This is a genomic window from Mesoterricola sp. JemC181 (assembly GCF_055384585.1).
Genome location: NZ_AP045076.1, coordinates 4,516,856 through 4,572,868, shown reverse-complemented (window position 1 = coordinate 4,572,868; position 56,013 = coordinate 4,516,856). Strand labels below are relative to the sequence as shown.

48 protein-coding genes and 1 tRNA gene (2 of these 49 only partly in view) are annotated in these 56,013 nt (G+C 71.0%); 18 read left to right on the top strand and 31 right to left on the bottom strand.

The window, feature by feature from the left end; all coding sequences use genetic code 11:
* From ACZ5MC_RS20045 to ACZ5MC_RS20020, 6 genes are all read right to left on the bottom strand, one after another.
* Positions 1-303 carry the 5' end (the start) of an alpha-ketoacid dehydrogenase subunit alpha/beta gene (locus tag ACZ5MC_RS20045; RefSeq protein WP_464516618.1) on the bottom strand. The gene continues 1,821 nt to the left of window position 1, outside the view, so the window shows 303 of its 2,124 coding nt (coding positions 1-303); its start codon is at positions 301-303; its stop codon lies off the left edge, out of view.
* A 157-nt stretch (positions 304-460) separates the two neighbouring features.
* The gene (locus ACZ5MC_RS20040) at positions 461-1,741 is read right to left on the bottom strand and encodes a (Fe-S)-binding protein (RefSeq protein ID WP_464516617.1); all 1,281 of its coding nucleotides are present in this window, start codon (positions 1,739-1,741) and stop codon (positions 461-463) included.
* A gap of 1 nt (position 1,742) precedes the next feature.
* Positions 1,743-3,050 carry an FAD-binding oxidoreductase gene (locus ACZ5MC_RS20035; RefSeq protein WP_464516616.1) on the bottom strand — a complete coding sequence of 436 codons (1,308 nt, stop codon included), beginning with the start codon at positions 3,048-3,050 and terminating at the stop codon, positions 1,743-1,745.
* Positions 3,040-4,437, bottom strand: coding sequence for an FAD-linked oxidase C-terminal domain-containing protein (locus ACZ5MC_RS20030; RefSeq protein ID WP_306602259.1), 1,398 nt, complete (start codon positions 4,435-4,437; stop codon positions 3,040-3,042). The genes ACZ5MC_RS20035 and ACZ5MC_RS20030 overlap by 11 nt, the downstream gene beginning before the upstream one ends.
* Before the next feature lie 240 nt (positions 4,438-4,677).
* Positions 4,678-5,814, bottom strand: a complete 1,137-nt coding sequence (locus ACZ5MC_RS20025; protein ID WP_464516615.1) for an outer membrane beta-barrel protein — start codon at positions 5,812-5,814, stop codon at positions 4,678-4,680.
* A 113-nt stretch (positions 5,815-5,927) separates the two neighbouring features.
* Positions 5,928-7,136, bottom strand: coding sequence for an ammonium transporter (locus ACZ5MC_RS20020; protein ID WP_306602257.1), 1,209 nt, complete (start codon positions 7,134-7,136; stop codon positions 5,928-5,930).
* A 976-nt stretch (positions 7,137-8,112) separates the two neighbouring features.
* Here ACZ5MC_RS20020 and ACZ5MC_RS20015 point away from each other — a divergent pair.
* From ACZ5MC_RS20015 to ACZ5MC_RS20005, 3 genes are all read left to right on the top strand, one after another.
* On the top strand, positions 8,113-10,101 hold the full coding sequence (locus ACZ5MC_RS20015; RefSeq protein ID WP_306602256.1) for an ATP-binding protein: 1,989 nt from the start codon (positions 8,113-8,115) through the stop codon (positions 10,099-10,101).
* Positions 10,098-10,784: a response regulator gene (locus ACZ5MC_RS20010; protein WP_306602255.1), complete on the top strand. Its 687-nt coding sequence runs from the start codon at positions 10,098-10,100 to the stop codon at positions 10,782-10,784. Before ACZ5MC_RS20015 ends, ACZ5MC_RS20010 begins: the two co-directional genes overlap by 4 nt.
* Before the next feature lie 424 nt (positions 10,785-11,208).
* Positions 11,209-12,807: a sensor histidine kinase gene (locus ACZ5MC_RS20005; RefSeq protein ID WP_306602254.1), complete on the top strand. Its 1,599-nt coding sequence runs from the start codon at positions 11,209-11,211 to the stop codon at positions 12,805-12,807.
* On the opposite strand, the gene ACZ5MC_RS20000 is transcribed toward ACZ5MC_RS20005, so the two are convergent.
* Positions 12,804-13,544: a carbon-nitrogen hydrolase family protein gene (locus tag ACZ5MC_RS20000; protein WP_464516614.1), complete on the bottom strand. Its 741-nt coding sequence runs from the start codon at positions 13,542-13,544 to the stop codon at positions 12,804-12,806. The two genes, ACZ5MC_RS20005 and ACZ5MC_RS20000, sit on opposite strands and share 4 nt — an antisense overlap.
* 61 nt (positions 13,545-13,605) lie before the next feature.
* On the opposite strand from ACZ5MC_RS20000, the gene ACZ5MC_RS19995 reads away from it, so the two are divergent.
* Positions 13,606-15,393, top strand: a complete 1,788-nt coding sequence (locus tag ACZ5MC_RS19995; RefSeq protein WP_464516613.1) for a M13-type metalloendopeptidase — start codon at positions 13,606-13,608, stop codon at positions 15,391-15,393.
* Here ACZ5MC_RS19995 and ACZ5MC_RS19990 read toward each other — a convergent pair whose 3' ends face one another.
* From ACZ5MC_RS19990 to ACZ5MC_RS19980, 3 genes are read right to left on the bottom strand one after another with little or no spacing between them, the layout of a single operon-like run.
* On the bottom strand, positions 15,394-16,218 hold the full coding sequence (locus ACZ5MC_RS19990) for an EamA family transporter (RefSeq protein WP_464516612.1): 825 nt from the start codon (positions 16,216-16,218) through the stop codon (positions 15,394-15,396).
* Between the two features lie 9 nt (positions 16,219-16,227).
* Positions 16,228-18,942, bottom strand: a complete 2,715-nt coding sequence (locus tag ACZ5MC_RS19985) for a hypothetical protein (RefSeq protein WP_464516611.1) — start codon at positions 18,940-18,942, stop codon at positions 16,228-16,230.
* A gap of 37 nt (positions 18,943-18,979) precedes the next feature.
* Positions 18,980-19,543 carry a hypothetical protein gene (locus ACZ5MC_RS19980; protein WP_464516610.1) on the bottom strand — a complete coding sequence of 188 codons (564 nt, stop codon included), beginning with the start codon at positions 19,541-19,543 and terminating at the stop codon, positions 18,980-18,982.
* Positions 19,544-19,874: 331 nt separating this feature from the next.
* On the opposite strand from ACZ5MC_RS19980, the gene tnpA reads away from it, so the two are divergent.
* A complete protein-coding gene (gene tnpA, locus ACZ5MC_RS19975) occupies positions 19,875-20,306 on the top strand; it encodes an IS200/IS605 family transposase (RefSeq protein WP_306600627.1) in 432 nt (143 codons plus the stop codon).
* Positions 20,307-20,491: 185 nt separating this feature from the next.
* On the opposite strand, the gene ACZ5MC_RS19970 is transcribed toward tnpA, so the two are convergent.
* The gene (locus tag ACZ5MC_RS19970) at positions 20,492-22,954 is read right to left on the bottom strand and encodes a heavy metal translocating P-type ATPase (RefSeq protein WP_306602248.1); all 2,463 of its coding nucleotides are present in this window, start codon (positions 22,952-22,954) and stop codon (positions 20,492-20,494) included.
* Positions 22,954-24,060 (bottom strand): peptide chain release factor 2, encoded by a 1,107-nt coding sequence (gene prfB, locus ACZ5MC_RS19965; protein WP_464516609.1) that lies wholly within the window; start codon positions 24,058-24,060, stop codon positions 22,954-22,956. The genes ACZ5MC_RS19970 and prfB overlap by 1 nt, the downstream gene beginning before the upstream one ends.
* A 78-nt stretch (positions 24,061-24,138) precedes the next feature.
* Here prfB and ACZ5MC_RS19960 point away from each other — a divergent pair, with 78 nt between their 5' ends.
* Positions 24,139-25,071, top strand: coding sequence for an alpha/beta fold hydrolase (locus ACZ5MC_RS19960; protein WP_306602246.1), 933 nt, complete (start codon positions 24,139-24,141; stop codon positions 25,069-25,071).
* A 17-nt stretch (positions 25,072-25,088) separates the two neighbouring features.
* Positions 25,089-26,033, top strand: a complete 945-nt coding sequence (locus tag ACZ5MC_RS19955; RefSeq protein WP_306602245.1) for an outer membrane protein assembly factor BamD — start codon at positions 25,089-25,091, stop codon at positions 26,031-26,033.
* Here ACZ5MC_RS19955 and ACZ5MC_RS19950 read toward each other — a convergent pair.
* From ACZ5MC_RS19950 to murJ, 3 genes are all read right to left on the bottom strand, one after another.
* Positions 26,030-28,852, bottom strand: a complete 2,823-nt coding sequence (locus ACZ5MC_RS19950; RefSeq protein ID WP_464516608.1) for an ATP-binding protein — start codon at positions 28,850-28,852, stop codon at positions 26,030-26,032. The genes ACZ5MC_RS19955 and ACZ5MC_RS19950 overlap by 4 nt on opposite strands.
* Positions 28,853-28,938: 86 nt before the next feature.
* Complete coding sequence (locus tag ACZ5MC_RS19945; RefSeq protein WP_306602243.1) at positions 28,939-30,066, bottom strand: DegT/DnrJ/EryC1/StrS family aminotransferase; 1,128 nt, start codon at positions 30,064-30,066, stop codon at positions 28,939-28,941.
* Positions 30,067-30,133: 67 nt separating this feature from the next.
* Positions 30,134-31,750 (bottom strand): murein biosynthesis integral membrane protein MurJ, encoded by a 1,617-nt coding sequence (murJ, locus tag ACZ5MC_RS19940; protein WP_306602242.1) that lies wholly within the window; start codon positions 31,748-31,750, stop codon positions 30,134-30,136.
* A 231-nt stretch (positions 31,751-31,981) separates the two neighbouring features.
* Between murJ and ACZ5MC_RS19935 the strand changes: the two genes are divergently transcribed.
* From ACZ5MC_RS19935 to ACZ5MC_RS19920, 4 genes are read left to right on the top strand one after another with little or no spacing between them, the layout of a single operon-like run.
* The gene (locus ACZ5MC_RS19935; protein WP_464516607.1) at positions 31,982-33,421 is read left to right on the top strand and encodes a diguanylate cyclase domain-containing protein; all 1,440 of its coding nucleotides are present in this window, start codon (positions 31,982-31,984) and stop codon (positions 33,419-33,421) included.
* Between the two features lie 7 nt (positions 33,422-33,428).
* Entirely contained in the window at positions 33,429-34,139 is a 711-nt protein-coding gene (mtgA, locus tag ACZ5MC_RS19930) for a monofunctional biosynthetic peptidoglycan transglycosylase (RefSeq protein WP_306602240.1), read from the top strand.
* A 13-nt stretch (positions 34,140-34,152) separates the two neighbouring features.
* Positions 34,153-34,485: a hydrogenase maturation nickel metallochaperone HypA/HybF gene (locus tag ACZ5MC_RS19925; RefSeq protein ID WP_306602296.1), complete on the top strand. Its 333-nt coding sequence runs from the start codon at positions 34,153-34,155 to the stop codon at positions 34,483-34,485.
* A 2-nt stretch (positions 34,486-34,487) separates the two neighbouring features.
* Positions 34,488-35,363, top strand: a complete 876-nt coding sequence (locus ACZ5MC_RS19920; protein ID WP_306602239.1) for a DMT family transporter — start codon at positions 34,488-34,490, stop codon at positions 35,361-35,363.
* Between the two features lie 66 nt (positions 35,364-35,429).
* Here ACZ5MC_RS19920 and ACZ5MC_RS19915 read toward each other — a convergent pair whose 3' ends face one another.
* Together ACZ5MC_RS19915 and ACZ5MC_RS19910 are read right to left on the bottom strand one after the other, a co-directional pair.
* On the bottom strand, positions 35,430-36,599 hold the full coding sequence (locus ACZ5MC_RS19915) for a M29 family metallopeptidase (protein ID WP_464516606.1): 1,170 nt from the start codon (positions 36,597-36,599) through the stop codon (positions 35,430-35,432).
* Between the two features lie 35 nt (positions 36,600-36,634).
* Positions 36,635-36,709: transfer RNA gene (locus tag ACZ5MC_RS19910), tRNA-Thr, on the bottom strand.
* 77 nt (positions 36,710-36,786) lie between these two features.
* On the opposite strand from ACZ5MC_RS19910, the gene ACZ5MC_RS19905 reads away from it, so the two are divergent.
* From ACZ5MC_RS19905 to ACZ5MC_RS19890, 4 genes are all read left to right on the top strand, one after another.
* On the top strand, positions 36,787-37,587 hold the full coding sequence (locus tag ACZ5MC_RS19905; protein WP_464516605.1) for a hypothetical protein: 801 nt from the start codon (positions 36,787-36,789) through the stop codon (positions 37,585-37,587).
* A gap of 83 nt (positions 37,588-37,670) precedes the next feature.
* A complete protein-coding gene (locus ACZ5MC_RS19900; RefSeq protein ID WP_464516604.1) occupies positions 37,671-38,090 on the top strand; it encodes a bacteriohemerythrin in 420 nt (139 codons plus the stop codon).
* Between the two features lie 2 nt (positions 38,091-38,092).
* A complete protein-coding gene (pta, locus tag ACZ5MC_RS19895) occupies positions 38,093-39,103 on the top strand; it encodes a phosphate acetyltransferase (protein WP_464516603.1) in 1,011 nt (336 codons plus the stop codon).
* A gap of 45 nt (positions 39,104-39,148) precedes the next feature.
* Positions 39,149-40,720 carry a caspase family protein gene (locus ACZ5MC_RS19890; RefSeq protein WP_464516602.1) on the top strand — a complete coding sequence of 524 codons (1,572 nt, stop codon included), beginning with the start codon at positions 39,149-39,151 and terminating at the stop codon, positions 40,718-40,720.
* Between the two features lies 1 nt (position 40,721).
* On the opposite strand, the gene ACZ5MC_RS19885 is transcribed toward ACZ5MC_RS19890, so the two are convergent.
* The 3 genes from ACZ5MC_RS19885 to ACZ5MC_RS19875 all read right to left on the bottom strand — a co-directional run bounded on the left by ACZ5MC_RS19885 (position 40,722) and on the right by ACZ5MC_RS19875 (position 45,126).
* Entirely contained in the window at positions 40,722-41,204 is a 483-nt protein-coding gene (locus ACZ5MC_RS19885; RefSeq protein WP_306602233.1) for an SRPBCC family protein, read from the bottom strand.
* 32 nt (positions 41,205-41,236) lie between these two features.
* The gene (locus ACZ5MC_RS19880) at positions 41,237-43,783 is read right to left on the bottom strand and encodes a HEAT repeat domain-containing protein (protein WP_306602232.1); all 2,547 of its coding nucleotides are present in this window, start codon (positions 43,781-43,783) and stop codon (positions 41,237-41,239) included.
* A 77-nt stretch (positions 43,784-43,860) separates the two neighbouring features.
* Entirely contained in the window at positions 43,861-45,126 is a 1,266-nt protein-coding gene (locus ACZ5MC_RS19875; RefSeq protein ID WP_464516601.1) for a beta-ketoacyl-ACP synthase, read from the bottom strand.
* Between the two features lie 72 nt (positions 45,127-45,198).
* On the opposite strand from ACZ5MC_RS19875, the gene ACZ5MC_RS19870 reads away from it, so the two are divergent.
* From ACZ5MC_RS19870 to ACZ5MC_RS19860, 3 genes are read left to right on the top strand one after another with little or no spacing between them, the layout of a single operon-like run.
* Positions 45,199-45,453: a phosphopantetheine-binding protein gene (locus tag ACZ5MC_RS19870; RefSeq protein WP_306602230.1), complete on the top strand. Its 255-nt coding sequence runs from the start codon at positions 45,199-45,201 to the stop codon at positions 45,451-45,453.
* Complete coding sequence (locus ACZ5MC_RS19865; protein ID WP_306602229.1) at positions 45,450-46,598, top strand: beta-ketoacyl-[acyl-carrier-protein] synthase family protein; 1,149 nt, start codon at positions 45,450-45,452, stop codon at positions 46,596-46,598. Before ACZ5MC_RS19870 ends, ACZ5MC_RS19865 begins: the two co-directional genes overlap by 4 nt.
* Positions 46,595-47,365 (top strand): beta-ketoacyl synthase chain length factor, encoded by a 771-nt coding sequence (locus ACZ5MC_RS19860; protein ID WP_464516600.1) that lies wholly within the window; start codon positions 46,595-46,597, stop codon positions 47,363-47,365. Before ACZ5MC_RS19865 ends, ACZ5MC_RS19860 begins: the two co-directional genes overlap by 4 nt.
* On the opposite strand, the gene fabG is transcribed toward ACZ5MC_RS19860, so the two are convergent.
* The 11 genes from fabG to ACZ5MC_RS19805 form a co-directional block, all read right to left on the bottom strand.
* Positions 47,346-48,083, bottom strand: a complete 738-nt coding sequence (fabG, locus tag ACZ5MC_RS19855; protein ID WP_464516599.1) for a 3-oxoacyl-ACP reductase FabG — start codon at positions 48,081-48,083, stop codon at positions 47,346-47,348. The genes ACZ5MC_RS19860 and fabG overlap by 20 nt on opposite strands.
* Positions 48,080-48,505, bottom strand: coding sequence for an ApeP family dehydratase (locus tag ACZ5MC_RS19850; RefSeq protein ID WP_464516598.1), 426 nt, complete (start codon positions 48,503-48,505; stop codon positions 48,080-48,082). Before ACZ5MC_RS19850 ends, fabG begins: the two co-directional genes overlap by 4 nt.
* Complete coding sequence (locus ACZ5MC_RS19845; protein WP_464516597.1) at positions 48,505-49,029, bottom strand: DUF3261 domain-containing protein; 525 nt, start codon at positions 49,027-49,029, stop codon at positions 48,505-48,507. The genes ACZ5MC_RS19850 and ACZ5MC_RS19845 overlap by 1 nt, the downstream gene beginning before the upstream one ends.
* Entirely contained in the window at positions 49,026-51,290 is a 2,265-nt protein-coding gene (locus ACZ5MC_RS19840; protein WP_464516596.1) for an MMPL family transporter, read from the bottom strand. Before ACZ5MC_RS19840 ends, ACZ5MC_RS19845 begins: the two co-directional genes overlap by 4 nt.
* A gap of 3 nt (positions 51,291-51,293) precedes the next feature.
* Entirely contained in the window at positions 51,294-51,890 is a 597-nt protein-coding gene (locus ACZ5MC_RS19835; RefSeq protein WP_464516595.1) for an outer membrane lipoprotein carrier protein LolA, read from the bottom strand.
* Positions 51,887-52,306: an acyl-CoA thioesterase gene (locus tag ACZ5MC_RS19830; RefSeq protein ID WP_464516594.1), complete on the bottom strand. Its 420-nt coding sequence runs from the start codon at positions 52,304-52,306 to the stop codon at positions 51,887-51,889. Before ACZ5MC_RS19830 ends, ACZ5MC_RS19835 begins: the two co-directional genes overlap by 4 nt.
* The gene (locus tag ACZ5MC_RS19825) at positions 52,303-53,832 is read right to left on the bottom strand and encodes an HAL/PAL/TAL family ammonia-lyase (protein WP_306602221.1); all 1,530 of its coding nucleotides are present in this window, start codon (positions 53,830-53,832) and stop codon (positions 52,303-52,305) included. Before ACZ5MC_RS19825 ends, ACZ5MC_RS19830 begins: the two co-directional genes overlap by 4 nt.
* A complete protein-coding gene (locus ACZ5MC_RS19820) occupies positions 53,833-54,159 on the bottom strand; it encodes a 3-hydroxyacyl-ACP dehydratase FabZ family protein (RefSeq protein ID WP_464516593.1) in 327 nt (108 codons plus the stop codon).
* Positions 54,160-54,182: 23 nt separating this feature from the next.
* Positions 54,183-54,446: an acyl carrier protein gene (locus tag ACZ5MC_RS19815; protein WP_306602219.1), complete on the bottom strand. Its 264-nt coding sequence runs from the start codon at positions 54,444-54,446 to the stop codon at positions 54,183-54,185.
* 62 nt (positions 54,447-54,508) lie between these two features.
* Positions 54,509-55,813, bottom strand: coding sequence for an AMP-binding protein (locus ACZ5MC_RS19810; RefSeq protein ID WP_464516592.1), 1,305 nt, complete (start codon positions 55,811-55,813; stop codon positions 54,509-54,511).
* A 5-nt stretch (positions 55,814-55,818) separates the two neighbouring features.
* On the bottom strand, positions 55,819-56,013 hold the 3' portion of the coding sequence (locus ACZ5MC_RS19805; RefSeq protein ID WP_306602217.1) for an acyl carrier protein. 60 nt of this gene lie beyond the right edge of the window; only the last 195 of its 255 coding nucleotides appear in the window; its start codon lies off the right edge, out of view; the stop codon is at positions 55,819-55,821.

Sequence of the window (56,013 nt, the reverse complement as noted above, 5' to 3'; positions counted from 1 at the left end):
ATCCAGCCTGGAGCCCACGGAGCCCAGGAACATGTCCCGGGCCGACACGCCCAGGCCGTAGGACAGGGCCCGGTCCCGGTAGTAGAGGAAGAACCAGTCCCTGCCGGGCTTCAGGCAGAGGGCGGCGGCGGCCTGCAGGGCCTCGTGGCCCGCCCCGTTGATCTGGAAGTAGACCTTGTTCTGGCGCTTTCCCGTGATCTCCCGGTCATCGATGCGCCTGGAGGCGTAGATGGTGCGGAAGAGACCGATTCTCTGCTCCCGGGAAAGGCTTTGAAGATCGGGGACCGTCTCGGTTTTCGCCACAGGCGCTCCTCTCGCCGAAGCCCGGCGGGCGAAGTGAATCTATCACAACCAAATTGGTCAACCATACAGGTTCCGGCCAAACCATAGATGTGCACAGACCACCCGGACCGCAACCGGGCGGATTCATGCGTGTGGCCGGTCTGCCGGTCTGTCCAGGTCAATCGGCCGCGGCGTAGGCCTCGTCGAGGATCTGGCTGACGTGGCGCACCCGCACCTCCAGGCCCTTGCGCCGGGCGCCGTAGCCCAGGTGCATCATGCAGGCGGGGCACTCGGTGGCCAGCGTCTGGGCGCCCGTCTTCGCGACGTTGCCCATCTTCCGGTCCAGGACGCCGGTGGCCTCCTCGTGGTGGAGGAAGGTGTAGCTTCCGGCGGCGCCGCAGCACCAGTCGGCCTCGGGCAGCTCCTTGAAGGTCACGCCCGGGACGGACTTGAGGAGCTTGCGGGGCTGGGCGGTGATCCTGGCGAAGCGGTTGGAGAGGTGGCAGGGATCGTGGTACGTGACGGTTCCGGTCACGGCGCCCAGCTCCCCCTCCAGGCCGATGGAGGCCAGATACTCGCTGAAGCTCCGCACCTTGGCCGAGAGGGCCGCGGCCCTGGCGCTGTAGACGGGGTCGTCCTTGAGCAGGTGGCCGTACTCCTTGAGGTGGGTGCTGCAGCTGCCGCAGTCGGAGACGATGGCCTCCAGGCCCTCGGCCTCCTCCGCCATGTGGTCGACGTTCTTGCGGGCGATGTCGCGCGCGGCGTCCAGGTCCCCGTAGGCGTGGGCGGGGCGGCCGCAGCAGGTGTTGTCCATGATGGTGGTGGCGCAGCCGTTGCGGGCCAGGACCCGCAGGGTGGCGCCGACGACCTCCGGGAACTCGAAGGAGAGGCCGCAGGAGGCGAAGTAGCCGATGCGGTGCCTGACCTCGGCGGGCCTGGGCACCCGCTCCTGGTCGCCCCGCAGGAAGGCCCTGGCGTCCATGGGGGGCAGCATGGCCTCGGTCACCTGGAAGCGGCGGTCCACGAGACGCAGGGCCCCGGACCTTTCGACCACTTTCACCAGGCCGTGCCGCTTGGCCCACAGCGCCAGGCGCCCGGCGCTCTCCAGGCGCTTGTTGTCGGCCAGGATCTCGCGGAACAGGAAGCGCTGCCACGCGGGCTGGCCGTGGCGCTTGATGTAGGCGTGGCGGATGGCCAGCACGGTCTCGTCGGTCCTGATGGCCGGGAAGCAGTGGGCCGTGCAGCCGCGGCACAGGAGGCAGTCCTCGAGGGCCGCCGCCACGTCGGGGGTCAGTTCCATGTTCCCCAGGATCAGGGCCCTGCCGATCGCCTGGCGGCCGCGGCCCAGGGAGTGCTCGGAACCGGTGGTGCGGAACACGGGGCAGCCGGCCTGGCAGAAGCCGCACCGGTTGCACTGCGCGATGGTGTCGTAGAGGGGGAGGAGTTCGGGGGTCGCCATGTCAGATCCCGGCCACGAAGCGCCCGGGGTTGCAGATCCCCAGGGGGTCGAATTCAGTCTTGAGCCTCTTCATCATGTCCACTCCCCCCGGGGGGGTTCCCCAGGCGTCGAACCGGGCCTTCAGGGACCGGGGGGCCGCCTCCAGGACCAGGCTGCCTTCCGCAGCCTCCGCCTCCCTGCGCAGGCCCTCCAGGACCATCAGGGCCTCGCCCGGATGCGGGTCGGCGCCGGGGGCCAGCAGGACGCGGAGGACACCGGTGGCCGCATGGGCCGTGACCACCGCTTTCAGCCCGGCCTCCCGGGCCATCCCCTCCGCCGCGGCCACCAGGGCCGGGGTGGCGGAAAGGGGCACGGCGATGCGGCAGAGGATGGGGTCGTAGGCGCCCTCGAGCAGGTCCCGGATGCCTTCCCAGGCCCGCGAGGCCGCGGCCTCCTGCAGGACGTCGGCGGTGCCGCCGCCATCCTGGAAGAAGCCGGTGAAGTCCCGCACCTGCCGGTCCACCGTCTCGGAGCTGCCCGACAGGGAGACCGCCAGGACGCAGGTGCCCGGGGGACCCCCGAGGAGCTGGGCGGCCTCGACATTCAGGAATTCCAGGGCCTCGGGCAGGAGGAAGGAGGCCAGGGTCCGGCCCACCACCGCCCAGGCGGTGGCGGCGTCGGGGAAGCGGCCGATGACGGCCGCGCGGCGCGCGGGCATGGGCAGGAGCTTGAAGGTCACCTCGGTGATGATCCCCAGGCAGCCCAGGCTGCGGATGAAGAGCTTGTTCATGTCGTAGCCCGAGACGTTCTTGATGACGCGGCCGCCGCAGTGGATGCGCTCGCCGTCGGGGAGCACCACGCGCATGCCCAATACCCAGTCCCGCACGGTGCCGTACTGGAGCCGGCAGGGGCCGCTCGGGTTGGCCGCGACCAGGCCCCCCAGCGTGACGCGGCGCAGGCCCGGCGGGTCCAGGGGCAGGACCGTGCGGTCCTTGGCGACCAGGGCCTGGAGGGCCTCAAGGCGCATGCCGGCCTCGGCGCTGATGCAGAGGTTGGCGGGATCCCATTCCACCACCCGGTCCAGGCGGTCCAGGTGCACCAGGACGTCGGCCCGGGCCGGCGGGTTGCCCAGCCCCAGGGAGGTGCCGCCCCCCAGGGGGATCATGGCGGCGCCGGCCCCGGCGCAGGCGCGGACCACGGCCGACACTTCGTCCTGGGTGCCGGGGCGCACGGCGAGGGTGGGCCTGACGCCGTCCACGGGTTCGCCGGGGCCGTACACGAGGCCCGGGCCGACGATGGATTCGAGCCGGGAGCGCAGTTCAGCGTTCACAAGCCACCTCCTTGGCCGGGAAGATCTTCCCGGGGTTGGCCAGGTTGGCGGGGTCGAAGGTCGTCTTGACCCGCCGCTGGGCCTGGATGTCGGCCTCGCTCATCACCAGGCGCATGGCGTCCAGCTTCTCGAGGCCCACGCCGTGCTCGCCGCTGATGGTTCCGCCCAGCTCCGCGCAGAGGGACAGGATCTCCATCCCGGCCTTGAGGACCCGGGCCTTCATGTCCGCGTCCCGCCAATCGAAGAGGATGAGGGGGTGCAGGTTGCCGTCGCCGGCGTGGAAGACGTTGGGGATGCGCAGGTCGTACTTGGCGGCCACCTGCGAGACCTTCTTCAGCACCTGGGGCAGTGCGGTGCGGGGCACCGTGCCGTCGCACACCAGGAAGCTGGGCGCGAGGCGCGCCACGGCGCCGAAGGCCCCCCGGCGCCCGGCCCAGAGCAGGGCCCGCTCCGCGTCGTCCTTGGCCACCCGCACTTCACGGGCGCCGTGGGCCCTGCACAGGTCGCTGATGGCCGCGGCCTGCGACTCGAGGTCGTCCCGGAGCCCGTCCACCTCGATGAGCAGGAGGGTCGCGCAGTCCATGGGCAGGCCGCAGTGCAGGGACGCCTCCACGGCGTGGATGACGAGCTGGTCCATCATCTCCAGGGTGGCGGGGACCATGCCCGCGGCCACGATGGCCGACACCGTCTCGCTGCCCTCCTCGATGCTGTCGTAGATGGCCAGGAGCGTCTTGACGGACTCGGTCTGGCGCACGACTTTCACGAGCACCTCGGTGCAGATGCCCAGGGTCCCCTCGCTGCCCACGAACAGGCCCGTGAGGTCGAAGCCCGGGATGTCCGCGGCCTTGCCGCCCAGCTTCTCCACGCGGCCGTCGGGGAGGACCACCGTGAGGCCCAGCACGTGGTTGGAGGTGACGCCGTACTTGAAGCAGTGGGGCCCGCCTGCGTTCTCGGCCACGTTGCCGCCCAGGGTGGCGGCCTTCTGGCTCGCGGGGTCGGGGATGAACTGGTAGCCCAGGGGCGCCAGGGCGTTGCCCAGCTCCAGGTTGAACATTCCCGGCTGGACCCGGGCCCGCAGGTTCGGGATGTCGATCTCCAGGAGGCGGTTCATGCGGATCATCTCGATGACCGCGCCGCCCCCGAAGGGGATGGTGCCGCCGGTGAGGTTGGTGCCCCCGCCCCGGGGCACGAAGGGCCTGCCGTGGCGGTTGCAGCACTGGACCACCTTGGCCACCTCCTCGGTGGACTGCACGAAGACCACCGCCTCGGGGCGATGTTCCTCGAGGTAGCCGTCGTACTGGTAGAGCTGGAGGTCCACGCTGGACGCCAGCACGTTGGATCCGCCTACGATCTCCCTGAGATCCCGGATGAAGGCCTGCTCGCTCATCGCTCACACTCCCTGGTTGCTCCCGCAGGCGGGGGGCCTCGGGATGCATTGGCACGCTGTAGGTTCTGGATTGGGCTGCCCGATTCTAGCGAGAGTCAAGGGAATGTCTAACCTTATCCATGGGAAGGGTTTGGGGTGCGGAGGCGGCGGTTTTCCGTTCCGGCAATCCGTACGCGGCTTCCCCCGCGAAACCGTCGGAGAGCGCCGGGGTCCGCGGGGGAAAAGTTGCCGGATCGTCAATCAGAAGCTGGTGCCCAGACTCCAGGTGAGGCTGGTGGCGTCCCGGAAGATCTTCCCGTCCCGGTCCTTGACGTCCCTGTTTAGGCTGTCCCGCCGGACCTCGAGGCGCGTGAAGGTGGCATGCCACCGGCGTTCCACGCCCAGGGAGCCGGAGTGGGCGGTGAGGTTGGCCGAGGGGTCCAGGGCGATGGCCCTGGCCACCGTGGCGTCCGCGCCCAGGCGGATGCCCGTGTCGTCCCGGAGGGTCTCCAGGCGGCCGTAGGCGCTCCAGCGGTCGTTGAACGGGTACTTGCAGATGGCCCCGAAGCCCGTCCAGCTGGCCTTGTCGCCGGAAGGCAGGTCCTCGCGCCCGTTCTCGGCCTCCCACTGGAGGGTGGTGGCGCCCCAGACCCACTGGCCCGCGAAGGAGACCCGCGTGCGCTTGCGGCCTTCGGCGCCCCTGACGGCCGCGGCGCCCAGGCCGTCCTGTTCGGCCCCGGAGAAGGCCATGAGGGTGGCGAACCTGTCCGCGGCGCCGCCGTGATTGTAGGTGAGGCCCACACCCGCGGTCTTGCCGCGGTTGTTGTCCTGCACCCGGTCCTCGCCGTTGAAGACCCACACGTCCGAACTCCAGGAGCCGCTGAAGGCGTGGTGCCAGTTCAGGCCGACCTGGGCGCAGGGGATGGCGTACGTGAAGAGAATGCCCCGGGTGGCGGGCACGTTCAGGGTGGCGTCCAGGACCTCCATGCCGATGGCCGTGTACATCCGCCCGAACTTGAGCGTCTCGTTCCCGCCGCTCCAGGTGACCATGGCCTCGGGCCAGGCCAGGGACCCGGTCTCCGCGGGCGTGGTGCCCGAGACGGCGGTGATGGCGTTCAGGAACTTCCCGGTCTGGCCTCCCAGGATCGTGAACTTCAGGCCGAAGCCGTCGGGGAGGGTCACGTCCGCGCCCACCTGCAGGCCGTCCAGGGACAGCTGGCCCCCGCCCGCGTCCACGGTGCGCAGGAAGAGGGCGCCGTCCGGGGTCTGGCGGTCCGAGGCCGCGCCGGAGGCCCACACGGCGCCCCGCCATTTGACAACGGGGCCCGCGGAGGCGGGAGGGGTCTGGGCGGCAAGGGCCAGGGAGGCGATGAGGGCAAAGGTGATGCGCGTGCGCATGACGGCTCCAGGTGGGGGAGAAGGAAGGGCGGGGGTGCGTCGGCGCCGCGCCCTCCCGCCCTGGATTCCAGCCAGGGCCCCTGGGGGCCCCGGAGTCAACGTTTCGTCAAAGCCTAGAGCGCGTCCGTGTAGGCCACTTCGCCGTGGAGACCCATGTCCAGGCCGGACTCCTCGACGCCGTCCTCGACCTTCACCTTGGTGATGCGGTCGATGATCCAGAGCATGCCATAGGTGAACACGAAGGCCCAGGCGCTGGAGATGGCCACGGCCGCCAGCTGCTTGAAGAAGAAGCTCGTGCCGCCGCCGGTGAGCAGGCCGTTGGTGACGATGGCGGGGTTCCAGGACTTGTCCGCGAACATCCCCAGGAAGATGATGCCGATGAAGCCGCCCACGCCGTGCACGCCCCACACGTCGAGCGCGTCGTCCCAGCCCAGGCGGTTCTTGAGGGCGACGGCGTAGTAGCAGATCACGCCGGAGAGGATGCCGATGAGCGCGGCGGTGGCCGGCGACACGTAGCCCGCGGCGGGGGTGATGGTGGCCAGGCCCGCGACGGCGCCCGTGAGGAGGCCGAGGAACTTGGGCTGCTTGGCGTTCATCCATTCGACCACGAGCCAGGTGACGGCGGCGAAGGAGGCGGCCACGTCGGTGTTGATGAAGGCCGAGGTGGTGACGGAGTCCACCTGGAACTCGCTGCCGGCGTTGAAGCCGTACCAGCCGAACCACAGGAGGCCGGTGCCCAGCGCCACGAGGGGGATGCTGTGGGGGATGCTGTCGACGACCTTGCGCTTGCCCACGTAGAGGACCGAGGCCAGGGCCGCGATGCCCGCGGTGTTGTGCACGACGATGCCGCCGGCGTAGTCCAGGACGCCCCACTGGGCCAGGATGCCGTCGGGATGCCAGACCATGTGGCAGAAGGGGAAGTACACGAAGATCAGCCAGGCCGTGAGGAACCACATGTAGGCCTTGAAGGTCACGCGGTTCGCGAAGGCGCCGGTGATGAGCGCCGGGGTGATGATGGCGAACATCATCTGGTAGGCCACGTGGACGAAGGTGGGGATGCCCAGCGCGACGTTGCCCTGGTAGAGGCTGTGGAGGGTGATGCCCTTGAGGAAGGCGTGGGTGAAGGGGTTGCCGATGATCCCGTGCACGGAGGGGCCGAAGCACATGGAGTAGCCGAAGGTGAACCACAGCACGGTGGTCCAGCCCATGGACACGAAGCTCTGGATCATGATGCCGAGCACGTTCTTGCGGGCGCAGAGCCCGCCGTAGAAGAACGCCAGGCCCGGGGTCATGAGCATGACGAGGCTGGCGCAAAGGATCATGAATCCTGTGTTGCCAGTGTTGATCTGAGGTAACACGTGACCTCCTTGGGAAAGGGATGGGGAAAAGGGGTTGGAATGGCGCGTAAGGGGAGGGTCCAGGGCAGGGCCCGGCCAGGAGGCGCGGCAGGCGCGCTCCCCAAGTGCAGGGCCTTCCCTGCGGAGTGGATGAGGACATAAAGACGTTGATATGAAGACCGGCTTCTCGGGTATAAAGATTGCGTAAAAAAGTGTCCCCTAGGCCACCACAGCCCTGATTGCTGTGAGGGAAATCACATTGTTCCTGCTCAATTCCTCCGGCGCCCGGAGGGCCGGATTCCGTAAATGGAATTTTATCTGCGCGCGGAGTTTTACTGAATTTCAAATCTTAATTCCGGATCGGCGGTGCAAAGGGTGGAGGATGAGTTAAAAATTTCATGGCCAATGAAAATCATTATTCAGCAAGGTTCTGTGGCCTGGCCGCATTGTGGGAAACCGGGGGTGCATATGGGGGCGGCAGGGTGGGTAAGGACGGTCATCGATGTGCCGGTTCCTTTCGGTGGCATTCTTTTTCAGCGCCTCAGCGAATCCTCTGCGCCTCTGCGTTTAAGGGTTTACCAGGGGCAAGCGGCGCCCCGAATGGGCGGACGGCAACCACCTCGGAAGGAATCAAACGCAGAGGCGCTGGGGATTCGCAGAGGCGCTGGGATGGTACGCATTACGGCTGTTTTCGAATAGTATCCAGCGGGTGATCTCAAAATGATAAACAAAATATTATCAATTTTTAGATTCGACCTTCAGCATGCATCGCCACGGGTGCTTGGTGGCCGATTGCATTTATTAAGATCCAATTTAAATCCATGTCCACACCTCCTGCCGGAATCTCCCCGAGGCAGGATGCGCCTGGATTCGTACCTCGGACACCCGGCGGCGGCCCGGGTTACGTTCCCCCCGGGACGCCCGACGGCAGGCCCCGGGTCCTCTGGAGCTTTGTGACATCATGGGCAGACCCGCCGCCCAGGAGAACCCTCCCGTGACCTCCGATCCCAGCCCCGCCTCCGGCCCCATCGTGGTGGCCCTGGGCTCGGACGCGCGGAGCCTGCGGCTGGTGCATGCCGGGTTCCGCATGGCGCGGGAGCAGGGCCGGCCCTGGGTGGTGGCCCACGTGGAGGTGCCGGGGTGGGAGACCCCCGAGGAGGCCGACCAGGCCCGGGTCTGGCTGGAGGAGGCCCACGAGCTGGGCGCCGAGGTCATCTGGCTGAAGGGGCCCACCGTGGTGGCCGGCCTCCTCATGCTGGCCCGCAAGCGCGCGCCTTCGCTCATCATCATGGGCGTGACCCGGGCCCGGGGTCCCTGGGACCGCCTGGAGAGCTCCCGGGCCAAGGAGATGCTCGGGCGCAACCTGGACGTGCGCATCCTGCCGCTGCCGCTGGACTCCGCCCCGCCGGTGGACTTCGCCTGGAGGAACCTCGGAGACCTGGTGGGCATCGCCGGGGCCCTGGCGGTGATCCTCACGATGGCCGGCCTCTTCGCCGCGGCGCTCGCGGTGGTGCTCGGCTTCCCCGCGGTGCCGGCGGTCTTCGCCCTGGCCCTGGCCTTCATTCTCCACCGCTGGGGCCGGGTCGTGGGAGCGGCGGCCACCCTGGCCTCCTTCCTCGTCTACGGTCTCTTCTTCAACCGGGCCTCCGGTATGGTGCCGGTGGACGGCTGGCCCCGCTTCATGGCCTTCGCGGCCACCGTCCTGGGCGCCCAGGCCCTGGTGGACCTGGTGGGCCAGCTGCGCCAGGAGACCCGCCTGGGCCGGCGCCGGGAGGCGGAGACCGTTCTGCTCATGCTCCTGGGGCGGGGACTGGCCCGCTGCTCCACGGTCCAGGAGGTGGCCGGGGTCCTGGTCCGGCGCCTGCGGAGCCTCTTCCAGGCCGAGGCCTGGGTGCTCCTGCCGGCGGAGGGGGACCTCTGGACCCGCCTGCCCGGGGGCGGCGACGCACCGCCCTGCGCGCCGCCCTCCGGGCTCCTGCCGGAATTCAGCGCCGCCGTCGCCCGCGAGGATCCCCTGGAGCCCTTCTTCGAACCGCCCTGCTCCTTCGTGCCCCTCGCGGGCACCGGCGGCACCGAGGGCCTCCTCCAGATACGCCTGGCCTCCGGGGGCCGCGTGCCCCAGGAGCGCTGGGGCCTCCTCCAGGCCTTCGCCGTGCAGGGCTCGCTGGCCCTGGAGCGGATCCGGGCCGTGGAGACCGCCCACAGCGTCCGCATGGAGAACGAGACCGAGCGCATGCGCAGCACCCTGCTGGGGGCGGTCTCCCACGACCTGAGGACGCCGCTGGCGGCCATCCAGGGCGCGGCCACGAGCCTGCTCCTGCCCGAGGAGGCCCTGACCGAGGCCTCCCGGCGCGACCTGCTGATGATGATCCGGGAGGAGAGCGAGCGCCTGTCGCGCCTCCTGGGCAACCTCCTGGACCTCACCCGGCTCGAGAGCGGGATCATCCGGGTGCGCAAGGAATGGCAGCCCCTGGACGAGGTGGTGGGTTCGACCATCGGGCGCCTGGAGCGCCAGGGGCCGGTGCCGGTGCGCGTCCTCCTGCCCGCGGACCTGCCCCCGGTGCCCCTGGACGGGGGGCTGATGGAGCAGGTGCTCCAGAACCTCCTCGTCAACGCCCGGCTCCACGCCGGGGACGGCGAGGTGCTGCTGGAGGCCTGGGCGGCGCCGGATTCCATGGAACTGGCGGTGTCGGACCGGGGCCCCGGCGTCCCGGCCGAATACCAGGCGCGGATCTTCGACAAGTTCTTCCGCATGCCCGGCCAGCTCCGGGACGGCGGCGCGGGCCTGGGGCTGGCCATCTGCGACGCCATCGTGAAGGCCCACGGAGGCCGGATCTGGGTCGAGGACCAGGAGGGCGGCGGGGCCCGGTTCCGCGTCAGCCTGCCCCAGGACGGCCCTCCCCCCCTGCTGCCTGACCCTGAACCCGTGCCGCCGGAGCCCGCCCCGTGACGCAGCCCCTGATCCTGATCATCGAGGACGAGGCGCCCCTGCGGCGCTTCCTGGTGCCCACCCTCTCCACCCAGGGCTACCAGGTGGATGTGGCCTCCACCGGGGCCGAGGGCATCCTCCTGGCGCGCAGCTACAACCCGGACATCATCCTGCTGGATCTGGGCCTGCCCGACCGGGACGGGCTGGAGGTGCTGAGGGAACTGCGCGACTGGAGCCGCAAGCCCATCCTGATCATCTCGGCGCGCAACCAGGAGACGGACAAGGTCCGCGCCCTGGACCTGGGGGCGGACGACTACCTCACCAAGCCGTTCGGCGCCGCCGAGCTGCTGGCGCGCATCCGCGTCGCCCTTCGGCACGCCGCCGGGTCCGGGCGGGAGACGCCGCTCCTTCGGGTCGGGTCCCTGTGCCTGGACCTGGAGAAGCGGGAGGTGGCCATGGACGCCGTGCCGGTCAAGCTGACGCCGCTGGAGTACCGGCTCCTGGAGGCCCTCGCCCGCCGGGCCGGGAAGGTGGTCACCCACGCCCAGCTCCTCAACGACGTGTGGGGCCCCACCGGGGAGGGCCAGACGCACTACCTGCGGATCTACATGGGGACGCTCCGCCGGAAGATCGAACCCGATCCGACCCGGCCGCGGTACCTCCTCACGGAGCCCAGCATCGGCTACCGATTGAACGTGGACTAGGGATAACGTTTTTATGAAAGCCCGGCTCTGTCCGGGCGAGCCTGGGCGTGAAGGCCGTGGGCCGGACTTCCCGGAAGCGGCGGGAACGGGAATTTAATTGAAAGGTTTCCAGTGTTTGACGACCAGGTGTTCGGTTTTGTGCATCCGTGGGCGTCCGGTCCCGTTCAAATTAATGTCATTAATTAAATAACATATTAAATGAGTATGATAATCCGCTAAAGGCATTCATTTTGAATGTTAACCATCAGAAAGATGTTGAGTTTTAGGGGCCCATGGACGATAAAGGAGGGGCTGGGGCGGTCAGAGCGCTATGGGTAATGTTTCATACATACTGTCGCCGGGTGCGCTTTACGCGCTCCTGGGATGCCTAAGCTTCGCCTTCCTGGCGCTCCTCCCGGTCCTGCCGGGGAAGAGCCCCTACTATGTGCATTCCGCGCTGGTGCTGTTCTTCAATATCGCCACCATCGCCCTGGCCCTGGCCAAGGCCCGGGATCTCCCCGAGGAGCGGACGGGATGGCGGATCTTCGCTCTGGGGGTGGCCGTTTCCATGCTCGGCAACGCCCTTTGGCTGGTCCTCCCCATCGCTCCCGGCGCCGCCGCGCCGATGAGGGCCGTGGCCTACGCTGCGACGCCATTGTCGGCGGCCATCCTGGCCCTGGCGGTGTGGAGCTGGCCCTGGCGGGGACGCGACAGCCACCGGGGGCTCAACCTCCTGGGCAGCCTCGTGTTCTGTCTTTCGTTCCTTCTCCTTCCCTGGATCAGGGGCGTCTGGAGTCCGGTCATGGAGGGCGCTCCTCCGCTCCGGATCTTCGTGATCACGCTCTGTTCGAGGCTGGTCCTGGCGGGAGGCCTGGCGTCCTTCCTGGTGGCCGGGGACCCCCGCCGCCTGCGCGGGCCTCTGGGGTGGCTGCTGCTCAACTGCAGCCTCCTGTTCGTGCAGGGCGCCTTCCTGTCCCATTCCATGGCGCGCATGGACGTGGCCGCCAGGTCCCCCTGGTTCGCCCTGACGCCCCTCATCACAGGCGCCCTCTTCCTGGCCGCCTACACGCGCCACGCCGCGGAAGTCCCCACCGAGGAGGCCCGGCTGGGGAACCACCTTCCCGGCCTCCTGCTGCACGTCCCCTTCCTGGCCACCTCCACCCTCATCGTCGTGGCCATCATCGAAGGCAGGCCTCCGGGACCCGGGGTGCTTCTGGTCTTCCTGCTGATGACGGCCTCGCTGGTGCTGCGCCAGTTCCTCCTGCAGGAGCAGCTGATGGCCTCCCACCGGGAGATGGAGGAGCGGGTGCGAAGCCGCACGGTGGAACTGGAGCGCATGCAGGACGTGGTCCTGCTCAACGAGCGCCTGAACGCGGTGGTGGTGCTGGGTGCGGGGCTCGTGCACGACCTGAACAAGGGCCTGGGCTCCATCCTGTCGGCCGCCGAGGTGCTGCAGATGGAACTGGAGCGCCGAATGAAGGTCTCCGGGTTCGCCGTGGAGGCCATCATCCAGGCCGTGGAGCGCTCGGCGGTCCTGTCCTCGCGGGTGATGGACTTCTCCCGGCGGCTGCAGGAGGAGGGGGAAGTGAGGGACCTGCGCCGTGAGCTGGGCGCGCTGGAGGGGCTCCTCAAGCTCCTGGTGCCCTGCGGCGTCCACCTGGTCATGCAGCCCGGGCAGGAACCGGCGCCCGTGCGCATCCACACCGAGGACCTCAAGCAGATCCTGCTGAACCTGGTGGCCAACGCCCGGGACGCCATGCCCGGAGGCGGCACGATCCGGGTGGCGGTGGGCAAGGAGACCCTCACCGGCGAGACGTACCTGGACGTCGAGGACACCGGCACCGGCATCCCCGAGGAGACCCGCGCCAGGATGTTCGAACCCTTCTTCACCACCAAGGATCCCGGCACCGCCACGGGCCTGGGGCTGGCCTCGGTGAAGGTCCTGCTGGAGCGGGTCCAGGGGCGGGTGGAGGTGAGCTCGTCCATGGGCGCGGGCACCCGGTTCCGGCTGCTCTTTCCGGCCGCGGCGTCGGTGCACGCCTAGAAGCGTTCCACCTTCCCGATGTCCACGAACATCTCCAGGGGATCCACCAGGAGCCCGTCCCGCACCGATGCGTCCAGCAGGTAGGTGTGGTCGTCCAGGGTGCGCACCGGGTCGCCCAGGGGGTCGAACACATGGTTGCCCGCGCCCGCGAAGGTTTCCAGCGGGTGCTCCGAGGCGCTCACGCAGCAGCCCACCGCGAACACGCCGTTCTCGATGGCACGCGCCTGGAGGAGGGCGCGCCACACGTGGTCGCGCCGCCAGGGCCACCAGGCCGGGGCCACCAGGGCGTCGCAGCGGGTCTGGAGGCGCAGCGCCCGGGCCTGTTCGGGGAAGCGCAGGTCGTTGCAGTTGAGCAGGCCGAGGGTCCAGTCGCGGAACCGCACGGCCACGTACCGGTCGCCGGGCTCCCAGAGGTCGAACTCCCCGTTGGGCCGGAAGAGGTGGACCTTGTCGTAGCTGGCCCTCTCGGCCCCGCCCTCCCAGAACGTGAGGCGGTTGCGCCGCTCCTCCGTGATCGACCCGAAGACGAAGCCGGTGCGGGGGTGGTCCCCGGAGACGCGCCGGAACCGGGCGCGGGCCAGGGCCGGGTCCAGGGTGCGCCGGTAGCCGTGGAGGAAGCCCTCGGGAAAGACCACCAGGTCCGCCCCGCCCGCGGCTGCACGGGCCGCCTCCTCCTCCATGCGGACGAGGTTGGATTCCACGTCCATGCATACGAACCGGGACAGGTGGATCTTCATGGCCGCTCCCCGCATTGACAGGCCCGGAAGGCCCCCAGCATCATGATACGTGAGGTGTTCCTTGATTCGCGCGGCACGGTTCCTTCTTCCCTGCCTCGTGGCCGGCGTCCTGGGCGCGCAGGTCCACGGGATCCGCACCGCGGATCTCGACCCGGCGACCCCGCCGTGCATGGATTTCTTCCGGTACGCCAATGGCGGCTGGATGAGGGCGAACCCCGTTCCCCCGGACCGCCCTTCCTGGGGCGCCCTCGACGAGATGGAGGCGCGCGTCGGAGCGGTGCTGCGCGAGGCGCTCGAGGACGCCGCAGCCTCCGGGGCCCCCGAGGGCAGCGTTCCCCGGCAGGTGGGGGACTTCTTCACGTCGGGGATGGACACGGACTCCGTCGTCCGGGGGGGCCTGGCGCCCCTGCGGGAAGGACTGGCCCGCATCGACGGCATGGGGGACCTGGCGGGCCTGGGAAGGGAGCTCGCGCGGCTCCACCTCACGGGCGCCCGGGCCGCCTTCGAATTCACGGTGGGTCCTGATGAAAGGCGCAGGACGGTCAACGTCGCGCAGCTGGCCCAGGGCGGGCTGGGGATGCCGGACCGGGACGACTACCTGGCCGAGGGGAGCCGCGAGGCCCGGGCCGCCTACCTCGACTACCTGGCGCGCCTGTTCACCCTTGCGGGCGAGAAGCCCGCCCTGGCGAGGGCCCACGCCGGCATCGCGTTCGACATGGAACGGCGCCTGGCCGGCGTTTCCATGACCCAGGCGGAGCGGCGGGATCCCATGGCCGCCTGCCGCCGGCTGTCCCAGGAGGACCTCTCCGCCCTCGCGCCCCGCTTTCCCTGGCGGGCCTATTTCGAGGCCGCGGGAATCGGCGCCCGCGAGGAGCTCCTGGTGCGCCAGCCGGCGTTCCTGGCCGGGCTCTCGGCCATGGCGGCCGATACGCCCGCGCCCCAGTGGCGGGCGTACCTCAAGGCGCGCCTGCTGGACGCCAGCGCCCCCTTCCTGGGCGGGGCCTTCGAGGACGCCTCCTTCGCCTTCCACGGGACGCGCCGGCCCCCGCCGCGGTGGCAGCGGGTGGCGCGCGCCACGGACGCGGCCCTGGGAGGGGCCCTGGGACGGATGTACGTGGCCCGGACCTTCTCTCCCAGGTCCCGGGTTCGCGCCCAGGACCTGGCGGCCCAGGTGTGCGTCGCGCTCAGGGAGCGGATCCGGGACCTGCCCGGGCTGACTCCGCCCGTCCGCGCGGCGGCCCTGGACAGGCTGGACGCCCTCGCCGTGAAGGTGGGCTACCCCGACGAATGGCGGGACGAACCGGCCCTGAAGGTGGACCGATCCGGCTACCTTGGCAACGTACAGCGGGCGGCGGCCTTCGCGTTCCGCAGCCAGGTGGCCCTGGTGGGCCGGCCCGTGGACGGATCCCGGTGGCCCGGGTCCTCCGCCGCGGTGAAGGCCCGTTACGACGCGCGGCTCAACGAGCTCTACCTGCCCGCGGGGCTCCTCCAGCCGCCCTTCTTCGATCCCAGGGCCGACGACGCGTCGAATCTCGGGGCCCTCGGCGTCCTCATCGGCCACGAGCTCACCCGGGACGGGAACCTCCCGGGCCCGGGCGGCCTGGAGGCCGCCTTCGCGGCGCTGCAGAAGGGCCTGGAAGGCCGGCCGCGGCCGTCCGTCGACGGGTTCACCCCCGAGCAGCGCTTCTTCCTGGCCTATGCCCAGAGCCGGCGAATCCATGCGCGGGAGGGGGCGGTGCGGGACGGCGTGAACGCGTCCCTGGCCGGACTGCCCGGATTCGCGGCAGCCTTCGGGTGCGGGGCCCAGGGGCCCCCGCGCCAACCGCCGGCGCCACCCGGGGCCAGGTGATCAGGGCCAGGCCAGGCCCGCGGCCCCCGCGGCCACGAGGCAGGCACCGGCCCACTGCCGGAAGGTGGGGCGCTCCCCCAGGGCCCTGGAGAAGACCACCGCGAAGACCACCGAGGTGTTGCGCAGGGTGGCCACGAGGCCCGCGCCGCCCAGGGCCAGGGCCTCGAGGTAGAGCAGGAAGCTGGCGGTGCACAGCAGGCCGGCCCCCAGCACCAGGGCCCGCTGGGAGGAGACGAGGTCCGGGCGCGGGAGGCCCCGCGCCAGGATCTGGATGGGAAGGCTCACGGCCATGGAGGTCGCGTAGAGCGGGATGGCCTGCGCCCCCCGGGCGAGGCTGAACTTGTAGCAGAGGGTGTAGCCGGCGATGGCCGCGCCCACAGAGGCGGCCCAGGCCAGGCTGCCGCGGCCGGCGCCCCGGCCGGGGGCGAGGCCCATGAAAGCCAGGCCCGCGCCCACCGTCCCCACCGCCAGGGCGGAGGAGAGCCGGAGGGACTCGCCCAAGAGGAGGACCGAGACGGGCCACACCAGCAGGAGGGAGCCTCCGCGCATCCAGGTGTAGCTCCAGCCCAGGGGGGAGGTCCTGAGGGCCCTGGCCAGGGCGAGGAAATACAGCCCCTCGAAGGCCCCCGCCCCCAGGCCCCAGGCCAGGGACGTGCCGGAAGGGAAGGCCCGCCCCGGAAGGAAGGGGCAGATGGCCGCCGTGGCCAGGAACGAGATGGCCAGGATGCCCCCGGAGGCGGCCTCGATGTCGGAGGCCTTCTTCAGGAGGGCGTTCCAAAGGGCGTGGAGCAGGGCCGACATCAGGACCAGGGACGCCAGCGCCATGGGGTGGCCTCAGGGGCGGACCAGGAGGGTGAGGGTGCCCACCGCGCGGTTTTTCATGACGCCGTCCAGGGGCCGGTGGAGGCCGGCCTGGATCCGCATGCGCCGGAGGACCTGCTCGCTGGCTGCGCCCAGGGGATTGTCGAACGTGTATTCCAGGCCCGCCACCCGGGTGAAGGGCGGGCGTCCCGGTCCCGGGTCCCACAGGGCGGTGCCCTCGAGGTAGGCGCGGAGGGCGCCGCCGGCCTCCCCCCGCCACCGCAGGAAGCGGTCCCCCGCGGCCAGATGCGCGGGCAGGGCGGGCTGCTCCACCTGGTTGCATTCCAGGCTCGCGGGCAGGAGGCTCGTGGCGGTGCCCCCCAGGTGGAAGGCCTCGCCACCGGCGCCGCCCTGGGTGATCCGGCCCCCGGAGGTCCGCAGGGTGACGGGAACGCCGGGATTCTCCAGGCGCAGGGCCACCTCGGCCCGCAGGAGGTTCCAGCGGTTCCCGGCGGTGGCGCCGGGGAACCACTGGACGTTCGGAACCAGCGCGATGCCCCAGGCGCCCCGGGCCCACAGGGCCTGCATCCCGGCCCGGAGCCCCAGGATGCTCCGGGTGCGGGCGGCGCCGCCATCCAGGGGCTCCACCCGCTCCGTGGCCGCCACGGGGCTGAACCAGAAGGGGACCTCCCCCCGGTCGTCCCAGGTGAGGGAAAGCTCCAGGCCCTGGCGCCGGGTGTCCGCGGCCACCGGCGCGAACCGCTGGCGGGAGGGGCGCGCCGTGGCGCTGAAGGCGGTGAACGCGGGCCGCCAGGCCCAGGCGGCGCTGGAGACGCCCGCAACCGCGCCCCGGGGCCCGGCGCCGTCGCCGAAGCCCGCCAGGGCCTGCCAGGAAAGGCGCCCCAGGAGGTCCGCCCCCGCCAGGCCCACCTGCCAGCTGGATCCCGATGGCGCCAGGCTCGCGCCGGAGCCGAGCTGGATCCACGGGTTGGCCGCGGCGCGGTAGGGGACGGAGGGGAGGGGGCCCGGAACCCGGGGCAGGGCCACGGGTTCGGCCGGGGGGGCCAGGACGGCCTTCGCGGTGAGGAACCGGGGTTCCGGCGCCGGCGCGGCCCCGAGCGGAGGCAGGGTCAGGTCCAGCCGGCGGATCTCCATGCCCCGGGCGTCCAGGGTGGTGAAGAAGAGGCTCCTCCCGTCGGGGCTGGGGGCCGGGTTCCAGGCTCCGGCCACCGTGCGCGTCATGACCTGGGGGGCCTGGAAGGCCGGGGCGCCCCCGTCGCGCGTGAAGGGCACCTTCACCACCTCCACGCCGCCGTCCACCTCGCACCCGGCCCAAAGGAGCCCCCTGGCCTCGTCCACGAAGGCCTTGCCCACCGCCTGGCCCGGCAGGGCCACCCGCCGGCCCTCCAGCTCCAGAACCCAGACCGCGCCGCGGTGGACGGGCTCGAGGGTCCGCCAGCGGGCAGGGGGCAGGGATCCAGGGGCACGGTCCACCCCCGAGCCGAGGTGCCACAGGGCGGGACGGCGGTGGAGGGTCCCTTCCGCGTCCGCATGCTTGAGCTGGAACCGTACGGTGGCGTCGTCGACCCATTCCGCCTGGTGGGGCGTGCGGTGGTCCAGGGCGGGAAGGGAGGCCGCGGGCGTGCGGGCGGGGCTTTCCGGGGCCACGTCCGTCACGAGGTTCAGGGGATCGGCCTTGGCGGGCTTTTTCGGGGGGTCCGGGTCCTGCAGCTTCCAGATCCGGAGGCCGGACTGCCCCCGGGCTTCCAGCGACGCCAGGAGCCGCGTGCCGTCCGGGCTCACGGCCAGGTCCCGCAGCCCGCCGCCGCTGCGCAGGAACAGCTCGCCTTCCCGGAGGCCCTGGGCCTTCAGGCGGAGCTCCCACTCCAGGGCGTCGTGGGCGGCTTCGGCCTGGAAGCGCTGGTATCCGTCCACCGCCGAGAAGCCGAAGGTCGCGAGGAAGGCTTCATCGAAGGACCGGTTCCGCTTGGAGGCCAGCTGCTTCCATAGGTTCCGGAGCACCTCGGGCTGGGCGGGCCGCTGACGCTCCAGCCACTCCAGGTAGGTGGAGCCCACCTCGTAGGCCATGCTGCCCCCCAGGAAGCCCTGGGTGCCGTTCAGGGCTCCATAGGACGGGAGTTTCCCGGCCCGGGCCCACTGGCGGATCAGGGCCGCCCGGAGGGCGCTGTGGGGCCGGCCGGACCCGGTGATGCGGCCTTCCGCCAGGGTCGCATAGCCCTCGGTGACCCAGCGGGGGCACTTCAGGACCAGGGGTCCGATGGGCAGGCCGAAGAGGGTGTCCAGGACGGTCTGCGCGCGCCTGGGGCGCATGAGGTGGTGGATGTGGGTCATTTCGTGGCTGACGAGTTCCTCCGTCCAACTGCCGAGGGCGTTGCCGAGGAGATCGTCGCTGCGGGGTTCCGTGGCCCAGAGGATCACGTAGGGGTTGGACAGGAGGGGCACGGCCATGCCGTTGGGATCGGCCATGGGGTCCACCAGGACCACCTGGACGGGCCGCGGGCTTTCATAGCCCACGAGGGTGGCCACCTGCGCGTGGATGCCTTCGACGCGGGAGGCCACGTCCTGGGCCCAGTCCGACAGCAACGGCGGGTAGTGGATCCGGTAGTGGGCGGTGGTGAGGGTGCGCCACGCCGCATTCGGGGCCTGGATCCCGGCCGCCGTCGAGGGAAGCGCGGCCAGGACCGCCAGCGCGGAGGGAAGGAGGGAGGGGCGGCGGGAAGGGTCCATGGGCGGCATCCTTGTCGCCCTTCAGACTACCTTCGGTTCAGTACATCTGGTACCAGGCGAGGGCTCCGGTGTTGGCGGAGATGGCCACCTTCGCGCGCTCCCAGGGGCAGGTGAACACGTAGACGAGCTCGTCGGGATAGCCGGGGCTGTCGGGCCGCTTCGTCTCCACCTGGGAGAACCCGCGCACGTAGCCGTGGAGGTTGAGGTTGGCGATGGCCGAGTCAAGGTTGACCGCCACCCACGTGAACTCCATGGATTTGCATCCGGGAATGGAGGGCGGGGACAGGAAGAAATCCGAGAAGAGGCCTCGGGTGCATTTCACGCTCGCGGAGCGGGGCCGGGGAAGGACGGAACCCGCCTCCTCGGGCACCTGGTACTGGGCCTCGTAGAACAGGGTCCAGCGCTGGACGTCGCTGGCCTTGGACATGAGCCAGGCGGGGTCGGCCCCGTTGTCGCCACGCATCAGGCGCAGGTCCAGGGTCGCGGGGGAATGGGTCCCCTGAAGTCCATGGGATGCGTACCGCTTGGCGGCGGACGCCAGGCCGTTCAGGTCGACGAGGCCCTGGGCGGCGAGGGCGCCGGCGGCGCAGAGAAGGATCATGGCTGATTTTAATATGAACATGACGTCTCCTATTGGAGTGGATGAAATGTGGGTTCCATGCCGCTTGAGTTCAAGCGACATGGAACCCTTACCCATGGGTTAAGGCAATAAATGATTGAAAAATTATGTATAAAAAAGGGTGGATGAAACAAGCCGGGGGGTCGTGGCGATTGACGTCTGCGCAGCTGTGTAGTTGATCGGCAATGACAATTCTAGCAAAACCAGGAGACCCCCCGGCTCTGCCGGGGTGGCAGTAGAAGTTTGACATTTCAGGGAGTCCATCCTGGAATCTCCGATTGTGAGCCGCCAAGCACACGAAAGGAGGTCCAAGATGGACTCGTCGGAAAGTCTAAGCCACTCCCGGTGGGAGTGTAAGTACCACGTGGTGTTTATCCCAAAATGTCGAAGAAAGACGCTCTACGAGAAGTTACGACCACATCTGGGTGAGGTGTTCCGGCAACTGGCCGCGCAGAAGGAATGCCGGATCGAGGAGGGGCACCTCATGGCCGATCACGTCCATATTCTGATTTCGATTCCGCCAAAGTATGCCGTGGCGCAGGTGATCGGGTTCATCAAGGGTAAGAGCGCGATTCACCTCGCCCGCGTGTATGGGGAGAGGAAGCGCAACTTTGTAGGCCAGAACTTCTGGGCGCGCGGCTACTTCGTATCGACAGTGGGCCGAGATGAGACGGTCGTGCGCGAATACATCCGAAAACAGGAAAAGGAGGACGAGCGATTTGAGCAACTGTCCCTGTTTCGCTGACCAGGCACCTCCAAGGTGCCCATCCTATGATTCGGGGCCGCGTTAGCGACCCCGACCAGCCGCTTTGAGCGGCTCACGTTTTAAACCCCCCGGCTCTGCCGGGGGATGTCTTAGTCGGCTCGACGGGCTCTGCAAGTGTTCATTTCGATTATTGATTTTAAAACAAAATAAACATTAATTAAGTGTCAGGCCACCGTCTCGAGATCCCTTGGCCTGGAATCCAAAGAGAGCTTCCTCGCACTGTTCAATACCACACTGATGCTTGAAGCCATCATGGCCGTCGCGGCGAGGATCGGGTGGATGTGGCCCGTGAGAGCCAGAGGGACGAGCATGGCGTTGTAGACCATCGCCCAGCCGAGGTTCTGCCGTACCCGGCGCATGGCAAGGCGGGCGAGTCCGAGGAACTCCGGGATCCTGCGCAGGTCCCGGTGGACCAGCACCAGGCCCGCGGTCTCCAGGGCCACCCCGGCGCCGCTTCCCATGGCGATGCCCAGGTCCGCCTGGGAAAGGGCCACGGCATCGTTCACGCCGTCGCCGGCCATGGCCGCGGGTCCGATGTTCTGCTGGATCCACGCCAGTTTCTCGCCCTTTTCGATCGGTAGGGCGCCAGCCACGACCCGGTCCTCCGGAATGCCCACGCGGGCGGCCACTTTGATGCAGGTCTCGAGGCGGTCGCCGCTCACCAGCCAGCAGTCGATCCCCATGCGCCGGAGGGCGGCGACGGCGGCGGGGGCCTCGGGCCGCAGGCTGTCCCCCAGGCCCCACAGGGCCAGGCACGCCCCGTCCCGGGCCACCATCACGAGGGAGCCTTCGAGGCCGTCCCCGGCCCACCAGGCCTCGGGGGCGGCGACGCCCTGGGCCCGAAGCCAGGAGGGGCGGCCCACCAGGACCGGTTCGCCGTCGAGGGTGCCGGAGACGCCCAGGCCGGGGTGGTTGACGCGGTTCTCCACCCGGGGCAGGGCGGGGCCCCCGGCCAGGGCGCGGGTGGCCCCCTCCCGGAAGATGCGCTCGGCCAGGGGGTGCACGGCGATCTCCTCCAGCGCTGCGGCCAGGGCCAGCGCCTCGCCTTCAGGCGCGGCGAGGCGGACTCCGGTGAAGTCGAGCCGGCCGGTGGTGAGGGTCCCGGTCTTGTCCAGGACCAGGGCCTTGATGCCGGGCGCCTTCTCGAGCACGTCGCCTCCCTTGAGAAGGATGCCGCGCCTCGCGCACTCGGCCACGGCGGCCACCAGCACCATGGGCGTCGCCAGGCCCAGGGCGCAGGGACAGGCCACCACCAGCACGGCGACGCCGGCCATGAGGGCCTGGGCGGCGGTGGCGGCCCGGGCGTAGGCCACGAACCCGGCCAGGAGCGACAGGGCGATGACCACGGGCATGAACACGGCTGCGATGCGGTCCGCCAGGAGCTGGATGGGGGCGCGGGCCGCCAGGGTGCGCCGCACGCGCTGGACGATCTGGGCCAGACGGGTGCCGGCGCCCACGGCCATCGCCTCCATTTCCACGGTGCCCGAGGACAGGAGGGTCCCCGCGAAGGCCTGGGAGCCCGGCGCGAGGGCCACGGGCATCTGCTCGCCGGTGAGGGAGGACGTGTCGGCCCAGCCCCCGCCTTCCACCACCCGGCCGTCCACGGGGATCCGGCTCCCCTGCCGGACCCGCACCCGGTCGCCTTGGGCCACGGCGTCCAGGGCCGTCTCCCGCCAGGCGCCCTCCACGAGCACCTCGGCGCTGGGGGCGGAGAGCTGCAGGAGGCCGGCCACGGCCCTGCGGGCCTTGCGCCGCGCGCCGCCCTCGATGGCGCGGCCCACCACCAGGAGCGACACCAGCATGGAGGCCGTGTCGAAATACACATGGTGGGTGTGGAGCGCGAGGGCCGAGTAGAGGCTCACCGCGAAGGCCAGCAGGGCCCCGAAGCCCACGAGGCTGTCGGTGTTCGGGGAACCCAGGCGGATCCGGCGCCATCCGGTGACCATGATGGGCCAGCCGCAGTAGAGCAGGACGGGCAGCGCGGCCAGGCCGGTGGTGAGGGTGAAGGCGTCCCGCACCGTCATCGGCAGGGGATCCGGGTCGTAGATGCGCTCCATGAACACCAGGTCCGCCAGCCAGCGCGCCCCGGTGTCGTGGGCGAAGGCGGCGTACATCACCATGGCGTTCATCATGGCGTTGGCGCCCAGGACGATGGCCAGGACGAGCCGAAGCGGCCCGTGGACGCCGGCGTCGCGCTCGTCTTCGGGATCCAGGGGGCTCTGCTCGTGGGCGGGGAAGCCGTGGCGCGCGCAGTGGGCGGCTATGGCTTCCTTGGATACCCGGCCGGGCGCGTAGAGCACCTGGGCCACTTCGGAGACCGTCTCCACCGTGGCCTTCACGACGCCGGGCCGGGCCTGGAGGATGCCCTCCACCAGGGGGGCGCAGGCCGCGCAGGCGATGCCGTCGATCTTGAGCCAGAGCTCCAGGTAGGGGCCCGGGGGCAGGGCGGCGTCCGCCCCCGCCTCGCCCTTGAAGCGGGGCCCCATACGCCGGGCCTCCTCCGGGCCGAGGATCTCGAAGACCGTGGCGCAGCCGGGGCAGCAGAATTCCAGCGTGCCGCCCTCCAGGTGCCGCACCGTCCTGGTCTCGGCGATGGGGGAGAGGCAGAGATCGCAGTGGGCTTTCACTAACCCTCGGTCTTCAGGCTCTTTGCGAGGAGTTGCGTGCGGATGAAGGCGTCGAGGTCGCCGTCCAGGACCTTCTGGGTCTGGCTGGTCTCCTCGAGGGTGCGGTGGTCCTTGACCATCTGGTAGGGGGCCAGGACGTAGCTGCGGATCTGGGAGCCCCAGGCCACGTCGGACTTCTCGCCCGAGGCCTGGGCCACCTTCTCCTCGAACTTGCGCCGCTCCAGCTCGTAGAGGCGCCCCTTGAGGACCTTGAGGGCCGAGGCGCGGTTCTGGATCTGGCTGCGCTCGTTCTGGCAGCTCACCACCAGGCCCGTGGGCAGGTGGGTGAAGCGCACGGCGCTCTCGGTGCGGTTCACGTGCTGGCCGCCGGCGCCGCTGGCCCGGAACACGTCGATGCGCAGGTCCTTCTCGGGGATGTCGATCTCGATGGTGTCGTCCAGCTCGGGGCTGACGTAGACCGCGGCGAAGCTGGTGTGCCGGCGCTTGGCGGCGTCGAAGGGGGAGATGCGCACCAGGCGATGGACGCCGGCCTCGGCCCGCAGGTAGCCGTAGGCGTAGGGGGCCGACACCAGGAAGGTGGCGCCCTTGATGCCGGCCTCGTCCCCGTCCTGGTAGTCCAGCATCTCGGTCTTCCAGCCCTTGGTCTCGCAGTACCGGAGGTACATCCGCAGGAGCATGGCGGCCCAGTCGCAGCTCTCGGTGCCGCCGGCCCCGGGGGCGATGGCCACGATGGCGTTGCTGACGTCCAGCTCGCCGGAGAGCATCATGCGCAGCTCGGCGTCCTCGATCTGGCGGCGCAGGTCCCCTTCCAGGGACTCGGCCTCCAGGAGCATCTCGGCGTCGTCCCGGGCCAGCTCCAGGGCCGTCTCCAGGTCGTCCAGGCCGCCCCCCAGGCGCCTGGCCAGGGCCAGCTCGTCCTGGATGACCCCGCGCTTCTTCAGGATGGGCTTGGCGGCGTCCGGGTTGTCCCAGAAGCCGGGAGCCGCCGTCTGCTCTTCCAACTGCTCGAGTTCCAGGAGCTTGCGGTCGGGGTCCAGGTGCCGGCGCAGCTGGCCGACCCGGGGTTCCAGTTCGTTTTTTGCTCTGACGAGGCTATCAAAGTCCATCCCCCATCGTAGCCGTTCCGGGGCCCCTTCCGAAACCTGGGGGGGGAAGTTCCGCGAATCCCAAGGTATCCTCAGGGGATGCCGGAAACCCTTTCCATCCTTCCCGAGGACATGGAGCCCACCGCGAGGGGGTTCCTGACCGGGCATGGGGGCACCCCGCTGGCCTGGGCCCGGTGGGACCACCCCAGCCCCCGGGGCCGGGTGGTGATCTCCCCGGGCTACGGGGAGCACGGGGAACGCTACCGGCACACCGCCAAGTGGCTGCACCGCACCGGATGGTCCGTCACGGCCATGGACCACCAGGGTTTCGGCCGCAGCGGCGGGGTCCGGGGCGACGCCCGGGGCATCAAGGCCCCGGTGGAGGACCTGGCCCTGGTGCTGCGCCAGGAGCGCCTCAACGACACCCTGAGCCGGGGCTCCCTCCGGCCCGTGTGGCCCCAGGTGCTGCTCGGGCACAGCTTCGGGGGCCTGGTGGGGCTCCTGGTCCTGCTCTGGCACCCGGACACCCTGGACGCGCTCATCGCCTCCAGCCCCGCGGTGGCCCTGCGGGAGATCCCGCTGCCCCTGCGGCTCCTGCAGAAGGTCCTGCTGTACGCCGCCCCCCACCGGCCCCTGGACATCAAGGGGGACAAGACCCAGGTGTGCTCGGACCCCGTGCTTGTCCAGCGCTACTGGGACGACCCCCTCTGCCACCACCTCATCACCGCGGCCTTCCTGGACGCCATGGAGGAGGGGCGCCGGGAGCTCCTGCCCATGGGCGCCGAGCTGGAGCGCCCCATCCTCCTCCTGGAGGCCGGCCAGGACACCATCGCCGATCCCGACGGGGCCGAGGAGCTGTGGAAGGCCGTCCCCCAGGGCCGGCTGGAGCGGCACCGGCTCCCGGGCTTCCTCCACGAAGTCTTCCATGACCTGCGCCGGATCGACGCGGAACGCATCACCGAGGAATGGCTGGCCAAGGTTTTTCCTGCCAAGGCAGGAACCAATGCCCTTCCTGCCGCCATGTTGAATTGAGAAACCAAAGGAAATCCATGAACCTCACCCGAACGCTTCCCATTCTCGCCTGCGGCCTCCTGCTGATGGTCGGGGCGACGGCCTGCAAAAAGCCCAAGGCCAAGGCCGAGGAGGCCCTGGGCCAGACCGCGGCCCAGATCCTGGCCGAAGGCGAGATCTACCTGCAGAACGGCAAGTGGGAGGAAGGCCGCAAGGTGCTGCGGGTGATCGAGGAGCGCCTGCCCTCGTCCAAGGAATTCCCCCTGTCCAAGCTCATGGTCGCCGACAGCTTCTTCTTCGGGTCCACCACCACCTACCCCGAGGCCCTGGTGGAGTACCAGAGCTTCCTGAACTACTTCCCCCGGCACGAGCGCAGGGACTACGCCCTGTACCGCATCGCGCTCTGCCACTACGCGGTGATCGAGAACGCCGAGAGGGACCAGTCCGAGACCCGCAAGGCCCTGGACGCCTTCCAGACCCTCCTGAAGGAGGCCCCGGGCTCCGCCTACGCCGTGGACGCCAAGGCCAAGATCACCCAGTGCTGGCGCCGCCTGGCGGAATCCGAGCTCATGGTGGGGATCTTCATGGTGAAGAACTACCAGTTCGCCCCCGCCGAGATGCGCCTCAAGACGCTGATGGAGACCTACCCCGAATACGTGGACCGGGAGCGGGCGTACTACTACCTGGGCGAAGCCATGCGGCAGCGTCCCGTCAACACCGAGGTCATCAAGCAGTTCAACAAGGACTGGCTGGCCAAGGTCAAGAAGGACGAATTCCCCAAGCTCACCAAGGAGGAGATGGCGGAGTTCTCCAAGGCGTTCAACGTCCTGGTCAAGGAAGAGCTGGACAAGTACAAGGAAGAGGCCAAGGGCTTCTACCAGAAGCTGGTGGAGAGCTACCCCGGCAGCGAGTGGGCGGGGCGCGCCAACGACCGGCTGCTCGAGATGGGGCAGACGGGGCGCAAGGAAGAACTCGACAGCTAGATCGCCGCCAGCAGGTCCCCCAGCTCCCGCCTGTCCAGGGGCTTCTGGAGGAATCCGGCGAAGCCCTGCTCCCGGAGCTGCCCGGGGCCTGCGGTCCGCGGGAAGCCGCTGACCAGGATGATGGGCACCTCCGGGTCGATGCCCCGCAGGGTGACGGCGAGCGCTTCACCCGAGGATCCGGGCAGGACCATGTCCAGGATCACGGCCTTGAGGGCCCCGTGGTGGGCGGTGAAGTGGGCGAGGGCGCCCTGGGCGTCCGCCACGGCGTGGACCGCGTAGCCCAGGGACTCGATGGCCATGGTCGTGGCGGTGCGCACCAGGTCCTCGTCCTCCACCACCAGCAGGCGGCCCGTGCCGGTGGGCAGGGGGCCCTGGGCGCCGGGGGAGGCCTGCCTCAGGCCGGGCTGGGCCAGGGGCAGGTAGAGGTGGAAGACGGTCCCCTCCCCGACGCTGGACTCCACCGTCACCGCGCCCTTGTGCGAGACCATCGTCCCGAAGACCGCCGCCAGGCCCAGGCCGGTGCCCTTGCTGACCTCCTTGGTGGTGAAGAAGGGATCGAAGATGTGGCCCAGGTTGGCCTCGGGGATGCCGCAGCCCTGGTCGGCCACCGAGACGTGGAGGTGGGCCCCGGGCTCCAGCCGGAAGCCGCCCTGGGAACAGTCGGCCTCCTCGATGGCCAGGGTCTCGGTGGCGAAGGTGAGCACGCCGCCGTCGGGCATGGCGTCCCGGGCGTTGACCCCGAGGTTGAGGAGGGCGCTTTGGATCTGGGAGGGATCCCCCACCACCGTGGCGTCGGCGGCCAGGAGGCGCAAGTCGATCCTGATCCTGCGGTCGATGGTGCGCTCCAGGAGCGTCACCGCCTCCTGGATGATGAGATGGACGTCGGTGGGGGTGGAGAGGACCTTCCCCTTGCGGGCGAAGGCCAGGAGCTGGCGGGTGAGCTGTCCGGCCCGGTCCGCGGCGGCCACGATGGTTCCGGCCAGGCGCGCCGGCCGCTCCCCCTGCACCTCCTCGTGGAGGAGCTCGGCCGCGGACCGGATGGCCGAGAGCATGTTGTTGAAGTCGTGGGCGACCCCCCCGGCCAGCTGCCCGAGGGCGTCCATCTTCTGGGCATGGTGGAGCTTGGTCTCCATCTCGCGGATGGCCGTGAGGTCCCGGACGATCACCATCAGCAGGTCGTCGTCCTGGTGCCGGAACCGGGTCACGGTGATGTCGCTGTCGAAGAGCGTCCCGTCCGCGCGCCGGCACTGCCACGGGAGCCGCTGCACGGATCCGCCCAGGGCGGCGGCGGCCAGGCGTTCCCCGTGGTCGCGGGAGTGGCTGCCGTCGGGCTGGCGCACCGGCGCCAGGACCCAGGGGGGTTCGGCGGCCTGGAAGATCTGCAGGTACCGGGGGTTGGCGTCGACGACCTCGCCGCGGCGGAGGACGGCCACGGCGGCGGGGACGGCCTCGAACAGGGTCCGGAAGTAGGCCTCGCTGCCCTTCAGGGCCTCCTGGGCCTCCTCGGCCTGGGTGACGTCGTAGACGATGCCCACCATGCGGGCAGGCCTGCCGGAGGCGCTCTTGAGGTTCCGTGCGGCGACCCTCAGGTGCACGACGGAAGCGTCGGGCTTCCGGGCCCGGAACTGGGCCAGGTGGAGGCCCTCGGCGGCCAGGGCGGCCCGGAAGTCCGCGCGGACCCGGTCCCTGTCCCGGTCATCCACCCGGTTCAGCCAGGCCTCCCCCGGCGAAGGCAGATCCTCCCTCCGGAGGCCCAGGAGCCGGTACATGCCGTCGTCCCAGTGGAGGCGCCGGCGGTCCAGGTCCCAGTCGAAGATGCCGATGCCCGCGCCCTGGGCGGCGATGGCGAGGCGCTCCTGGAGCAGGAGGGCCGATTCGGCCGACTTCCGGCCCCGCCGCTGGAGGACCAGGATGCCGGCGCAGCCGGCCACCAGGAGGCAGGCCACCGCGGCGTTGATCTTCAGGTCCCGGTGCCACTGGGCCAGGGCGCGGGCCTTCCGGTAGCCCGCCACGGTGTAGAGGGTGGTCCCGGGAACCTGCCATCCGGCCCAGATGTGCGGCTCCTGTTCGCCCATGGACGCCCCCTCGAAGGCGATGGGGCCCTTCCAGATGGAATCCATCCGGGGCTCCACCAGCCGTGTGCCGATGGGGCCCGCGGGCGACCGCGCGATGAGCTGATGGTCCATGGCGTGCAGGGACAGGACCCACTGGGCCTGGTCCACGGCCACCATGACCGTGCCGAGGGCCTCGGTGTCCAGCGTCGCTATGACGAGCCCGGCGAATCGCCCACCGGCGTCCGTGACGCGCCGGGATGGGAAGATGCCCCAGCGCCCGGAGACCCTGCCCAGGAACGGGTCGGAAACCCGCATCTCGTCGGCGATGGCATCCCGCTGTTCCTGGAAGTAGTTGCGGTCCGCGATGTTAACGTCCGGCAGCAACTCGGTGGAGGAGAAGACGTAGCGGCCATCCGGGCCTACCACGTGAAGCAGCAGGACTTGCGGAACCTTCGCGGCCTGGCGGCGGAGGTAGGCGCGCATGGCCGCGTCCCGCGCCGGGGAGAGGGCCCTGGGGCCCCGGAGGAGGTCCTCCGGGTCCAGGTGCTCCCGGATGTCCAGGAGGAGGAGGTCCACTTCCTTGAAGATCTCCTGGACCCGGTGGGCGGTGGCCTGGGCCCGGTTCGCGGCCCGGGTGGAGATGATCTCGAGGTCCCGCCTGCGTCCCTGCACGAGCATCCAGGTCTGGAACCCCAGGGCCAGGAGCATGGTGATCACGACCGTGACGGTCAGGCTATCGAGCCAGGCTGGACGGCGGATCTTCACGGGGGCCCCACGAAACCAAAGGGGCGGATTCTCCCTGGGTTCTATGGACTAATCGGAAGCTGGCGATGAAGTCTTAAATTTCCGGCCTACCTGGCGCCGAAGAAGCTCAGCAGCCCCTGGGCCACTTCTTCGAGCATCGCCGGGGTCATTTCGGGGTAGACGGGCAGGCTGAGCACTTCCTGGCTGGCCAGCTCGGATTCGGCCAGTCGGCCCTTCTTGTAGCCCAGGTATTCGAAACAGGGCTGTTCGTGCAGGCAGATCGGGTAGTAGACGGCGCAGCCGATGCCCAGGCCGCGCAGGTGGGCCATGAGGGCGTCCCGGCGCCCGCCCTTCACGCGGATCGTGAACTGGTTATAAATGTGCCGGCCATCGGGGACCTTTTCCAGGGGCAGGACCATCTGGTCGGGGGTGATGGCGGCCAGGCGCTCGATGTACCACGCCGCGTGCCGGCGCCGACCTTCGTGCCAGCCCTCCAGCATGGGCAGCTTGGCGCGGAGCACCAGGCCCTGGAACTCGTCGATACGGCCGTTCATGCCGATCTCGTGGTGGACGTAGACGGGCTCCATGCCGTGGACGCGCAGGCGGCGGACCTTGGCGGCCAGGGCCTCGTCGTCCCGGATCAGGGTCATTCCGGCGTCCCCGAAGGCGCCCAGGTTCTTGGTGGGGTAGAAGCTGCACCCCGTCATCTGGCCGAACTGGCCCGCGGAGAGGCCCCAGCCCTTGGCGCCCAGGGACTGGCAGGCGTCTTCCAGCACGGGGATGCCGTGCTTGTCCGCAACCGCCATTATGGCGGGCATCTCGGCCAGCTGGCCGAAGAGGTGCACGGGGATGATGGCCTTGGTGCGGGGCGTGATGGCCGCCTCCACCAGGGCGCCGGTGACGTTGAAGGTTTCGGGGTCCAGGTCGATGAAGACCGGCGTGGCCCCCAGGCGGGACACGACGCCCGCGGTGGCGAAGAAGGTGAAGGAGGGGAGGATCACCTCGTCCCCGTGCTTGATGTCCAGCGCCATGAGCGCCACCAGCAGCGCGTCGGTGCCGCTGGACATGCCCACCGCGTATTTGGCGCCCGAATACTCGGCCAGCTCGGCCTCCAGGCCCTTGACGTTCTCGCCCAGGACGAAGCTGGAGCGGTCGATGATGCTGGACAGCCCCTGGAGGATCTTCTCCTTGACCGAAGCGTTCTGGGGCGCGAGTTCGAGCATGGGCACGGACATGGAAACTCCTGTGAATTCCTAGATTATGCCAGTGCCGGCGGCCGCCCGCACCCAATTGGGGTCCGCGTCACGTTTTCCGGCCCAGTTTGCGGGCCAGCAGAGCGGCCAGGGAGGCCCCCTCGGGCACCCGGAACAGCAACAGGAGGGCCCCGTAGGAGAGCCCGCACAGACCGATGAGGGGGAAGAGCCGGGCGCCGGTGCCCCCCAGCCCCTGGAAGGACGAAAGTCCCAGGAGCCTGGCCCCCAGCCACGCCAGGAGTCCCATGAGGCCCGCCGCCAGCCCCATGGAGAGCCACCCGCCCACCACCTCCCGCACGGGGAGGTCCGGCATGCGCCGGCGCAGTCCGGCCACCATGAAGCCCAGGCCCGCGATGCTGGCGAGCCCGTTGGCCAGGGCGATGCCTCCGGTGCCCAGGGGCTTCATGAGGATGTAGGAGAGCACGACGTTCACCCCCATCCCGAGGAGGGCGGCGTAGGCGGGACGGCGGTAGTCCTTCAGGGCGTAGAGGCACTGGGCGGTGATGCGGCCCGTGGCCACGAACAGGATGCCCACGGCCTGGAAGGCCAGGGTGGTGGCGGTCCACTCCACGTCGCGGGCCGAGTAGCGCCCCGTCTGGAAGATGAGGGCGATGATGGGCCGGGCCAGGACCGCCATGCCCACCGCCCCCGGGATGGCCAGCACCGCGGTGCCCCGCAGGGCCGAGGCCAGGCTCGCGCGCAGGCCCGGAGCGTCCCCGGCGTCCACCAGGCGGCTCATGGCCGGCAGGCTCACCGTGGCCACGCTGGCCGCGAAGACCCCCAGGACCATCTCGCCCATCATGTTCGCGTTGAAGAGCACCGCCTGGGCGCCCACGGCCAGCTGCGAAGCCAGGGTGGTCGAGATCAGGACGTTGATGGGGTGGATGCCCGTGCCCAGGATCCCCGGCGCCATGCGCCGGAGGGCCGTGCGCACCCCGGGGTCCTCGAGGTGGAGGCCCCAGCGGATCCCGTAGCCCAGGCCCCGGAAGGCCGGCCAGAGGATGAAGAGCTGGACCAGGCCCCCGGCCAGCACCGCCACCGCCATGACCACCGCGGCCCGTTCCGGGGCCCGCCAGGCCCTGGGCCCCCAGGCGAGGCAGGCCAGGGTGATGCCGATGAAGGCGGCGTTCCAGAACGTGGACACCGAGGCGGGCAGGCCGAAGCGCCCCTTCAGGTTCAGGACCGCCGACAGCCCCGCGGTGACGCTCACCAGCGCCAGGTAGGGGAACATGATGCGGGCCAGGGTGGTGGTGAGGAGATACTCCGGCGGCCCCGGCTGCAGGCCCAGGACGATGTCCCACAGCAGCCCGGCCTGGTGCCCCCAGCCCGCGCCGGGCGCCAGCCTCCCCATCACCTGGAGGCCCGCCAGCAGCCCCATGGCGGGGATGCCCAGGGCGCACAGGCAGGTCAGGAGCAGGGCCAGGGTCCCCAGGAACCGCGCCACCAGGTCCCTTGCGGCCTCCTCGCCCCGGGCCGCCTCCACCTCGCCCACGGTGGGGAGGAAGGCCGAGGTCATCGTCCCCTCCGCCGTGAACCGGCGCAGGAGGTTGGGGATGCGGAAGGCCACCAGGAACGCGTCGGCCGCGGGGCCCGCCCCCAGGTAGTACGCCACCACCCGGCTCTGGAGCATGCCGGTGATGCGCGAAAGGAGCGTGAGCGAACCCACGACTCCGGCGGACCGGAGCAGGGAGGCGCCCGGTTTCCCGGTCTTGGCTTGGGGCGGGGTGATGGAGGACTCCTTGGATTGGAAGGGGTGGACGGATCACTTTAGCAAAATGTCGGACCGCCGCGTTGGACGTGCCGAATTCAAGCAATAAAAAATTCATTGCAATGAAGGACGCTGATCGTAATTTGGGTTCCAGAGCTTGATGGGATGGCTTGGCTGAATGAATTTATCATGAAAAACCTAGACGCCAACCCCTTCGCGCCGCTTCCGGTTTCCGCGGGCCTCCTCGACGGCCCCGTGGTGACGGCCCTGCTGGAAGCCATGGGCTGCCACGCCTTCATCCTGGACCTGGACCTGCGTCTGCTGGCCTTCGACCCGGGCGCCCCCGCGGCCCTGGGGCTGGGCGCGGGGCCCGGGGGTCCGGACATCGTGCCCCTCCTGGCCCGCACCCGCGCGGCCTCCCGGGGCTACCGCCTCTGCGGCGCGCCCCTGCCCCTGGGAGGCGGACCGCACCTGTGGGTCTTCGAGGATGCGCGCGGCCAGGAACGGCGCGGGGAGCTGGAGATGATCTTCCTCCACGAGCTCCTGGGGACCCTCGCCCCCCGGTGGGGCGGGGAGGGCCCGGACCTTTGGGAGACGGCCCTGGGAATCTACCGGGAAGTGGTGGTCCCGCGCCTGGCCCTGGACCGGCGCAGGGAGGTCCCGGGAGCCCGCGCGCTGGAGCAGGGGGAAGCGCCCCGGTGCGAGGCGGAGGCCGCGGTGCGCACGCACCTCGGGTCGGCCCCCAAAGTGCTGGTGGTGGATGATTCCACGATGGTCCGCAGGCTGCTGGCCGCGGTCCTCGGCAGGGAATTCCGGGTGCTGGCGGCCGAGGACGGCGATGCGGCCCTGGCCCTCGCCCTGGAGGCGCGGCCCGACCTGATCCTCCTGGACGCGCTCATGCCCGGCATGGACGGCTTCACGGCCTGCGAGCGCCTCAAGGCCGACGCCCGCACCGGGGAGATCCCGGTGCTCTTCCTCACGGCCCTGAACGGGGAGGTGGACGAGATCCGGGCCCTGGAGGCCGGGGCCATCGACTTCATCCAGAAGCCCATCAACGCCGCCACGGTGCTGGCCCGGGTGCGCAACCACATCGAGCTCAAGCGTTCCAAGGACAGGCTCCTGGCGCTCGCGGTGCAGGACGGGCTCACGTCGCTGTCCAACCGGCGCCACTTCGACCAGGTCCTGGCCCGGGAGTGGCAGCGCTGCCGCCGCGAGGGCAGCCCCCTGGCCCTGATCCTGGGCGATGTGGACTGCTTCAAGAACTTCAACGACACCTACGGCCACGTGGAGGGCGACGCCTGCCTGAAGGCCGTGGCGGCGGTCTTCGCCGCGGCCCTGCGCCGGCCCGGGGACATGGCCGCCCGCTTTGGAGGCGAGGAGTTCGTGTGCCTCCTTCCCGACACCGACGAGGCAGGCGCACAGGCGGTTGCCGAGCAGATCACCGCGGCCCTGGCGGACCTGGGCCTTCCCCATGCAGGTTCGGACGTGGCCCCGCACGTGACCGCGAGCCTGGGCGTGGCCGCCGTCTGCCCCACCCCGGACGACGTGCCCGGCAGCCTGGTGGACGAGGCCGACCGGCGGATGTATGAAGCCAAGCGCAAGGCCAAGGCCCGCCGTCTTAGGGCATAATTGCCCAATGAAGAATCGACCCGTGTGGAAGCGCCTCCTGCGCTGGCTGGGCTTCGGCCTCCTGGCCTGCGTGGCCGCCAGCATTGTCGCCGTGCTGCTCTTCCGCTTCGTGCCCGTGCCCGGCTCCGCGCTCATGGCCGAGCGCCGGATCCTGTCCCTCGGCCGGGACAAGCCGTACCGCCCGCGCCACGTCTGGGTCCCCCTGGAGGACATCGCCCCGGCCATGGGCGTGGCCGTCATCGCCGCCGAGGACCAGAACTTCCCCGACCACTTCGGCTTCGACTGGAAGGCCATCGAGAAGGCCGTGGCCCACAACGAGCGAAGCCGGAAAAAGCGCGGCGCGTCCACCGTCTCCCAGCAGACCGCCAAGAACCTCTTCCTGTGGGAGAGCCGCTCCTGGGTGCGCAAGGGCTTCGAAGTGTACTTCACGCTCCTGCTCGAGGCCGGCTGGTCCAAGCGCCGGATCCTGGAGGTCTACCTCAACATCGTGGAGTTCGGCGACGGGATCTACGGGGTCGAGGCGGCCGCCTCGAAGTACTTCGGCAAGCACGCCAGGTCGCTGACCCCCTCCGAGGCCGCGCTGCTGGCTGCGGTCCTGCCCTCCCCGCTCAAGTACCGCGCCGACGCGCCCAGCGCCTACGTGAGGGGCCGCCAGGAATGGATCCTCAACCAGATGCGGATGCTGGGGGGAACCCAGGTCGTGAAGGCGCTGGGGTGACCGCGTGCACGAGATGAGCCTCATGGCGGGCATGCTGGGAATCATCGAGGAGCGGGCGGAGCTCGACGGCTTCACCCGGGTGGTCCGGGTGGTCCTGGAGATCGGCCGGCTCTCGGGGGTCGAGCCCGAGGCCATGCGCTTCGCCTTCGACGTGGGCACCCGCGGCTCCGTGGCCGAAGGCGCGGAGCTGGACCTCCTGGAGACCCCGTGCCTGGCCCGGTGTCCGGAATGCCGGGCCGAGTCGCCCCTCGAGGCCTTCTACGACCCCTGCCCGGCCTGCGGAGGCTTTCCCATGGAGATCCTCCGGGGCCGGGAGATGCGGATCGTCGCGCTGGACGTGGAGTAGGCGTGGCCGGCGGACCCCCGCCCCGGGCCACCCTGGCCCGCGCCGCCCTGGCGGGGTCCGCGGCCTGCTTCGGGCTCATGGCGGTCCTGGCCCGCAAGCTGACCCAGCCCGGAATGGGGTTCACGCCGGGGCACCTGTCGGTGCTCCGGTTCGTCGTGGGCATCCTCCTCTGCCTGGCCGCCTTCCGGATCCGCCCGAAGCTGTACGCCCCCCACGGCTACGGCGTCCTCGTCTCCCGGGGCATCACCGGGGGTCTCGTGGTGGTGCTCTACTTCTACGCCCTGGCGCACATCCCGGCCGGGCAGGCGGGGATCATCTACAACCTCTTCCCCGTCATCGCCACGGCCCTGTCGCTCCATTTCTTCCGGGAGCGCCCCACGGTGCACCTGCTCCTGGCCGTTGCCGCGGCCTCGGCGGGGGTGGTGCTGGTGCTCGGGCAGGGCACGCTGGCCCTGGGCTTCGGCCGGGGGCAGCTCGCGGCCCTGGCCGCGGCCTTCTTCGCCGCCACCAGCGCCATCGCCATCCGTGCCGCCCGCCCCACCAACAACGCCACCACCATCTTCTTCTTCTTCAGCCTGGTGGGCCTGCCCGTGGTGGCCCCCTTCGCCCTGGCCCCCTGGCCCCGGGAGCCGCTACCCTGGCTGCTGGGCCTCCTCATGAGCTTCATGGCCTTCCTGGCGCAGCTGCTCATGGCCGAAGCCTACGGTTCCCTGTCCATCTCCGAGGCTGCCGTGTGGCTGCAACTGACCCCCATCGCCACCTACCTCATCGCGCTGCCGGTGCTGGGGGAGCCGGTCACGGGCTTCGGGCTGGCGGGCGTGCTGCTCACGGTCGGGGGGGTGGCCTACGGCACCCTCCTGGGGCACCGGCGCCCGTGAGGCCGGGCACGCTCCCAGGCGCCGCACGGTCCACCGGGTGAGGCAGGCCAGGTCCCATGGCGGTTTCTACAGGCCGCCCCCGGCGAAGAGTCCGGGCACGTAATCCCCTTCGCGCATGAGGGGGAAGGCCTCCCCGCCCTCCAGCGCCAGGGTCACTTCGGCCACCGCCACGTCCGGCTGGGTTTCGGGAACGTAGACGCGGTCGATGTGCACCACGGCCTCGGGCCGGCTGAAGGCGGCGGGCCCCACCTGGCCTCCGAAGTGCTCGCTGCGGCCGAAGGCGATGTGCAGGCCGAGCTTCTCGTCCAGCAGCACCGTGCCCACGGGCTTGACCCCGAAGGCGGCCAGCACGCCCAGGCCCAGTTCGGCCAGGTTGCCGTAGGCCGGCTCCGCCTTGAGCAGCGCCGCTTCCCGGGCGGCCTCGGGGCCTCCCGGGGCCACGCCGACCGCCACGTTGCCCTGGATGCGGTAGCACACCACCTCGGGGCCGAACTGCACGGGCAGGGTGCCTTCGCTGAGGCTGGGAACGCCGTCCCGCTCCCCTTCGTACGGCACGATGTAGGCTTCGCCGGAGGGCAGGTTGCCGGCGGTGCCGGGCCGGGGCAGGAGGCCGCCGCTGGCGTGGGCGGCGCGGTGGCGCAGGTCCAGGTGGAGCCGGGCCTCGCCGCCGGGATGCCGGAAGCGCAGGTCGGCCCCCGTGGCCCGGTCCAGCAGGCCCTTCAGGAGCTCCACCCGGCGGTTCACCTCCTGGTAGTCCAGGCGCAGGCTGGGGAGCATGGCGGCGGTGAAGCCGGGCATGGTGGCGGCCCGGATGGGGTGCTGGCGCGCCGCCACCTTGAGGGGCGCGGTGGCCGAGAAGGTGGTGAGGGCGATGAGGATGGAATGGTCCGCGTAGATCTGCGGAAAGGGCACCGCCGCGGCCGGGTCCAGGTCCCCGGCATGCTGGGGCGGGGCCCCGCCGCGGTGGATCCAGGCGCTGCCGGGCAGGTCGCCGTTGTTGGTGTGCACGTTGGGGTAGGCCACGAGGTGCACGGGGAAGCCCAGGTCCCCGCTGCGCGCGGCCAGGGCCTCGACCCAGGCCGCCGCCAGGGCCCGCCGCTCCCGCCATTCCGGCTGGTCCGGCACCTGGCCGTCCGGCAGGTCCACCAGCACCGCCAGCCCCCGGTCCCCGGGGCCGGGCGCGAACACCCGGCGCACCAGCGCCACCAGTTCGTCCGTGGTCATGCCTTGGGTCATGGTCGCCTCCCCTGGGGTACGCATGCCCCGGATCCTGGAGCCGCCTGTCGGATTTGAACCGACGACCTTTCGCTTACAAGGCGAGTGCTCTACCCCTGAGCTAAGGCGGCTGGGCAGCCAGTATAGCCTGGGCCCCTTCCGTCCGGAACGGAGCCCGGTCAGACTCGCCTCCAGCCCGGAGGCCGCCATGCTCCTGAGATACCTCCTGATCACGACGTGCTGCCTCGCCGCGGCCGCGGACCCGCTGCTGGAGATCGACGCGGCCTTCCATCGGGCCTACGCGGAGGCGAGGGCGGGGGCCCTGGCGCGGCAGGGGCCGGTGCTGGTGGTGTCGGGGGATTCGCTGCAGCTGTACCGGGGCGGGACCCTGGCGGCCGAGGCCGTCATCCGGCCGCCGCGCTACCACCGGCTCAAGGGCCTCAGCCACGTTCCGCTGGCGATCCGGCTCGCGGCGGGGGACCGGGGGCGGCTCGCCTCCCTCCGGGAGAACCTCGCGGCCCTGGAGCCGGGGACGGACGGGGTGCGGGCGCCCTCCCTGGCCTTCCTGGACGGGGCGCTTGCGCGCGGGGAGGTCTCCGGCCTGGATGCATACTGCGCGGCCATGCGGGGGCCCCTGGAGGCCCTGGCCCGGGAGGCGGCGGCCCTGGAGCTGGAGGCCCTGGAACGGGAGGTGCGGGCCTGGCGCCGGGATCTGCTGGCGGCGGACTGGGACCGCGTGCGGGTGGTGGTGATCGGCTCCCACATGGCCCGGGAGGGGGAGGTGGGCTGGCAGTTCTTCACCCGGCTCCTGGGGGAGGCCCGGGAAGGGGGGCGGCTGGTGTTCGCCGAGGAGAAGTGGGACCCGCGGGAGGCCCTGAAGCTCCTGGCCACCCACCTGGTGGACGGGGACCTGGGCCGGGCCTTCTTCGGGGACCCGGACCGCATGCACCGGGACGTGCTGGCGCCCGGGGCCAGAATTTGGCTGGATTCCCATCCCCTCCCGCGCTGAACCCGGCTAAGCTTTCTGCCTAAACACCCACATCCCCCGGCAGGAGATCCGTCTCCGGCCCCGGCTTTTTCCAGGAGGGCTCAATGGCCGCGATCATCTGGGACCAACGACTGGAGACGGGGTGCGCCGGGCTGGACGAGCAGCACCGGACCCTCATCGACACCTTCAACCGCCTGTGCGCCCTGGCGGGCCGCTCGGAGCGGAACCGGGACGAGTTGGAGGGGTGCCTGATCTTCCTCAGGGACTTCACCCTGGTGCACCTGGAACTGGAACAGGAACTCATGGCGCGCCACGGCTACCCCTTCGAGGCCGAGCACCGGCGCCTCCACTCGGAGCTGGCCCGGGACCTGGAGGGGATCGTGGACGGTTTCCGCAGGGGCGAGAACGAGCTCAGTCCGGTTACCCTGGAGTATCTGGATGACTGGCTGCAGAGACACATCCGGGAGGAGGATTTCCGGCTGGCGGAATTCCTGAGCCGCGCGGAAGCGCAGACGAGAGGGTAGCAATGAACGCCAATCACGAGACCTGGTTCACCGAGTTCCGGAAGCGCGCCAAGGGCCTGTACCGGCACATCGTCCTCCCCGAGGGCGTCGACGACCGCACCCTCAAGGCCGCCCACAGCCTGCTCCAGGACGGCATCTGCCGCGTCACCGTGCTGGGCGACCCCGCGCGCATGACGGCCCGGGCCGCCGAACTGGGCCTCTCCCTCCAGGGCGCGGACCTGCGCGACCCCGCCACCGACCCCGAGACCCCCGAACTGGCCGGGGCCTTCTTCGAGGCCCGCAAGCACAAGGGCATGACCGAGGCCAAGGCCCTGGACACCATCCGGATGCCCCTCTACTTCGGCGGCATGATGGTCAAGCTGGGCAAGGCCGACGGCTTCGTGGCCGGCGCCCTGAACACCACCGGCGAGACCGTGCGGGCCTGCCTGCTCACCATCGGCTGCGCCAAGGGCATCAAGACCGTGTCCTCCGCCTTCCTCATGATCCACCCCGATCCCGCCTTCGGCGAGCGCGGGGCCATGATGTTCGGCGACTGCGCCGTGCTGCCCGATCCCGACGCCGAGCAGCTGGCCGAGGTCGCCATCGCGTCCGCCGACAGCGCCAAGGCCATGCTGGGCGTGGAGCCCAAGGTGGCCATGCTCTCCTTCAGCACCGCCGGCAGCGCCGAGCACCCCCTGGTGGACAAGGTCCGCGCCGCCCTCGCCAACGTGCGGGAGCGCCGCCCCGGGCTCCAGGTGGACGGCGAGATCCAGTTCGACGCCGCCATGATCCCCGCCATCGGCCAGAAGAAGTTCCCGGGCTCGGCCGTGGCCGGCAAGGCCAACGTCCTGGTCTTCCCCGACCTGAACGCGGGCAACATCGGCTACAAGATCGCCGAGCGCTTCGGCGGGGCCTCCGCCAACGGCCCCTTCCTGCAGGGCCTCCTGAAGCCGGGCAACGACCTGAGCCGCGGCTGCACGGCCGAGGACATCGTCAACACGGTGATCCTCACGGTGCTCCAGACGGCCATCTGACCGTTCCAGGTATATCCTGGGATTTCCCAAACCCGGGAGTCCCCCATGCGCCCACCAGCCCGATGGCTTCTCGCCTGCATGCTCCTTTTCTGCGCGGGCCCCGCGCCGCTGTCCGCCGCCGCCCAGAACCGGGTGGCGCTGGTCGTCGGCAATGATTCCTACCAGAACGTTCCTTCCCTGAAGAACGCCAGGATGGACGCCCGGGCCATCGCCCGGGAGCTGGAGCGGGCGGGGTTCACGGTGAACCTCCGGCTGGACGTGAACGAGAAGGGCATGAAGGAGGCCATCCGGACCTTCAAGGGCCAGGTGGCGGGAGGCGACGTGGCCGTCTTCTACTTCTCCGGCCACGGGGTGCAGCTGGGGGGCGCCAACTACCTCCTTCCCGTGGACATCCGCAGCGATTCCGAGGACCAGGTCAAGGACGAGGCCGTGCCCCTGCAGCGGGTGCTGGACGACCTGCAGGAGCAGAAGGCCCGGTTCTCCCTGGCCATCATCGACGCCTGCCGGAACAACCCCTTCCAGCACCGGGGCCGGGCCCTGGGCGGCCGGGGGCTGGCGGTCACGTCCGCCGCCACGGGCCAGATGGTCCTCTTCTCCGCCGGGGCGGGGCAGCAGGCCCTGGATTCCCTGGGCCCCAGGGACAAGAGCCCCAACGGCCTGTTCACCCGCGTGCTGCTCAAGGAGATGGACAAGCCGGGGATCCCCGTGGACAAGGTGCTCCGCAACGTGCGGGACGAGGTCGTCAAGCTGTCCCAGGCCGCCGGGCAGGAGCAGGTGCCCGCGCTCTACGATCAGGCGCTGGGCGAGTTCTACTTCTTCCCCGCCAGCGGGCGGCCCGCCTCGGAGGCGCCAGCCCCGGCTCCGCCCCCGGCGGCCTCCACCCTGGGGGCGCCGCCCGCGGCGGCCTCCCTGCTGGGCGGCCTGCAGGTGTCGGCCAACATCCCGGGCGCCAAGATCTATGTGGACGGCGTGCTGAAGGGCACCGCCTCGCCCACCGAGGCCTTGAACCTGCGCGACCTGCCCATCGGAAACGTCTCGGTGAAGGCGGAGGCCGACGGCTACCCGCCCCGCACCCAGGTGCTGGAGATCCGGGAGGGTCAGTGGACCCAGGCCAAGCTCGTGCTCTCCCGCGGCGGCCAGGCGCCCGCCGAGGCGCCCCGGACGATCTGGTCGAAGCTCAATCCCGCCACCTGGATCGGATCGGGTTCCAAGAGCGGGGCGGCTCCCGACGGCACCGCCCTGTCCGAGGCCGCCATGAAGGGGGACGCCGCCAAGGTGCGGACCCTCCTGGACGCGGGTGCCAACCCTTCGGCGCTGGACAAGTGGGGCTGGTCCCCCCTGCACTGGGCCGTGTACTACGGCAAGGCCGAGACCCTGGCCCTCCTCCTGGACCGGGGCGCGGACCCCAACCTGAAGGCCGCCAAGTCCTACCGGAACTGCAAGGCCGGATGCACGCCCCTGGTGGTGGCGGCCTACTTCGGGTACGAGGGCTCCCTTGCCGCGCTGATGAAGCACCGGGCCGATCCGCGCCTCGCCGACGCCGACGGCAAGAGCGCCCTGGACTACGCCGTCCAGTTCCGCTTCGACGCCTGCGCGGCCCTGCTCCGGAAGAAATAGGCTAGAGGCCCTTCACCGCCTCCATCAGCTGGTCCAGGGCCTTGCCCCAGCCTTCATGGAAGCCCATGGCGGCGTGGGCCTCCCGGTCGGCGGCGTTGCGGTGCATGGCGACGGCGCGGTACAGGGTGCCCGCGCCGTGGGCCTCCAGGGTGACGACGGCGGTCATGGTGGGGCCGTGGGGGCCGGGGTCCGCGGGGCGGAAGCCGGGCGCCAGGGCGTTGGTCCAGACGAGCCGCTCGTGGGGGACCACTTCAAGCCAGGTGCCGGTCATGGGGAAGTCCTCCCCCTCGGGCGACTGCATCACGACGTGGAGGATGCCGCCGGGCTGGAGGTCGATCTCGCAGGCCACCGTCTTCCAGGGGGCCGGGGTGAACCACTTCAGGGCGAGGGCGGGGGTGGTCCAGGCCCGCCAGATGAGGGCCCGGTTCACGGGCACGATCCGTTCGAGGACAAGGTCGAGATCGGGGTCGGGGGTGCGCGTCATGGCAGGCCTCCTGGGCGGCACCCGACAGCTTACTAGCGGATGAGGTACTGCCTCAACACCGCCTTCACCTCCTCGGTGGGCTCGTTCTCCATGGCCATGGCCATGGCCTCGCGGGCCTCCTGGCTGTTCATGGCGGCCAGGGCCTTGGCGGCGGCGATGCGGATGCCCACGGGCTCCCGGCCCTTGAACAGGCCCTTCTTCTGGAAGAGCTCCTGCAGGGGCCTGACGGAGTCGTTGCCGGGGATGCGGCCCAGCACCTCCACGGCGCGCAGGCGCAGCCGCTGGGCGTCGTCGCCGGACGCCTTGTCCGGGTTGAGCATCCGCAGGACGGCGGGGAGGGCGGCGGGCTCGCCCAGGTCGCCGATGAGGTTGAGGGTCTCCAGCTGCGCGGCCACGTCGGAGTCCGCCAGGGTCTCCGCCAGGGCCATGGCGGCGGCGGGCTTTCCGGCCAGGGCGGCCACGGCGGTGACGGCGGTGCGGCGCACGCGCATGTCCTGGTGGCTGACGGCAAGCAGCATGTCGGGCAGGACGGCCTTGTCGCCGGCCTGGGCCAGGAGCATCAGGGCCGCGTCCACCATGTGCCAGTGCGAGGAGGCAAGCTGTTCCTGGAGCACGGGCACGGCGCGCCTGCCGATGGCCCGCAGGGCCTCCACCAGGTGGGTGCGGTGGCTGGGGTCCTCCTCGATCTCCAGGCTCACGGCGAGGTGGGCCGCGGCGGGGGTGCCGATGAGGGCGAGGATGGAATGGACCTGGGGGATCGGGAGCCCCGCGCCCTTCTGGAAGAGCAGGGGCACGAGGAGCGCGATGTTGGCCGACGAGCCCAGGCGCGCCAGGAGGTCCCGCATCAGCTGGGGCTTCCAGGACGCCGCGCCCACGCTGGGGTAGGCCAGGTCGCCCAGGTTGCGCATCTCGTTGTGCAGGGCCGTGAAGTTCCCCGCGGGGATCCACCGGTTGAGGATGGCCTCCACGGTCTGGGCGCACCACTGGGCCACCAGCTGGTCGTTTTCCGCCGACAGGCGGTAGCGCGCCGAGGCCAGCATGCGGTTCTCCAGGTCCAGGGGCAGCCCGGTCTCCGGGAGGCCCTCGGCCAGGTTCGCCAGGATCTCGGTGCCGTGGCGGCGCACGGACTCCTGGGGGCTGCTGAACTCCTCCTCCAGCTGCGCGAGCATGGAACGGATGTCGTCCACGCGCTTGCCCCGGATGAGCTGGCGTCCCAGGGTCATGACGAGGTGGGGATCGAGCTTGTGGATGGCGTGGCGCTCCAGGCTCATGTGGAGCTTGGTGTCGGTGCCCTGGCATTCCCATTGGATGGCTTCCTTGAAGTCCTCCACCTCCTGCATGCCCCAGCCCTCGAACTGGAGCCGGCCGCGGATGGCGTCCAGGGAGAGCTCGCGGTCCGGCACGCACTGCATGAGGGCCACGGTGAGCAGCGCCAGGTCGAACATGGAGGGCCGGTGCGCCACGTGGGTGTGGGCCACGGCCTGGGCCAGGAGCTCCGGGGCCAGGAAGTCCAGGGCGCGCCGCAGCGCGTGCTCCCCGGGAGGGAAGCCGGGGACGCCCAGGAGGATGTTCCCCTGGTCCGCGGGCTCGAATTCGGAGAAGGCCTTGCGCAGGGCGTCCCGGATCGTTCCGGGGTCCATGGCCTCCAGCATGAGCCGGGCGCCGGCTCCCGCCATGCAGGCGTAGCTGGGCATGGTGAACCCGAAGCGCTTGAGGGAGTCCCGGTGGTCGACGCCCCAGGGGGACCGGGGCCCGGCCTTGTCCACGGGCGTGGTGGCCGACAGCGCGGACCGGAAGAGGCTGGACAGCTCGTCCCGCAGGGCCGCCGGGGAGGGCGGAAGGGGGGCGGCGGGCTCCGGCCTGCCCGCGGGGAGGGGAGCCGGGGCGGCCTCCTCGGGAAGCTCGACCAGCTCCTCCACCTCATGGGGCACCTGGACCCGGGCGAGCTCCTCCGGAGTCAGGGGGGCGGGTTCCGGGAAGGCGAGGGGGACCGTGGGCGGCAGCGGGCCGGAATCCCCGGCGGGGCTGCCCGATACCCAGGGGATGGGGTCGAAGGAATCCGGGATGGTCTGGGGCACGCTCCGCTCCGGGGCGGCGAACATCTTCTCCCAGTCCAGCTCCACGTCCGAGGCCCGCAGCGGGGTGGCGACGCGGGGGGGCGGCAGCTCCACCTTGGGCAGCACCCGCAGCAGGCCGTCGTCGGGCAGGAGGGTGGCGGCGCCGCCCATCTCCGACACGCGCTGGGGGCGCATCTGCAGGATGAAGAGCAGGGTCCGGATCTCCTCGGGGTCCAGGCCCGGCACCAGCTCGATTCCGCCGATCTCCCGGGCGTCCATCTCCCGGGCCAGGGCCATGGCCGCGTTGGGCGCCCCGGTGACGGGCTCGTCCTGGCAGGAGAAGCCCACGCCGCTGGTCACCAGGCGGATGGTCCCGAACTCGGCCAGGAGCGCGGGCAGGTAGTCCTCCAGGTCCGCCTGGCTCTTCAGGGCCAGGGGGTGGTCCGGGGCATGGTGGAGCTGGGCCCGGAGGGCCTGGTGGAGGAGCTCGATGAGACGGGTTAGCGACTTTGGAGCGGGCATGGCCTCCCCGTAGACGGACGATCCCCAGAGGTGGGTAGTAAAATATTAATGTACTTTCCCTGGGGTGGGGGTTTTGTCTAGGGTTCGCAGCGGATGATGAGGCTGGTGTTGATTCCGCCAAAGGCGAAATTGTTGTTCATGAAGATGGGGCCGCGGGGGGCGCGGCCCGCGCCCTGGAGGTAGTCCAGGGGGCCGCAGCGCTCGTCCACGTCCACCAGGTTGAGGGTGGGCGCCACCCAGCCGGTGCGGGTCATGTGGATGCCCAGCCAGGCCTCGATGGCGCCGCAGGCGCCCAGGGTGTGGCCCAGGTAGCTCTTGAAGGAGGCGATGGGCACCGCCCGGCGGAAGGTCTCCCAGGTGGCCCGGCTCTCGGCGATGTCGCCGTGCTCGGTGGCGGTGCCGTGGGCGTTGACCCAGTCCACCGCCTCCGGGTCGAGCCCGGCGTCCCGCAGGGCCGTGGCCATGGTGGCGGCCATGGTGGGCATCTGGGGCTGGGTGATGTGGGCGCCGTCGGAGTTGGTGCCGAAGCCCAGGATCTCGGCGTGGATGCGGGCGCCCCGGGCCAGGGCCCGCTCGCGCTCCTCCAGCACGAAGGTGCAGGCGCCCTCGCCCAGCACCAGCCCGTCCCGGTCCCGGTCGAAGGGCCGGGGGGTGAGGTGGGGCTCCCCGTTGCGCAGGCTGGTGGCGAACAGCGTGTCGAAGACCGCCGCGCTGCAGAAGGTGAGCTCGTCGGAGCCGCCGGCGACCATGGCGTCCTGCATGCCGTACTTGATGGACTCGTAGGCGTAGCCCAGCCCCTGGCTTCCCGAGGTGCAGGCGCTGCTCGTGGGGATCACGCGGCCCGTGAAGCCGAAGAAGAGCCCGATGTTCACCGCGGCGGTGTGGCTCATGAACTGGATGTAGCCGGTGGCGCTGATGTTGGAGGATCCTGCGGCCGTCAGGGCCGAGCCCAGCGAGAGGATCGGCTCGAGGCTGCCCGAGGAGGAGCCGTAGGCCACGCCCATGCGGCCGCCGGTGACGATGGGGTCCCCCTTCAGGCCCGCGTCCTCCATGGCCAGCTCCGTGGCCCGCACCCCCAGCATGGCCACCCGGCCCATGGACCGGCTGAGCTTGCGGGGGTAGTGGGCGGGGGTGGCGAAGTCGGCGATGGGGGCGCCCAGGCGGGTCTGCAGGGCCGGGTAGACGTCCCACTCCGGCATGGCGACCACCGCGCTCCGGCCTTCGCGCAGGCGCGCCTCCACCGTGCCCCAGTCGTTGCCCAGGGCGGTGACGGCTCCCATTCCTGTGACTACCACGCGTCGTTCCAAACCTTGCCTCCATGAGCCAGCCGGGTTCCAGGGCATGGCTGATCGGGAGTTCGATGATAGCCTGGGATGCAGGACCCTGGGAAACCCCCTGACCGATAGGAACGCCGAATGGAAATCAAGGACCAGCTCAAGAAGGTCATGATCGAAGAGTTGAACCTGGAGGGGATGAGCCCCGAGGACATCCAGGACGACGCCCCCCTCTTCCGGGAGGGCCTGGGCCTGGATTCCCTGGATGCCGTCGAGATCGTCATGCTGCTCAAGAAGCACTTCGGCATCGAGCTCAAGAGCATGGAGGAGAGCAAGCCCGCCTTCCAGTCCATCAACGCCCTGGCCGCCTTCATCGACGGGCGCCTCCACGCATGATCCCGGTCACCGGCCTGGGATGCATCTGCGCGGCCGGCAAGAGTCTTCCCGCGTGCCTCGGGGCCCTGTTCGCGGGCGGTCCGGGCCCGGCCCCGGCCACGCGGTTCGCCAGCGGCCATCCCGCCAGCTATCCCGTCTTCGAGGTCCTGGACTTCGAAAGCGACCCCCGCCGCCTGCGCACCAGCGGCCTGCTGCTCCACGCCGCGCGGGAGGCCCTCCTTGACGCGGGGCTGGCGCCGGAGGACCTGCCCCGGGCGCGCACGGGCGTGATCATCGGCACCACCGTGGGCTGCGCCCTGAACGACGAGGCCTTCTGCCGGGCCTACCGCGCCGGGGGCCACCCCGGGCTGGAGCCCATGGAGCGCATCTTCCGCAGCAATCCCGCCGAGGCGCTCGCCCTGGAGCTGGGCCTTGCGGGCCCCTGCCAGACCGTGGTGAACGCGTGCTCCTCGGGCACGGACGCCATCGGGCTGGGCGCCTCCTGGATCCGCGCGGGCCTCTGCGACGTGGTGCTGGCCGGGGGCGCGGACGAGCTGAGCCGGATCACCTTCAACGGCTTCATCTCCCTGAAGATCACCTCGGAGGAGGCCTGCCGCCCCTTCGACCGGGACCGCCAGGGGCTGAACCTGGGCGAGGGCGCCGCCCTCCTGGTGCTGGAGGCCCCGGGCACGCGCCGCCGGGCCCGCTCCTTCGTGCTGGGCTACGGCTCCTCCTGCGACGCCTACCACCCCACCGCCCCCAGCCCCGACGGCGCCGGCCTGCGCAGGGCCCTGGCCGGGGCCATGGGGGGGATCGCCCCCGCCGAAGTGGCCTTCGTCAACGCGCACGGCACGGCCACCCCCGACAACGACCGCGTGGAGGCCCTGGTGCTGCGGGACGTCCTGCCCGGCGTCCCCTTCCTCTCCACCAAGGGCTGCACCGGCCACACCCTGGGCGCCGCGGGCGCCATCGAGGCGGCCTTCACCGTGGCCTGCCTGGAGGCGGGCCGGATCCCGGCCAGCGCGGGCTTTCGCACCCCCGACCCCGCCCTGGGCGGCGCCGAGCCCGTGCGGGAGGCCACGTCCTTCACGGGCGGGGTGGCCCTGTCCTCGTCCCTGGCCTTCGGCGGGAACAACGCGGTGCTGGCCTTCGGAGGCCCGAGGTGAACGTCACGGTTCAGGGCATCGGCGCGGTGGGCGGCTTCGGCTGCGGCGCGGAGAACCTGGCCCTGGCCCCCGGCGCGCCGGGCGCGCTGGCCATCCCCTGGGGGGAGGGAACACGCGAGATCCCGGCCTTCCTGGCCGCCACCGATCCCCTGGAGCGCTTCGTGCCTCGGCGCGCCCTGCGCCGGGTGGACCACTTCTCCCGCATGGCGCTCCTGGGCGCCTACCTGGCCCTGGAGGACGCGGGCCGCACCCCGGAGGGCCTGGCCCTGGTGGTGGCCAGCGGGTACGGCCCCACCGCCACCACCTTCAGCCTCATCGACTCCATGATCCAGGACGGGGACCCGTGCACCTCCCCCATCCACTTCGCGGCCTCCCTGCACAACACGCCCGCGGCCCACATCGGCATCTTCATGGGGATCACCGGCCCCTGCCTCACCCTCAGCGGCTTCGACGGCATGGTGCCCTCGGCGCTCATGGCGGCGCGGCTCCTCCTCCAGGAGGGACGGGCGGAGCGCGTGCTGGTGGGCGCGGTGGACGAGTTCTCCGAGCTCATGGCCTACCTCTGGGCGCGGAGCGGGCCGGGCCCCGTGGCCGGGGAGGGCGCGGCCTTCCTCCTGCTCTCGGCCCGGGAGGAGGACGGCCCGGGCTGCTGCACCCTGGAGGAGGCCGGGGCCGCGGCCGGCCCCTGGCCCTGGGGCGCCCAGCCCGGCGCCCCCGCCTTCGCCCTGGCCGCCGCGGCGGCCAGGCTCAGATCATCCCGCCGTTGACGCCGATGACCTGCCGGGTGATGTAGCCCGCCGAGGGCGAGAACAGGAACCCCGCCAGGTCCGCCACGTCCTCGGGCTGGCCCACGCGCTTCATGGGCACCGCCGCCATGGCGTAGCTCATGTCCACCTCGGCGAGCATCTCGGAGGCGATGAGGCCCGGGGCGATGCAGTTCACGGTGATGGCCCTGCCGGCCAGCTCCACGGCCAGGGCCTTGGCGGCGCCGATGAGGCCGGCCTTGGCGGCGCTGTAGTTCACCTGCCCGCGGTTCCCGATGACGCCCGACACCGAGGCGATGCAGACGATGCGGCCCCCCGCGCGCAGACGGATCATGGGCATGGTCAGCGGGTGCACCACGTTGAAGAACCCGTCCAGGCTGGTGCGCAGCACCAGGTCCCAGTCCTCCTCCGACAGGGCCGGGAAGGCGTTGTCCCGGGTGATCCCCGCGTTGCAGACGATGCCGTAGTAGGGGCCGAAGGCCTCCACCTTGGCCTCCAGGGCGCTGCGCGCGCCTTCGCGGTCCGTTACGTCGAAGACCGTCACGTCGGCCGAGCCTCCGGCCCGGATGATCTCGGCGGCCAGGGCCTCGGCCTCCGCGCCCCGGCTGCGGGCGTGGGCGGTGACGTGGAAGCCGTCCCGCGCCAGGCGCAGGGCGATGGCCCGGCCGATGCTGCCGCTGGCGCCGGTGACGAGCACGCGCTGGGGTGGGGTCTGGATCACGGTCGCTCCCCCTCGAAGGTCTTCAGGATGGCCGTCGCGACGTCCTCGCCTTCCAGCGTGATGCCGCACTGGAAGGCCGACAGGCCCGCATCGTCAAGGTACTTCAGTTTCGCATGGATCCTCAGCTCGCAGCCCGCGGGGAACGAGGGACGGGTGCACGCGTAGGCCCGGGTCCCCAGGAGGTAGCCCAGGCGGGGCTCCCCTCCCAGCGCCCGCTTCTCCAGGCCGCCGTAGGCCCCGATGGCCTGGGCCATGAGCTCCAGTCCGAACCAGGCCGGCATGGCGCCCTCCCCGTCGGCGTACCAGGCGCCGGGGTCCACCCGGGCCCGGGCCAGGATCCAGTCGTGCCCGTGGTCCAGGACGGCGTCCAGGAGGAGCATGGGGGGGCGGTGGACCAGGAGGTCCTCGGCGGGTCGCATCATCAGTCGTCCAGGGTGGTGATGGTGGCTTCCAGGTCCATGGGGGGCACCCGCAGCTCGATGGTGCGGTACGGGGGCGCGGGGCCCTGCCGGTCCAGGGTGAGCAGGGGCCTGCCCCTGCGCAGGAGGGTGCGCAGGGGGCCGGCCTCCCGCAGCTCCATGCCCGGAGCCAGGCCCTTGCGGGCTTCCTCCAGGGGCCAGTCGCTGAGCTGGATGAGGGCGGGGAGGAGGTTGGGGTCGAACGAGGCCGGCAGGGGCACGCGGGCGTCCAGGACCGCGGGGCCGCCTTCCACCGTGAGGACGAAGAGGGTCTGGCCCACGGGGGAGGAGGCGACGACGGAGAGGCGGCGGCCGTCGTTCTCCACCGCGGTGAGGAGCCGCTCGGGGCTGGCGCCGGGCCGGCGGAACACCACCTCCTGGTTCGCGAAGTAGGCGGGCCCCGTGGCCGCGGGCTGGAGCGTGTAGGGCAGGGAGGGCTTGAAGGCGCAGCCCGTCAGGACGAGGGCCAGCAGCAGGGCGAGTCTCATGCGCGCTCCCCCAGGGCCAGGAAGGACGTGAGCGTGGCCACCAGCACCGCCATGGCCAGGGTGACGCCGAAGGCGCGCAGGCTGGGGGTGTGGCTGAGGGCGAGGAGGCCGAACGATATCAGGGTGCTGCCGCTGGCCAGGGCCACGCCCAGCAGGGCGGAGGTCCCCGCGGCGTCGCGCTCCCGCAGGAAGACGGTGTAGTCCACCCCCAGGCCCAGGCTCAGGATGAGCGCCATGATCGTGAAGAGGTTCAAGGGGAAGCCCAGGGCCGCCCCCGCGGCCAGGGCGGCCAGCATCCCCAGGAGGGCCGGCGCCAGGAGCCGCAGGCTCGTCGCGGCGCCGTACCAGGCGCCCAGGAGCAGGCCCACCAGGAGGACCGCGCCGGCCAGGGCCCAGGCGGCTACCCGGCGGTAGTGGGCCAGCAGGCCGGTGACGCTTGACGCCTTGTCCACCAGCGTCACGCCCGGCAGGCCCACGCAGGCCCGGGACAGGGCGGCGGACTCGGGGGCGCCGGTGGGCAGGACCACCGAGGCGTACCCGTGTCGGGTGCGGCCCAGCCAGAACTGCCGCAGGGGGATGGAGAAGGGCGTGGCCAGGTAGGCCTCCACGGTCAGGGGGCCCGTTCCCAGGGCCTCCTGGGCCGACGCGACCGCCTCGGGCCGGAAGCCCGCGTCCAGCATGCCCCTGGCCAGGGCGGGCCGGACCTCCAGGTTGCGGGCGAGGGCGGCTTCCTGGCTCGCCGGGGAGGGCACGAAGGCCGAGACGGCCATGAGGCCCGCCACCCCGGGGATGGGCAGGCGCGCGCGAAGGGCCTCCTCCCGGGCCAGCACCTGGCCTTCGTCGGCGCCTTCCACCAGGAAGAACGCCCCGGCGGTGGAGATCTTCAGCAGCTCCTGGATGCGGGCCTCGTCCCGGCGAAGGGCCTGGGACGGCAGGATGAGGCCCCGCACGTCGTCGTCCACCCGGGACAGGGACGCGCCGGCGCCCAGCACCAGGACGGCCGCGGCCACGGCCAGGGACGTGCGGCGGTGCCCGGACCAGGCCTGGATCCGCGCCAGGACGCGGGCCAGGGCGGCCCCCAGGGCGGGCCGGGGGGGCATGGGCGCCGCGAGCCGGGAGGGCAGGACGAGCAGGACCGTGAGGAAGGAACCCGCCAGCGCCACCATGGAGAACACCGCGATCTGGCGCAGCCCCGGGAAGGGCGCGGCCAGGAGCGCCGCGTAGCCCAGGAGGCTTGTGACCAGCCCCAGGAGCAGGGCGGGGAGGATGCGCCGCAGGGCCGGCCCGGGCTCCCAGGCCTCCCCCGCGCCCAGGTGGTGGGCGAAGTACAGGAACGCGTAGTCCACCGCCACGCCCATGACGGTGCAGCCGACCACCAGGGTCAGGAGGAAGAGCTTGCCGAAGATCAGGAGGCAGACGGCGACCGCCGACACGAGCCCCGCGGCCACGCAGAGCAGGCCCAGGGCCAGGTGGCGCACGGAGCGGAAGGTCAGGGCGAAGAGGCCGACGATGCCCAGGGTGGACAGGAGGCTGATGAGGTTCATCTCCCGCTCGGCGCTGAGGCGCGCGTCGGCCGCGTAGAACATGACGCCGGTGCGCAGGAGCTGGCGGTCCGGGCGGGCCATGCGCGCGGCGGCCGCGTCCACGGCGCGCAGGCTGCGGGCCTGGACCGCGGGGTCGAAGGCCGAGCCCCGCAGGCCGGCGGTGACCATCACGTGGAGGCCGTCGGGGGCCGTCACGGCCAGGAGCCCGTCCCGGAGCTCGAGGCCCGTGGACTGGAAGGGCAGGCTCGAGAGGAAGCCCCCGAAGGCCCCCAGGGGATCCAGGTGCGGCGGCATGCCGGAGAAGATGGGGGAGACCAGGCGGGCCTGGATGGCGGGGGCGAGGTCCCCGGAGGGGAGTTCCGGGGCCGCCAGGCGGTACCGGTAGGGGGCGTAGAAGCGCACCAGCTCGCCGGGGTCGATGGGGGGCAGCTCGCAGGAGACGTCCTGGAAGACCCGGGCGGCCTCCAGGTCCCGGGCCAGGGCCAGGGCGGCGGCCCTGCTGTCGGCGGGGTCCGCGCCGCGCACCAGGAGGACGATGCGCTCCTGGGTGGTGCGGGTCAGGGTCTGGATGGCCTGTTCGGCCACGGGGTTCTTCTCGGTCTCCGGGAGCATGGCCAGGAGGTCGGTCTCCATGGCCCGGCCCGAGGCCAGGCGCAGGCCGGCGAAGACCGCCAGGCCCGCCAGCAGCGCCATCCAGATCCAGCCGCGGGCGCGCACCGGCTACTCGAACGCCAGGAGGCGCCGTTCCTCGGCCGTGAGCGGGACCTCGGGGCGGAAATTGAGGAAGGTCAGGTCCATGGAATCGCCCGAGGGCTCATCCACGTGGATGGTCTCGATGAAGGCGGCGCCGCGGATGCGCACGGCCTTGATGAAGGCCGCGGTCTGGGGCGCGGGGGTCAGCAGGATGGTCCAGGCGCCGTCCTTGCCGGACTCGCCCTTGACGGTGAAGAGCCCGTCCAGGGCGCTCCACCGGCCCTCGAGGAGCGACTTCAAGATTTCGCCCATGCGGGCCACCATGGGGGTGTCCTTGGCGGTCCGGAGCGTCCTCCGGCCCGCGCCGTCCACTTCCAGGACGCCCTTGGGACCGGCGGCCACGGTCAGCGGCAGGGGCTTGGCCATGCGCCACAGCACGCCAAGCTCCCGCGAGACCACGAGGCTGCCGGAGGATTTCAGGGGGCGCGAGAGCGCGGCGAGCCTGCGGGTCTGGGTGAAGTCCGCGTGCAGGATCGAGGTGGCCTTCAGGTGGGCCGTGAGCGCCTCGGGCACCGTCTGGGCGCACAGGGCGGGGGCCAGGAGCAGCCAGGCGGCGCGCCTCATGCCTGGGCCCCTTCCAGGGCCTCGGTGAGCACCCTGGGGCATTCGAACAGCAGCTCGCCGGTGGCGGAATCCACCGCCAGCTGGATGGTCTCGGCCTTGTTGACGCGTTCGCCGGTGAGGGCGTCGGAGAGCAGGTAGGTGATGCGGATCCGCTGCTGGTACTCCAGGAGGCTGCACTGGACGCGCACGCTCTGGCCGTACTTCAGGGGGCGGATGTACTTCAGGTTGCAGGTGACCACGGGCCAGATGACGCCCCAGTCCTTCATCTGCTGCCAGTCCAGGCCCACCTGGCGCATCATGGCGGTGCGGGCGATCTCCAGGTACTTGACGTAGTGGCCGTGCCACGCGACGCCCATGGCGTCCACGTCGTGGAAGGGCACCTCGAGGACGGTCTCGCCGGTGAGGATGGGTTTCATGGGTAGAGGCTCCAGGCTTGGTTCCGGATGGCGGCGATGAGGGACCGCAGGGTGGTGTCCAGGGCGATGTCCTCGTCCAGGAAGGGGAGCCAGGCGAAGGACTCCAGGAAGGATTTCGCGCCCGGCCCGAGCCGTTCCACCGCCGCGTCGCCCTGGCGCTCCCGCAGGCGCAGGCCCTGCACCACGGCCAGCGCGAGGGCCGCGGCCACCTGCTCCGTCAGTTCGAGCACCCGCAGGGCGTCCCTGGCGGAGATGGTGCCCATGCTCACCTTGTCCTGGTTGTGGCACTCCGTGGAACGGGAGAAGACCGAGGCGGGCATCGTGAGCTTGAGGGCCTCGGCGGTCCAGGCGCTGGCGCCGATCTGCACCGCCTTGAGGCCGTGGTTGATGGCGGCCCGGGGGCCCAGGGACCCCGAGAGGTTCTGGGGGAGGCCGTTGTTGTAGCGGGCGTCCACCAGCAGCGCCAGCTGGCGGTCCATGAGGTCCGACAGGTTGGCCACGGCGGTCTTGAGGCCGTCCATGGCGAACGCGATGTGCCCGCCGTAGAAGTGCCCGCCGTGAAGCAGGAGCCCGTCGCCGGGATCCAGCAGGGGGTTGTCGTTGGCGCTGTTGAGCTCGTTCTCCACGTCCCGGCGGATCCAGGCGAGGGCGTCGCCCAGGACGCCGATGACGTGGGGCGCGCAGCGGATGGAGTAGCGGTCCTGGAGGCGCACCGCCTGGTCCTCGGCGGGTCCGCCCAGGTCGGCGTGGATCCGGGCTGCGGCGGCCTGGGGCCCCGCGTGGGGCTTGAGCGCGAAGAGCCGGGGGTGGAAGTGGTCCCGGTTGCCCCGCAGGGCCGCCACGGCCAGGGACGTGAGCCGGCAGCAGAAGCGCTCCAGGTACGAGGCCCGGTGGAAGGCGAGGCAGGCCAGCCCGGTCATGACCGCGGTGCCGTTCATGAGGGCCAGGCCCTCCTTGGGGGCCAGGCGCAGGGGGGCCAGGCCCGCTTCGGCCAGGGCCTCCCGGGCGGGCCGCGCCTCCCCGCGGAAGGTGGCCTCCCGTTCGCCGATGAGGGTGGCCGCCACGTAGGAGAGGGGGGTCAGGTCGCCGCTGGCGCCCACGGAGCCCTCGGCGGGGATCCGGGGCAGCACCCGGTGCGCCACGAGGCCCTCCAGGGCCTCCAGCAGCTCCCACCGGACGCCGGAAAAGCCCTGGGCCAGGGAATTGAGGCGCGCCACGAGGACGGCCAGGGTCTCGTCCTCGTCGAGGATCCGGCCCAGGCCGCAGCCGTGGTACCGGGTGAGGTGGGTGGGCAGCTCCGGGACCAGCGAAGCCGGCACGGCGGTGGTGCAGGAGTCCCCGTAGCCGGTGGTGACGCCGTAGACCTCGGTGCCGCCTTCCAGCAGGCCGGCCAGGATGGCCGCCCCGGCCTGGATGCGCGCGCGAAAGGCCGGATCCGGGGCCAGGGCCAGGGACCGGGACCCCGTGGCGACGTCCACCACGTCCTCGATGCGCAGCGGCGCGAGGCCCACGGTGACGGCGCCCATCTAGGCGTTTCCCTGGAAGCGGAGGATGCCGGCGGCCTTCCGGCCGGCACCGTCCTGGAAGGTGAACTTGAGGTTTTCCCGCGCGGGGTCCAGGGCGAGGGTGAGCGTGAGGTCCTCGCCGGGCCGGATGACGTTCATGAACTTCAGGTGCTCGACGCCCCGGAACGCGCCCAGGGGGCCGAAGGCCTCCATCCCGAAATGCACGGCCCAGTCCACCTGCACGACGCCGGGGAGGATCGGGTTCCCCGGGAAGTGCCCCTGGAAGCCCAGCAGACCGGGGTCCAGGTCCAGGGCGAAGGTGATGCTGCCGTCGGGCCCGGCTGGCATGGCCCGGGCGCTTCCGGGGAACCTCATTTGACCTGGAGCATCTGGTGGACCGCTTCCACCACGTCCGCGACCGTGCGCACGTGCTTGAACTCCTCCGCCTTCACCCGCCGCCCGGTGATCTCCTGCAGCTGGATGGCGAGCTCCACGGCGTCGATGCTGTCCAGATCGAGGTCGGTGAAGAGATGCGCCTCCAGGGTGATGCGCTCCGGGGCCAGGTCGAAGGAACTGGCGAGGATGGTCCTCAGCTGCGTGAGGATCTCGTCCCGGGTGGGATTGACGGTGGTCATGGGTGGAATCTCCGGTTGGCTTCAGGGCTGGAAACCCATCTTAATGCAGGCGTCATCATATTTCAGGCATTACCCGAGGGGGTGAAAAGGCCGGCCAGGTCCTCGGCCCGCAGTTTGCCCCGCGCGTCCCTGGGCAGTTCCGCCACGAAGCGCCACCGCCGGGGAAGGGCAGGCCCCTCGAGCGTGTCCGCCAGATGGGCGCCAAGGCGATCGGACAGCGCCCGGCGCGCCGCCGGGTCCTCCAGGTCCGCCTCTCCGGCCAGAACCACGGCCGCCCCGAGCATCCGGCGCCGGCCCTCCAGCACCACCACCGCCGCGTCCCGCACCAGCGGATGGGCCTTGAGGGCCTCCTCCACCTGGGGCAGCGAGACCCGCTTCTCCTCGATCTTGACCACGCGGTCCAGGCGCCCCAGCAGGGTGAACCGGCCGTCGGCCTCCAGGGAAACGGCGTCCTCCATGCGCAGGCCACCGGCTTCCACCCGTGGCGAGCGAAGGAGCAGGGCGCCGTCCTCCGCGGCGGCCAGGGCCATGTCGGGGAAGGGGGTCCACCGCGAGGAGGCGGGATCGGGCCCGGGGTTCCGCCAGGCGATGCCGCCGCTCTCGGTGCTGCCGTACACCTCCACCACCCCGCCGGGGGCCGCGGCCCGCCAGGCCAGGGCGTCCTCCCGGCCCAGGGCGCCCCCGGAGGAGAACACCGCCGGCAGGTCCAGGCCGCCCAGATCCAGCAGCCTGGGCAGCCGGGCGAGGTGCGCGGGGCTGCTCACGAGCACCGGCCGGGAGGCCATCACGGCCAGGAACCGGGCCGGATCCCCGCAGGGCTCCGACAGGAACGGCCGCCCCGTGGCCAGGGGCCAGAAGACCCGGAACAGGCAGCCGTAGATGTGCAGGTGGGGCACCGTGCCGGCCACCGTTCCCGGGAGCGGGCCGAAGAGCCCTTCCAGGATCTCCACCTCCCGGTCCAGATCCTGGAAGCGCCGCAGGACCTGCTTGGGGGCGCCGGTGCTCCCGGACGTCCAGAACTCCACCGGCACGTCCGCCAGGACGCGGGGTGGCGGCAGGGCGTCCGCGGGCGCGGCCAGGTCCGCGTCCCGGAGGAGGCCGTCGGCCTTCAGGGCCTCCAGGGTTCCCGGCAGCAGGTTGGGGGGAAGAACGGGCACGCACCCGGCCTGGACCAGGCCCAGGAAGCCCGCCGCGAAGGCGAAGGGGTCCTCGCAGGCCAGCAGCCAGCGGCCCCCCGCCGCGGCCTTCCCGGCCGCCGTCGCGGCGCCCCGGGCCAGCTCCCCGAAGGTGCGGGGTCCCTGGCCTGTGAGGGCCACCACCGAGGCCTGCGGCCGGTCCTCCGCGAAAAGGCCCGCAAGGCGCCCCATGGCGCTCAGGCTTCCAGCATCTTCTGCACGGAGACCACCACGTCCTCCACGGTGCACAGCACCCGGAACTCCTCCGGCGCCAGGCGGCGCCCGGTGTACTCCTGCATGTGCTGGGCCAGCTCGACCTCGTCGATGCTGTCCAGGCCCAGGTCGGTGAAGAGGTTCGAGTCCATGCGCACGGAGCGCGGGTCCAGATGGAA

Bases quoted from the DNA above. Each gene is read 5' to 3' on its own strand.
- pta (WP_464516603.1), top strand. From the start codon at position 38,093: ATGAACGCCAATCACGAGACCTGGTTCACCGAGTTCCGGAAGCGCGCC.
- ACZ5MC_RS19810 (WP_464516592.1), bottom strand. From the start codon at position 55,813: ATGGGGCGCCTTGCGGGCCTTTTCGCGGAGGACCGGCCGCAGGCCTCG.
- ACZ5MC_RS19890 (WP_464516602.1), top strand. From the start codon at position 39,149: ATGCGCCCACCAGCCCGATGGCTTCTCGCCTGCATGCTCCTTTTCTGC.
- ACZ5MC_RS19880 (WP_306602232.1), bottom strand. From the start codon at position 43,783: ATGCCCGCTCCAAAGTCGCTAACCCGTCTCATCGAGCTCCTCCACCAG.
- ACZ5MC_RS20025 (WP_464516615.1), bottom strand. From the start codon at position 5,814: ATGCGCACGCGCATCACCTTTGCCCTCATCGCCTCCCTGGCCCTTGCC.
- mtgA (WP_306602240.1), top strand. From the start codon at position 33,429: ATGAAGAATCGACCCGTGTGGAAGCGCCTCCTGCGCTGGCTGGGCTTC.
- ACZ5MC_RS19980 (WP_464516610.1), bottom strand. From the start codon at position 19,543: ATGATCCTTCTCTGCGCCGCCGGCGCCCTCGCCGCCCAGGGCCTCGTC.
- ACZ5MC_RS19990 (WP_464516612.1), bottom strand. From the start codon at position 16,218: ATGGCGCTGGCGTCCCTGGTCCTGATGTCGGCCCTGCTCCACGCCCTT.
- ACZ5MC_RS19820 (WP_464516593.1), bottom strand. From the start codon at position 54,159: ATGCCAGCCGGGCCCGACGGCAGCATCACCTTCGCCCTGGACCTGGAC.
- ACZ5MC_RS20030 (WP_306602259.1), bottom strand. From the start codon at position 4,437: ATGAGCGAGCAGGCCTTCATCCGGGATCTCAGGGAGATCGTAGGCGGA.
- ACZ5MC_RS19985 (WP_464516611.1), bottom strand. From the start codon at position 18,942: ATGGACCCTTCCCGCCGCCCCTCCCTCCTTCCCTCCGCGCTGGCGGTC.
- ACZ5MC_RS19870 (WP_306602230.1), top strand. From the start codon at position 45,199: ATGGAAATCAAGGACCAGCTCAAGAAGGTCATGATCGAAGAGTTGAAC.
- ACZ5MC_RS19935 (WP_464516607.1), top strand. From the start codon at position 31,982: ATGAAAAACCTAGACGCCAACCCCTTCGCGCCGCTTCCGGTTTCCGCG.
- ACZ5MC_RS19845 (WP_464516597.1), bottom strand. From the start codon at position 49,029: ATGAGACTCGCCCTGCTGCTGGCCCTCGTCCTGACGGGCTGCGCCTTC.
- ACZ5MC_RS20000 (WP_464516614.1), bottom strand. From the start codon at position 13,544: ATGAAGATCCACCTGTCCCGGTTCGTATGCATGGACGTGGAATCCAAC.
- ACZ5MC_RS19825 (WP_306602221.1), bottom strand. From the start codon at position 53,832: ATGGGCGCCGTCACCGTGGGCCTCGCGCCGCTGCGCATCGAGGACGTG.
- ACZ5MC_RS20040 (WP_464516617.1), bottom strand. From the start codon at position 1,741: ATGGCGACCCCCGAACTCCTCCCCCTCTACGACACCATCGCGCAGTGC.
- ACZ5MC_RS19905 (WP_464516605.1), top strand. From the start codon at position 36,787: ATGCTCCTGAGATACCTCCTGATCACGACGTGCTGCCTCGCCGCGGCC.
- ACZ5MC_RS19925 (WP_306602296.1), top strand. From the start codon at position 34,153: ATGAGCCTCATGGCGGGCATGCTGGGAATCATCGAGGAGCGGGCGGAG.
- ACZ5MC_RS19865 (WP_306602229.1), top strand. From the start codon at position 45,450: ATGATCCCGGTCACCGGCCTGGGATGCATCTGCGCGGCCGGCAAGAGT.
- ACZ5MC_RS19900 (WP_464516604.1), top strand. From the start codon at position 37,671: ATGGCCGCGATCATCTGGGACCAACGACTGGAGACGGGGTGCGCCGGG.
- ACZ5MC_RS19875 (WP_464516601.1), bottom strand. From the start codon at position 45,126: ATGCCCTGGAACCCGGCTGGCTCATGGAGGCAAGGTTTGGAACGACGC.
- ACZ5MC_RS19960 (WP_306602246.1), top strand. From the start codon at position 24,139: ATGCCGGAAACCCTTTCCATCCTTCCCGAGGACATGGAGCCCACCGCG.
- prfB (WP_464516609.1), bottom strand. From the start codon at position 24,060: ATGGACTTTGATAGCCTCGTCAGAGCAAAAAACGAACTGGAACCCCGG.
- ACZ5MC_RS19955 (WP_306602245.1), top strand. From the start codon at position 25,089: ATGAACCTCACCCGAACGCTTCCCATTCTCGCCTGCGGCCTCCTGCTG.
- ACZ5MC_RS19915 (WP_464516606.1), bottom strand. From the start codon at position 36,599: ATGACCCAAGGCATGACCACGGACGAACTGGTGGCGCTGGTGCGCCGG.
- ACZ5MC_RS19835 (WP_464516595.1), bottom strand. From the start codon at position 51,890: ATGAGGCGCGCCGCCTGGCTGCTCCTGGCCCCCGCCCTGTGCGCCCAG.
- ACZ5MC_RS19830 (WP_464516594.1), bottom strand. From the start codon at position 52,306: ATGAAACCCATCCTCACCGGCGAGACCGTCCTCGAGGTGCCCTTCCAC.
- tnpA (WP_306600627.1), top strand. From the start codon at position 19,875: ATGGACTCGTCGGAAAGTCTAAGCCACTCCCGGTGGGAGTGTAAGTAC.
- ACZ5MC_RS20020 (WP_306602257.1), bottom strand. From the start codon at position 7,136: ATGATCCTTTGCGCCAGCCTCGTCATGCTCATGACCCCGGGCCTGGCG.
- ACZ5MC_RS19850 (WP_464516598.1), bottom strand. From the start codon at position 48,505: ATGATGCGACCCGCCGAGGACCTCCTGGTCCACCGCCCCCCCATGCTC.
- ACZ5MC_RS20015 (WP_306602256.1), top strand. From the start codon at position 8,113: ATGGGCAGACCCGCCGCCCAGGAGAACCCTCCCGTGACCTCCGATCCC.
- ACZ5MC_RS19945 (WP_306602243.1), bottom strand. From the start codon at position 30,066: ATGTCCGTGCCCATGCTCGAACTCGCGCCCCAGAACGCTTCGGTCAAG.
- ACZ5MC_RS19815 (WP_306602219.1), bottom strand. From the start codon at position 54,446: ATGACCACCGTCAATCCCACCCGGGACGAGATCCTCACGCAGCTGAGG.
- ACZ5MC_RS19885 (WP_306602233.1), bottom strand. From the start codon at position 41,204: ATGACGCGCACCCCCGACCCCGATCTCGACCTTGTCCTCGAACGGATC.